Genomic DNA, 54,824 nt, shown 5'->3' on the forward strand with positions numbered 1-54,824 from the left:
CAGCACCTCCCCGACGACGCCGACCACGGCATCGTCTTAAAGCCCCCGGACAGCACAAACCCCGGCCACAGGCCGGGGTTTGTGCGACACCCTCTAACGCGGGGGTTTCGTCGTTTCGGGCATCCGCCAGAATCGGCGGCAATCCGCGGGCATTTCGGGCACTAGTGCCTTTATTCCGGCCGATTGCCGTGGATGCTGTTGGATTACGGCCGATTCGGCTGGCTGGCGGCGCCGGAAAGAGCGATCGTGGCCGCCCGTCCACAAGGTGGCCTCGGCGGCGTTGGAGCGCCCCGGGGCCTGGCACCGAAGGTCTTGGCCCCTCGGGGCAGGCCGATCGTCCCGCATGCCGACGAGGCGTGCGCGCGCTCCCCTGCACTGATGCCGAACGAAGGCCGTCTCGGTGCCGTCGACCGCTTAGGAGGCGACGACGATGCCGTACACCCTCACCCGCGAGCAACGCGATGCGCTGCACGCCGAGGCGATAACCGAGCTGGCCGAGATCGGATAGCGGCCCACCCACTTGCGCGCGCAACGGACGCTGACCTCAGCCGCCTCGGCGGCCGAGGTCAGCGTCCATCCCTCCTCAACCACCCGCCCAACCAAACCCGACGCGCTTTCAGACTGAGCGCCGCGTTAGCGTGCAACCTCATCCGGTGTCCTCCTTGGACTGAGTCGCTTGGCAGCTCTCAGCCTCCAAGGAGGCCCGGATGAACAACCTCCTCAGGAACTACAGCTAGGTGTTGTGCCTCGGTCGGTTCTGAACGCGGCTGGTGGGTGGCCGAGAGCGAGCTGTGGTTGCGGTCGTTGTTGTAGTGGTCGAGCCGCCCAGCACCGATCGCCAGCGCGTTGACCTCCGCGAGCCCAACCAGCTCCGGATCGTTGCCCGTCCGGCGCGCGAGCCGGGAACCCGACGCCTCGCAGAACGCGATCCCGAACCGCAGCGCATGCGCCGTCCCGCGAACGCCTCGTGAGGATCAGAGCGTTGACCCGCCCGAGGGCAGAGCCTGTCGTTCACGGTGCGTGCGCCCCTTCCCCGTTGGTCTTGGATGATCCCCGACGGTCCATCCAGTCCCGGAGGTCCGTCATCGAGCGGACACCGCCCTGGGTCACGGCTTCGCAGATGAGGTACCCCGGCACGGTGTCGTCGTCCGTACCGTGCGTTCGGCTCGCGCGTTTCAGGGCGAGGATGGTCGCGCGGGATTCGTCGCTCATGAGCGGTGCAAACCGGCGGAGATGCTCAAGGTCGGGCTGCCGCTCCGGTTCGTCGACGAACCACAGATCCGCAGCCCACAGCTTCTCGCTCGGCGCCATGATCTCGAGCCCCAGGTAGTAGCCGTCCGGGTATCGCGGATCGGTGTTCCACCGGCCGGTGTCATCCCGGATCACGACCTGGCGCACGTGCTCGTGCGTGACGAGATGCGCGCCCAGGCGGGCAATGCGTCCGATCGTCTTCTCGTTCAACGCGACGCATGTCGTGGTGATGTCGAGGTCCCGCCGATCGATCACCCCCAGGCCGGCCGCACCGACCACGACGGGCGCGCCGACGTTCTGCAGGCGACCCCAGAGATCCAGGCGTTCGCACATCGCACGCGCCTCCCGAACGAGCCAGTTCGCCCGTTCCAGCAGATGCTCGGCCGGTGGCTCCGGCAGACGTTCTCCCATCGCTCCCATCACCCTGTTCAGCTCTTGGCGGGGGAGAGCGCGAGAGTCGCACCCATGCCGACCAGCATCCCGCCGCCGGTCGCGCGCATCGTCGACATGCGCCGAGGCGACGTCGCGAACCACTGGCGCGCTGCGGACGCCATCAGAGCCCAGCAGGCGTCGCAGGCAAGCGCGATCACCGTGAACACGAGCCCCAGGATCGCCATTTGCAGCACAACGGAGCCGTTGCCCGGGGTGACGAACCGCGGGAGCACCGCCACGAAGAACACGATCGTCTTCGGATTCGTCACCCCCACGATGAAGCCCTCCCGCAGCACGCGCCAGGAGGATGTCGGTCTCTGGCCGAAAGCCGTCATCGCGCCGGTGTCCACGCGCCGATGCCGGATCGCCTGCACGCCCAGATACACGAGGTACCCCGCTCCGAGGAGCTTGATGATGAGGAACAGCTTGGCGGATTGCGCGACGATGGCGCCGAGCCCTACCGAGACGAGGAGCACCAGCGGCAGGCCGCCGAGCTCGTTGCCCAGCACGCTGATCAGCCCGCCCCGGCGTCCCAGCGCCAGGGAGCGGCCGATGACGAACAGCACGCTCGGTCCCGGCACCACGATCAGCACGAACGACATCACGGCGAACGCCATGAGCGCCTGAACATCCGGCATCACTTCCTCCGTCTCTCCTCGCTTCGCCCAGGCCACCTGCGATGGTCTCGTCCTGTAGAGATGGGTCCGCGGGCGGGCCGCAGGATGTTGTCTAAGTCGACGCGGGTGACGAGGCTGGCGAGTCGCGGGAGGTCGGCGGGGTCATAGCAGTCGGCCAGCGGTGCAGTGGGCACGTTGTCGCCGAAGAGGAAGTTGCTGACGCGTCCGGTGGGTTCGATGCTCAGGGAGCGCAGGGTGCGGTCGTGCTCGGCCGCGGTCGCCACCGGATCGGTGGTGGGTGTGGGGGAGGTGACGATCCGGACCATGTAGCGGGCCGCCCGATTACCGATCGCATTGGCCGGGTCGGGTGCGGCGCTCATGCCGCCGCCGAGGTGGTGGACGAACAGGAACGTGGGCACCGCTACGTCGTCTGAGAGGTGCGACAAGGGCCCGGACAGGGTGGAGGCACTGACCCCCATCGCTGCGATCGCGTCTCCTTGGAAGGCGTGGGGCCAGGTCGGCTCGTTGAATACCGTCGCCAGATCGGCAGCAGCGATGTCCGTGACGTTGTCGGCAGCCAACGGGAGACGGCGCAGTGGTTCGAGCGAGGTGGCGAGCGCTTCCGTGGAGTCCAGTGAGGTCACATAGATGGTCGCGGTGCGTTTGCCTCGAACGGCCTCGGGTAGGTCCGGGCTGTCGGGAAAGTTCTTCAATGACAGGAACGAACTCGTGGTGTCCGAGATGCCGGCGGTCCAGTCGAGGTAGCGCCCGACGACGTCAGCCCAGTCGTCGACGTCCAGCGTCAGCGCCCCCGCCCGGACCTTGGTGATCGGGAACAGTCGGAAGCGCAGCCGCGTGACGACGCCCAGGCTGGACGCTGCTCCTCGCGCCGCCCAGAAAAGCTCGGGATCACTCTCGGCGTCAAGCGTCCGTTGCCGCCCGTCGGGCGTCACAAGGTCGAGGTCCAGGACGTGATCGGCGGCGTATCCATATCGGCGGGACAGCGGACTGATACCGCCACCGACCGTGTAACCCGCGGCCCCGACGGTGGCCGCAGTGCCGCTCAGCGGAGCAAGCCCATGACGAGCTGCTGCGGCGCCGACCTGACCCCAGGTTGCACCCGGGCCGATGTCGGCGATCTGTCGATCGGGATCGATGTGGACGCCGCTGAGCCGGTGTGTGCGGATCAGCACTCCGCCCTCACCTGAGGTTGCTCCATGGCCGGTGCTGATGGTCCGGAGCGGAATCCGGTGGCTCGCGGCATGTGCGACAGCACGGATGACGTCGTCGGTGTTCAATGGTTCGACGGTCACGTCGGGGCATATCGCGACGGCGGTCTGCATACCCCCAGCGCCCGACATCGGGCCCACCGAGACCGGCCCGGTTAAACCTCGCAAGCTGCGAGGCGACCATTCGCCCACGTTCACACTCCTCCCACATCGGTGCACATCGTCAAGTGGTCGGCGGTGTGTCCTCGGGTGATGTGGAGCGGCTCGGTGCCTGCAGGCTCCAGATCCGTCCGTCAGGGTCGCGAATGGTCGCCATCTGGGTTCCGAAGTGCGTGGCTGCGAACGGATCGATCACGTCGATGATCGGCTCGGCCTCGAACCCGTCAGCGTCGTTGACCTTCAAGACCAATTGCGCGTCGGGCCGCTGGTCGCCCGGGACCTCGGCGATGAACACGGTTGGCCCGAGGCGGTGGCGGAACTGGCCGGAGTTGTGGTCAGTCTCGAACTCGAGCTCGAATCCCAGCGCCTGGAAGAACTTGGCCGACTTGCCCCAGTTGTGCGTGGTGAGGAACACCGCCTCGATACCGTCGGTGGCCATCTCAACCGTCCCTCCGTTCTGATCGTTGATCCGCGTGGGCGTTGCCCAGGTACGCCCGCAGTGCGTCTGCCACCAACGCGGACAAGGAGATCTCCTCATCGATCGCGTGATGCTTGACCTGCTTGATCAACTCGACCGGCAGGTAGACATTGAACTGCTTCAAGTTGCCCACGCCACAATGCTAGCATCCTATATCTCAAGCTGCCTAGCAGTTCTCTGGTGCCGTCACGTGGCCGCGACGACCGCCGACGCGGTCGCGCGCAGCACGACCTCGCCGGTCTGTCGCGTGACGGTCAGCGACAGCCGCGCGACCGGCAGCCCCTCGCCCGGCTCGACCGCGTCGACGCGGCCGTCGAGCGACAGCACGTCGCCGGGCCACACCTGGCCGGTGAAGCGCACCGTGTAGGAGCGCACGTTGTCCGGTCCGACCCAGCGGGCCAGCCGCGTGCCGAGCATGCCCGCGTGCAGCATCCCCATGCCGAAGACCGACGGTCTCCCTGCGGCGCGGGCCAGTTCGTCGTCGTGATGGAGCGGATTGAAGTCGCCGCCGGCGCCGGCGTAGCGGACGAAGTCGGTCCGTGTGAGCGGCCCGACGACCTCGGTGGGCATCTCGTCGCCCGCGGCGAGCGCGACGGGCGCGGCCGGGAGGGTCACGCCGCCCCCGTCTCGATCAGCGTGTCGCGCCGCCGGACGACCGGCTCCGCGTGCTGGTTCGTGAACTCCGTCTCGATCGCGACGAAGGTCATCGTGCCCCCGCGTCTGCCTTCGCGTCTGCTCACGCCGGCGACGCGGGCGACGGCCGTCAGCTCGTCGCCGACCCGCACTGGCGCGAGGTACTCCCACGCCACCTCGCCGTGCAGCAGCCGCCGCGCGTCGATGCCGATCGCGGTCACGTCGGCGAGCGGGCCGCCCGCGCGCCAGTGGTCGACCAGAGCCGTGACCGTCGGCGGCACCGGCAGCTGCGCGAGTCCCGCGGCGGTCGCCGCTCCTCTGTCGTGCCAGGCCGGGTCCTCTTCGTGCAGCGCGCGTGCGAGCTCGGCGAGCTTTCCCCGTTCGACCGGGAACCGGATGGTGCTCAGCTCCATGCCCTCGATCGCCGGATCGATCATCGCCGCCGCTCCACGACGTCGCGCGCATGGGCGCTCTGCCGATACGCGCGCGTGACGAACGTGACGTCGGCGGTGAACGGACCGAAGCCCCGGACTGCGGCCAGCTCCGGGCTGTCGAGCGCCTCCGGTCCCGCGATGCCGTAGAGCGTCAGGAACGGCGTCCCGTCCTCGGCCGGCACGCCGAGGTAGCGCCGGCCCCAGCGGAATCCCGGGCAGGCGAGCACCTCGGGCAGGTGGACCTCGTCGTACCAGCGGTCGAACTCCACTCGGTCGGCCGCGGCGGCGAGCGTGCCGTTCACGGCCATGATCCACTCGTCCAGCGGCGCGGATGCGTCTCTCTGCATGGTGCGTCTCCTCTTTCGCGCGTCGGCCGGTCAGGCCGCCATTCCGAACTGGATGCCGCCGTTCACGTTCAACACCTGGCCGGTGACGTAGTCGCTCCACGGCGAGCAGAGGAAGCCGATCGCGCTGGCCGCCTCCTGGACCGTGCCGGGCCGCCCGAGCGACACTGCCGACGCGAGCCCGGCCCGGGCCTGCTCAGGGATCGCGGCGCTCAGCCGGGTCTCGATCAACCCGAACGCGACCGCGTTGACGTTGACGCTGAAGCGACCCCACTCCTTCGCCAACGTCTTGGTGAGGCCGACGACACCGGCCTTCGCGGCCGCGTAGTTGGCCTGTCCTGCGTTGCCCATCGTGCCGGCGCCGGAGCTGACGTTGACGACCTTGCGCATGACCTCGCGGCCTTCCGCTCGCTCGCGCTTGGCCGGCTCGCGCAGGTGCGGCGCCGCGGCCCGGAGCACGCGGAACGGGACGACCGTGTGGATGTCGAGCATCGCCTGGAACGCGTCGTCGTCGAGCTTGTGCAGCGGCGCGTCGCGCGTGTAGCCGGCGTTGTTGACGACGACGTCGAGCCGACCGAAGGCGTCGATCGCCGTCGCGACGAGCGCCTCCGGTTCGCCGTCGCGCGTCAGGTCCCCGGCGTGGACCGTCACCTCGCCGTCGATCGACGCGGCCGTGGCGCGCGCCGCGTCCGCGTCGACGTCGCTCAGCACCACCCGCGCCCCGCCGCTCGCCAGCAGCTCAGCGGTGGCGGCGCCGATGCCGCGCGCCCCGCCGGTCACGATCGCCGTCTTGCCTTCGAACATCGTGGTCCTTCCGTGTCAGACGTTTCCGCGAGCTCACCCGAGCACGGCGTCGGCGACCCGGGCGCGGTGGCGCGTCGGGGGTCCGTCGAGCGCCGCGAGCGAGAGCGCGCGCTTGTAGTAGCGGTGGAGCGGGCTCTCCCAGGTCGTGCCGATCCCGCCGTGGACCTGGATCGCCCGCTCGCACGCGTCGACCGCGGCAGGAATCGCCTTCGCCGCCGCGGCGGCGACCGCGACGTCGGCGTCGGCCTCCGACCCGTCGACCGCGAGGGCCGCCCACACGACCAGCGAACGCGACAGCTCGACCTGGACGTAGACGTCGGCGAGCGCGTGACTGACCGCCTGGTAGGTGCCGATCGCCCGGCCGAACTGCCGGCGCTCCTTCGCGTAGTCGCATGCGAGGTCGAGCACGCGCTGGCCGATTCCGACCGCTTCGGCGGCGGCCAGCGTGAGCGCGCGGTCCCGTACCGCCCGCACCGCGGTGCGCGCGGTCGAGCCTCGCGCGAGCAGTCGACCGCGCGCCTCGCGCAGCTCGACCGCCGCCAGCGGCCGAGTCGTGTCGATCGTCGTCAGCGGGCGCAGCTCGACGCCGGGGTCGTCGCGGCGCACGAACAGCAGCGCCAGCTCGTCGTCGTCGCGCGCGACGACGACGAACGCCTCCACGCGGTCGGCGTCGGGGACCCACGCCTTGCTGCCGGTCAACGCGACGTCCGGACCGCGCGCGGACAGCTCCAGTCGCGTCTGCGCCGCCTCCGACAGCGCCGCGTCGCCCTCGGCGTCGGCCCACGCGAACGTCGTGCGCAGGCGACCGCTGACGACGTCGGCGACGAGGTCGCCGGCACCGGCGGACAGCAGCGCGGGCAGCGTCAGCGCGACCGTCGCGAAGAACGGCGCGGGCAGCAGCACGGCGGCGCTCTCCTCGAAGAGGATCGTCTCCTCCAGCAGGCCCATGCCGGCGCCGCCGAGCTCGTCGGGGACGGCGACGCCGAGCCAGCCGAGCTCGGCCAGCTCGGGCCAGATCGCGGGATCCCAACCGGCCGGCTCGTCCGCGAGCGCGGCCAGTCGCGCGGGCGGCATGCGAGCCGCGAGCAGCTCACGCGCGGCGGCACGCAGCGCGCGCTGCTCGTCGGTCGCTGTCAGGTCCATCGAATCGCTCCCTTCATCGCGAGCTCGGCAGTCCGAGCACCCGCTCGGCGACGATCGTGCGCAGGATCTCGCTCGTGCCCGCCTCGATCGTGTTTCCGCGGCTGCGCAGGCGCGCGAACGACCAGCGGCCGCGGTCGACCGCTGCCTCGCCACGCTCCAACGCCGCCGGCCCGAGCGCGTCGCCGACGAGCGCGGCGAGGCGCTGGTTCAGCTCGCTCCAGCGCAGCTTGGCGATCGTCGCCGCCGGACCGGGCGCACCGTCGCGTCTGAGCGCGGAGAGCGCGCGGAGGTTGGTGATCCGCAGCGCGTGCAGCTCGATCGACAGCTCGGCGATCGCGTCGCGCACGAGCGGGTCGTCGGCGGGGCACCGGCCGCGCGCGTCTCGCCGCGTGAGCAGCGCGACGGCAGCGCGCAGCTCGGCGTCGAGACGCGCGGCGAGGCCGACGCCGTGCGTGCCGCGCTCATGCGAGAGCGTCGTCATCGCGACCGCCCAGCCGTCACCGGGCCGTCCGAGCATCGCGTCGCGCGGGACACGGACGCCGTCGAGGAACAGCTCGTTGAACTCCGGGTCGCCGGTGATCTGGCGCAGCGGCTGGACGGTCACGCCGGGCGTGCGCATGTCGAGCAGCAGGTAGGACAGCCCGCCGTGCTTGGACGCCGCGCGGTCCGTGCGCACGAGCAGGATGCACCAGTCGGCGATGTGCGCGTACGACGACCACACCTTCTGGCCGTTGACGACCCACGCGTCGCCGTCGAGCACGGCGCGCGTGCGGACGCTGGCAAGGTCCGATCCGCTGTCGGGCTCGGAGAAGCCCTGGCACCAGATCTCCTCGCAGCGCAGGAGCGGCGGCAGGAACCGCCGCTTCTGCGCCTCGCTGCCCCACGCGCCGATCGTCGGGCCGGCCATGCCGATGCCGATGACGCCGAGGTGGTCGGGCACGCCGGCGCGCGCGCTCTCCTGGAGCCAGATCGCCTGGTGCGCCGGTCCCAATCCCTGGCCGCCATGCTCCCGCGGCCAGGTGATGCCGGCGTAACCGGCATCGTGGAGCCGCCGGCTCCAGGCCCGCCACGCCTCGATCTGGCCCGCGTCGGGCTCACCGTCGAGACGTGGCGCGTGGCGCGCGTTGTCGCTCAGCCACCTGCGCAGGGCAGCGCGGTAGCGCCCCTCGTCGGGGTCGTCCTGCAATTGCATGGTGCGGCCTGTCAGCGCGGCGCCATGCGCAGCGCGCCGTCGAGGCGGACGACCTCGCCGTTGAGCATCGGGTTCTCGACGATGTGCGTTGCGAGCGCGGCGTACTCGCGCGGGTCGCCGAGCCGGTGCGGGTGGGGCACCGCGGCGGCCAGCGACGCGCGCGCCGCGTCAGGCAGCACCCTCAGCAGCGGCGTCTCGAACAAGCCGGGAGCGATCGTCACGCAGCGGACCAGCATGTCGGCGAGGTCGCGTGCGGCGGTCAGCGTGAGCGACACGATCCCGCCCTTGGACGCGGCATACGCGGCCTGGCCGATCTGACCGTCGTAAGCCGCCACCGAGGCGGTGTTGACGATCACGCCGCGCTCGCCGTTCCACGGGTCGTTGTCGCGCATCGCCGAGGCGGCGAGGCGCATCACGTTGAACGTGCCGACCAGGTTGACGTCGACGATCTCCTGGAAGGCCTCCAGCGAGTGCGGCACGCCCCTGCGCAGGATCCGCGCCGGCGGGCCGATTCCCGCGCAGTTGACGCAGACCCGCAGCGCGCTCGCGCGGGTCGCGACCGCGATCGCCTCCTCGACCGCTCGCGCGTCCCGCACGTCCGCGGCGGCGAAGGTCAGCCCTGAGCCGTCGGGGACGCGCTCGCGCGCCTGAGGAAGGTCGAGCACGGTCACGTCGGCGCCGCGCTCGAGGAACGCCTCGGCGGTCGCCCGGCCGAGACCCGACGCGCCGCCGGCGACGAGCGCCCCGACTCCCTCGAGCAGCATCAGCCGACCTGCTTGTAGACGCTCACGACCGCGGCGCCGCCGAGGCCGATGTTGTGCTGCAGACCGACGGTCGCGCCCTCCACCTGGCGCGCGTCGGCGGCGCCGCGCAGCTGCCAGGTCAGCTCGGCGCACTGCGCCAGCCCGGTCGCGCCGAGCGGGTGGCCCTTGGAGATGAGACCGCCCGAGGGGTTGACGACCCAGCGGCCCCCGTAGGTCGTCGCCTCCTCCTCGACGAGCCGGTGGCCTTCGCCGACCGGCGCCAGCCCGAGCGCCTCGTAGGTGATCAGCTCGTTGGCGCTGAAGCAGTCGTGCAGCTCGATCACGTCGACGTCGTCGATCGACGTCTCCGCCTCCTCCAGCGCCCATCTCGCCGCCGTCGCGCTCATGTCGAAGCCGACGACGTCGATGCAGCTGCCGCTGTCGAACGTCGAGGGCATGTCGGTCACGAGCGCCTGTCCGGCCAGCTCGACGGCGCGATCCCACAGGTCGCGCTCGTCGACGAAGCGCTCGGAGGCGATCACGGCGGCGCCGCTGCCGTCCGACGTGGGCGAGCACTGCAGCTTGGTCAGCGGCTCGTGGATCATCCTCGCCTGCATTACCTCGTCGAGGCTGTACTCGGTCTGGAACTGCGCGTACGGGTTGTTGACCGAGTGCTTGTGGTTCTTGTAGCCGATCCACGCCATGTGGTCGGGCGTCGAGCCGTAGCGCTCCATGTGCTCGCGTCCGGCGTTGCCGAACATCTGCGGCGCGAACGGCGAGCTCTCCGGCGCGCGCAGCTGCGCCATCACGTCGAGGTGGCGCCCGAGCGGGTTGGCGCGGTCCTGGTACTTCATCGCCAGCGAGCCGCGCTCCATCTTCTCGAAGCCGAGCGCGAGCACGCAGTCGGCGAGCCCCCCGCGCACGGTTTCGCGCGCGAGGTACAGCGCGGTCGAGCCGGTCGAGCAGTTGTTGTTGACGTTGACGACCGGCACGCCGGTCAGGCCGAGTCGGTAGACGGCGCGCTGACCCGAGCCCGAGTCGCCGTAGCAGAAGCCCGCGAAGGCCCGCTCGACGAGCCCGTACTCGACGCCCGCGTCACGCAGCGCGGCTGAGCCGGCCTCGTAGGCCATGTCCGGGTAGTCCCAGTCGCGGCTGCCGGGCTTCTCGAATCTCGTCATGCCGACGCCGATCACGAACGTCCTCTGTGTCATCCCTGCTCCTCCTGTGGTTCCAAAGCTCATCGCCGCAGCGCGAGATCCGCGTAGCGCGTCCGCAGCTCCCCCTTGACGACCTTCCCGCTCGGGCTGCGGGGCAGCTCGTCGACAAGCACGATCCGGCGCGGCTGCTTGTAGCGCGCAAGCCGATCGGCCATGAACGCGGTCACGTCTTCCTCGGTCAACGCAGCGTCGTCCCGTGCGACGACGACGGCGACGACCGCCTCGCCCCACGTCGGTTCGGGAACGCCGAAGACGGCCGCGTCCGCGATCCGCTCATGCTCGACCAGGCAGGCCTCGACCTCGGCCGGATACACGTTCTCGCCGCCGGTGATGATCATGTCCTTCTTGCGGTCGACGACGGTGTAGAAGCCGTCCTCGTCGCGCACGCCGACGTCGCCGGTGCGCAGCCATCCGTCGGCGAGCGTCGCAGCGGTCGCGTCGGGACGGTTCCAGTAGCCCTTCATCACGTTCGGGCCGCGGACGAGGAACTCGCCCGGTGTGCCGGTCGGAACCTCCCGTCCCTGGTCGTCGACGAGCGTGACCTCGGTGAAGAACGACGGCAGACCGACCGAGCCGACCTTGTCGAGCACGCGACCGGGCGGGACGATCGTGATCAACGGCGCCGCCTCGGTCATCCCGTAGCCGGCGCAGACGTCGATGCCGCGTGCCAGGTACTGCTCGAGCAGCGGGACGGGCACCGGGGCGCCGCCGGAGACGATCAGCCGAAGCGCGTCGAGGTCGGCCGTCGCGAAGCCCGGCCGCCGCGCCATCTCGACGAGCATCGTCGGGACGGCGAACATCGTCGTGATGCGCCGCTCCTCGAGCAGGCGCAGCACCCGGTCCGGGTCGAAGCGCCGCTCCAGCACGACGGTCGCCCCGTTGAGGAAGGCGCTCAACGTCGTCACGTTGAGCCCGCCGATGTGGAACAGCGGCGCCACGACCAGCGTGCGGTCGTCGGCGCGCGTGTCGAACGTCAGCGAGAATCCGTGAATCGACGCGAGCAGGTTGTCGTGCGTGATCATCGCCCCTTTGGGGCGCCCCGTCGTGCCCGACGTGTACATGATCAGCGCGACGTCGTCGCGATCGACGAAGCGCTCCTCCTGCGGCGGCCCGCTCTCGACGAGCGCGGTCGCGAGCTCCCCCGCCTCGTCGTCGGGCGTGCGCACGAACGCGCGACAGGGGATCTCGTCGCGGATCTGCTCGACCGCCTCCGCAAACGGCTCGGCGTAGACCAGCACGCACGCGCCCGAGTCGGCCAGCGCGAACTGCAGCTCGGGCGCCGTCAGGCGGAAGTTGAGCGGCACGAAGATCGCACCCAGCCGCGCCGTCGCGAACAGCGTGAGCAGGTAGTTCGGGTGGTTGAGGTCCAGGAACGCCACCCGGTCGCCGGGCCGCACGCCGAGCCGCACGAGCGCGGCGGCGAACGCCTCGACCTCGTGCTGGAGCTCGGCATAGGTCCAGCTGCGCTCGCCGAACGTCATCGCGACACGCTCGGGGTCGAAGCTGGCCCGACGGGCGAGCCAGCTCGCCAGGCCGCGGTCTCGTGCAGATTCAGGCACGTGTGCTCCCTTCCAGCGATCGACCGCCCGGGATCGATGCGATCAGCTCGCGCGTGTACGCATGCGCGGGCGCGTCGAGGACGCTCGCCGTCGCGCCCGTCTCGACCACCACGCCGCGTCGCAGCACGTAGACGCGGTCGGTGACCTGGCGCACGACGGCGAGGTCGTGGGTGATGAACAGCAGCGCGAGGTCCAGCTCCCGCTGCAGGTCGCGCAGCAGGTTGAGGATCTGCGCCTGGACCGACACGTCGAGCGCCGAGACGACCTCGTCGCAGACGAGCAGCCGCGGTCTGCGGGCCAACGCGCGGGCGATCGCCGCGCGCTGGCGCTCCCCGCCCGACAACGCCGACGGTCGCCGCTGGGCGTACTGCGCCGGCAGGCCGACGCGCTCCAGCAGTTCGCCGACGGCGCGCTCCTCGTCGGCCCGCTCGCCGCCGGCGAGGCGGACCGCCTCGCGCAGCGTCGCGCCGACGGTGCGCGCCGGGTTCAGCGACGAGTACGGGTCCTGGAATGCCATCTGCACGGTGTCGCGCAGCGCCTCGCGGTCGGCGCGCGTGGTGCGGCCGACGAGCGCGACCCCGCCGACCTCGGCCCGGCCGTCGGTGGCCTCCTCGAGGCCCACGACGATCCGCGCGAGCGTCGTCTTGCCCGAGCCCGACTCGCCGACGAGCCCGACGCTCTCCCCCTCGCGCACGGACAGGTCGACGCCGTCCAGCGCCGTCGTGCCGCCGTGGCCGCGCCGTCCGGCGAACGTCTTGCGCACACCCTCGACGGTGACCAGCGTCGCGCGCGACGCGCGCGACGCGGCGTCGGCGGTCACGCCCGGCCGGTCGCCGCCATGGCCGAGCTCCGTGGCGATCTCGTCGATCCGCAGGCAGCGTGTGCCGTGCCCGGGGGCCGTCTCGCGCAACGGCGGCAGCGTGCCCTCGCGGCATGCCGGCGCGGCCCACGGGCAGCGCGGCGCGAACGGGCAGCCATCCGGGCGCGTGCCGGGCGAGGGCACGCTGCCGGGGATGCCGGCCAGCCGCTCGACGCGGCGATCGGCCGGCGGCTCGGCGAGCAGCAGCCCGTGGGTGTACGGGTGCCGCGGCCGGTCGCGCAGCTCGCGCGACGGGGCCGTCTCCAGCAGCGCGCCCGCGTACATCACGTAGACGCGGTCGCAGACCGAGAACGCCACGCTGAGGTCGTGGGTGATCAGCACGAGCGCCATCTCGTGCGTGCGCCGCAGCTCCCCGAGCAGCTCCAGGATCTGGCGCTGGGTCGTGACGTCGAGCGCCGTCGTCGGCTCGTCGGCGACGAGCACGCGCGGGCCCTCGGCGATCGCCGCCGCGATCGCGACGCGCTGGCGCATCCCGCCCGACAGCTCGAACGGGTAGCGGTCGGCGACGGCCGGATCGGCGATCCCGACCTCCGCCAGGCGCCGCACCGCCTCCGCCCTGCGGGCCGCCCGCGACGGACGGCGACCGCGCTCGTCGCGCAGCGCCTCGACGATCTGCGCGCCGACGCGCTCGACGGGGTTGAGCATCGTGAAGGGGTCCTGCATGACGAGCGCGAGCTCGCGCCCGCGCAGCCGGCGCCGGGCACGCGGAGCGAGCGCGCTCAGGTCCCTCTCGCCGTAGCGCAGGCTGCCGGTCGCGCGCACGCCCTCTGGCAGGAGGTCCAGCACCGCCCGCGTGCTCAGCGACTTGCCGCTGCCGGACTCGCCGACGATCGCGATCGCCTCGCCGGGCCTGACGTCCAGCTCGATCCCGGTCGCGATCGCGACGTCGCCGCGCGGTCCCGACGCCCACACGTCAAGGTCGCGGACGGCAAGCGCGCGCGTGGTCTCGTGGTCGCTCATCGCTCCCGCTTTCTGCGTTCGAGCCGCTCGTAGATCCAACCGCCGAGGATGTTCGCGCTCAGGACCGTCGCGACGATCGCGATGCCCGGCGCCACCGCCGCCCACGGGTTCTGCGCGACCTGGACGCGGTTCTCCGCCAGCATCCGTCCCCAGTCCGGCGACCCGGGTGGGACGCCGAGCCCGAGGAAGGACAGCGCCGACAGCTCGACCATGCCGTAGGTGAAGCCGAGGAAGAAGCACGTCACGATCATCGGCTCGAGGTTGGGCAGCAGGTGGCGGACCATGATCGACCAGCGGCTGACGCCGATCGTGCGCGCCGCCTCCACGTACGGGAGGTCGCGGCGCTCGATCACCGCCGCGCGCAGGATGCGCAGCGCCGTTGGCGTGTTGAACACGACGAGCACCCCGATCGCCAGCCACCAGCCGCCGCCGAAGACGCCGACGATGACGATCGTGACGATCAGCGCCGGCAGCGCGTAGATGGTGTCGGCGACGCGGCTGACGACGGCGTCGAACCAGCCGCCGAGGTACCCGGCGAGGAGCGCCAGGAAGGTGCTGATGACGACGGTCGCCGACGTCAGGATGAGCGGGCCCACGAGTGCGCTGCGCGCACCGGCCACGACGCGCGAGAGCACGTCGCGCCCGAGCGCGTCGGTGCCGAGCAGATGGGCGCCGGAGGCCGTCTGCAGCCCGCCTGCGGGGTCGATCAGCGCCGGGTCCTGCGGCGCCAGCAGCCCGGGGGCGATCGCGCACAGGATCGCGGCGGCCAGGGCGACCGCGCTCAGCGCGACCGACACGGGCATCCCCGTCCGGCGGGCGCGGCTGCGGCTGCGGCTCCGGCGACCGTCCCGCGCGGTGACCGCGGCCTTGGCGTCGGGCACGCTCATGCGCGGGCCTCCGCATGGACGCGGACGCGCGGGTCGAGCGCGAAGTACAGGAGGTCGACGACCAGGTTGACGGTGACGATGAACGCCGCGATCACGAGCGTCACGCCCTGGATCACCGGGATGTCGCGCGCGTTGATCGCCTTCACCAGGAGCTGGCCGACGCCGTCGAGGCCGAAGGTCGTCTCGACCAGCAGGCCCCACGACACGAGGCCGACGACGATCGTCCCGCTGCGGGTCACGATCTGGATCCCGGCGTTGCGCAGCACCGAGCGTCCGACGATGTAGCGCGACGACAGCCCGCGGGCGCGCGCGAACGTGACGTGGTCCTCGCCGAGCACCTCCTTCACGCGCGTGCGCGTGATCTGGAGCATCGCGGCGGTGCCGGCGATCGTCAGCGTCGCGATCGGCAGCACGAGGTGCCGCGCCCGCTCGGCGAAGCCCTCGCCGGTGCCGAACACCGGCAGCCAGTGCAGCTGCACGCCGAAGACGGTCAGCAGGATCAGCGCCGTCACGAACGCCGGCGCGCTCGCGCCGACGAGCGCCAGGCCGACCGTCGCACGGTCGAGCGAGCCGCCGGCTCGGTGGGCCGTCAGCGTGCCCAGCGCCGTGCCGATCGTGCAGATGAGCAGGAAACTGACGAGCACGAGCGGCGCCGTCACCTGCAGCCCTCTGCCGATCGCGTCGAGGACCGGCTCGCGCGTGGCGATCGAGCTGCCGAAGTCGAGCCCGACCGCGTTGGAGAGGAAGCGCCAGTACTGCTCGGCGAGCGGGTCGTCGAGGCCGAGCGACGCGCGGATGTTCGCGAGCTGCTGAGGCGTTGCGAACTCGCCGCCCGCCGCCTGCTCGGGACCACCCGGCGCGAGGTGGATCAGCAGGAACACGACGACGGAGACGACGAGCAGCACAAGCACCGCCGCCGCGAGGCGTCGTGCGAGGAAGCGTGCGATCACGTTGCCGGACATCGGTGCGTCAGTCCTGCGCGACGATCTGGTCCGGCCAGCGGTTCAGCCACCAGAACGCGTTGAAGCCCGCGTACGCGTACTCCCGCTTGACGCCGAGGTAGACCTTCGGGAACGCGACCGGCACGTAGGGCAGGTCCTCCCCCGCTCTGCGCAGCACGTCGAGCGCGAGCTGCGCGCGTCTGGCGTCGTCGACCCTGAGCCTGCTCGCGCGCGCGAGCAGCTCGTCGACCGCCGCGCTCTCGTAGTTGGCGACGTTCGTGAACCCCGTCGGCGGGATGTTGCGGCTGTTGAGCGTGAGGTCGGGGATGTTGAGCAGGTCCGGCCCGCCCGCCCCGAAGTTGTCGATGCTCAGGCCGTCGGTCGTGTGTCTGAGGTAGACGGCGTTGATGTAGGTGTTCTCGTCGACCTCGCGCACGTCGATCTTGATCCCGATCTCGGCCGCGCCCTGCGCGGCCGTCTGCGTGATCGCCGAGAGGTTCGGGTCGCTCGCCATCACGAGCACCTCGGTCTTGATCCCGTCCGGGTATCGCGACTGCGCGAGCTCCTGCCGGGCCTTGTCGAGGTCGTACGCCGGCATCAGCTGCGCGAGCTCGGCGTACGCCTCGTCGACCTCCGACCTCGGCAGCGCGCCGTCGAAGGTCGTCGGCGGCTCGAGCGTCGTGGCAGGGTCGGCGCCGTTGAGGACGCCGCGTGCGATCGCCTCGCGGTCGACGGCGTGCGCGAAGGCGCGGCGCAGGTGGACGTCGTCCCACGGCGCTCTGTCAACCACCATGTTGAACTTGTAGACGGCGGCGTCCGGCACGTTCTGGAGCGCGAAGTCGGGCAGGCTGGTGAACGACTTCAGCTGTGAGACCGGCAACGCGAACGCCGCGTCGACCTCGCCCGACTGGACGCCGAGCAGCAAGGTGTCCTGGTTGAGGACCTGTGCGTCGATGCGGCCGATCGGCGGCGCTCTGCCCCAGTATCCGTCGTTCCGCTCCAGGCGCACGCGCGACAGCGGCGTGAACGCCGTGAAGCGGTACGGACCGGTGCCGAGGTTGAGCACGCTCGGGCTGCCCAGCTTGTCGCCTCTGCGTCTGGCGAACGCGGCGCTGAAGATGCCGGTGCGCGCGACCGTGTAGATGAACGCCGGGTCGGGCGCGGCCAGCTCGACGACGATCTCGTCGCCGCGGGCGCTGACGCGTTCGACGCTCGTCCAGTACGACGCCGACGCCGACTCGGTGCTTCTGCCGACGTGGACGTCGAACGACGCGACGACGTCGGCGGGCGTCAGCGGGCTGCCGTCCCAGAAGCGCACGCCCCTGCGGAGCTTGAAGACGTAGCGCGTCAGGCTCGGCTGCTCCCACGACTCGGCGAGGTTGGGCGCGAGCGATCCGTCCGGCTGGTAGAGCACGAGCGGCTCCATGCCGAGCAGCGTGATCCCGAGGATCGGCCCGACGGCGCGCGTGGTGTGGAGCAGGTCGCCGAGCTGCGGGACGCTGATCGACAGCGCGTCGATCTGCTTGCCCGATCCGCCGGCGACCGCGGTGGCCGGCCCGGCGTCGGACGCCTGGCCGCTGGAGCCTCCACCGCATGCGGCGAGCAGGCCGCTGAGCGTGAAGGCGCCGCCGACGGCGAGCGCTTGCCGGCGGTTGACGCGCGGCTCGTTGAAGATCGTCACGTTCTCTCTCCCGTTGCTTCTGTCGCTGGCCTGGCTCAGGCGGCGACGTGGTCCTCGAGCCAGTTGCAGATGTCGTGGTGCGCCACCGAGAGCGCGTCGAGCTGGCAGTGCGTGCAGCCCGGCTCGCCCGGCGGGTAGGTGATCAGCCGCTTGTCGTCGTGGCCGATCTCGTCGTAGGTCCGCTGCGCCGCGGCGAGCGGGACGAGCACGTCGCTCTCGCCGTGGAGAATCAGCGTCGGGCAGGCGATCCGCTCGGCTACGCCGTCGAGGTCGAAGCGGCCGGCTTCCTCCCGCCACTGCTCCGGGTCGTCGGTGCCGAACAGCGCCTCCACCTGGCGCAGACGGTGCTCCAGCGGGCCGCCCGGCTGGAGCTTGGCGACGTCGATCCCCTCGCTGGCGCCCCAGATCACGCACGCGCTGAGGCGCGGCTCGTAAGCGGCGGCGCGCGTGGCGTAGTAGCCGCCGAGGCTGGAGCCGATGAGCGCGACCCGCTCGCCGTCGACGTCGTCGCGCGCCCGCAGCCAGTCGATCGCCGCGCCGACCGGCACCTCGTAGTCGTGGCGCGCGTAGATCCCACGCTGGCGCGCCGCGCCCTGGCCGGGGCCGTCGAACAGCAGCGCGGCGAAGCCGCGGTCGCTCAGCGCCCGTCCGATCTTCAGGTACATCTCCTCCGAGAAGGCGTCGATCCCGCCGACGACGATGACCGCCGGCCGCGGCCCGTCGCCGCGCGCCGCGGCGACGAGGTACCCCGGGAGGCTGGTCCCCTCGTAGGGGACCTCAACCGGTTCGACCGGCGTCGGCGCGAGCTCGGCGGCCGCGCGGAAGCAGCGACGGCTGTCGGCGACTCCCGGGGCGTCGCGGAGGCCGTCGATCGCGTGCAGCTGGCCTGAGATCCGGTAGTACACGCAGGCGCGCAGCCACGCCTCGCGGGCGCTCACGTCATGCCCGGCGGCGCGCGCTAGACGCGCCCGCTCGTCGACTCGCCGGGCGAGCCCGGCGAAGCCCTGCTGCCACGCGTCGCGGTCGCCGACGGGGAGCGCCCGCGCGACGGCGTGGACCTCGCTGAAGTCGGTCCCGCCGACGTACGCGTAGCCGATCAGCCGGAGCATCTGCGTCGACCACTCGAGGTTGTCGGGCCAATACGCATACGCGCCGAGGGCGACGGCGTCGCCGGGAGCCGACGAGGAAGACGTTCGATGCATGGTTCTCTCTCTCAATGTCCACATTATGGACGAGCTGCCTGCAATACAGACACACTAGGAAGCTCGGCCGGGAGTTGTCAAGCCCGCCGACCGCGCTCCCCGATCGGCTCGAAGCGCAACGCGCCGACGCCGGCGAAGCGCCGCTCGCGACAGAAGCGCGCGAGCGCGTCGAGGCCCTCGACGACAGCGCCGAAGACGACGACGGTGTTGGGCCCGGACGGCAGCCGGCATTCGGCGTCGCCGTACGCGACGCACAGCTCGCCGAACTTGTGGTCCCACGTCAGGTCCCCCGGCCGCACGAGCCGAACCGCGTTCTCGGGCTCGGTGGCCCCGAAGCGGTACGTCTCGCAGCCCATCAGCATCTCGCCGCTCCAGGCGACGTGGACGAACGGAACCTCCATCGGGAGCGCGGCGGCGAACCCGCTCGCCGTCCGCGGCACGCCCTCGTCGAACAGCCGCGCGACGGCCTCGCCGCCCGGCCAGCGGACGCGCACGTGTGTCGAGCCGCGGCGGAAGTCGCTCCATTCCCGTTGAAACCACCAGCCGTCGGCCGACGTCATCCGCTCACCCCGTCGGCGACCCGGTTGCGAACGCGGTGGAAGGAGATCGACCAGTCGCGCAGGCGCTCGCCCCAGATGCCGTCCCACGGCTCGACGCCCGCCTCCAGACGGCGTTGGCGCGCCGCCGCGAAGTGATCCGGCGAGTCGACCTCGTAGACCGCCCAGAAGGTGTGGCCGCGCGCGCCGAGGTCGCCCTCGTGCGGCGTCAGCCGCATGCGCCAGGCGCGGTGGAAGCCCGGGTTGGCGAGCAGCTCCGGCAGGTGGCGCTCGTCGTACCAGGCGTCGAAGCGGCGACGCTCGGCGGCCGTCTCCAGCTCGAAGTCGGCCGCCACGACCGCCCAGTGTGCCCCCGCACGCTCGTCCTTGGTCTGCTCGGTGGTCTTGGCGCGGTAGGTGCGCGTCCAGTCGACCAGCCACTCGTCGACGTAGCGCTGCCACGGACCCCACGGGGGTCCCGCGTCGAGCGCGCGGTGGAAGTCGTCGATGGCGTCGACCTCGTAGACGGCGGTGTACGCCTGGCCCTGCTCGCCGCGGGCGTGCGGGTGGTCGACGCGCTCCAGCAGCCACGCACGACGGAAGCCGTCCATCGCGACGTACTCAGGCTGGTGCTCGTCAGCCCACCAGCGCAGGAACTCCCGCGCGTCCCCGGCGGCGCCGGCCGCGACGTTCGCGCGCACGATCGAGAAGACGCTCATGCCGGTCGCCGCGTCTGGATGTGCGACACCGGGTATCCGCCGTCGACGTTGAGGACCTGGCCGTAGACGAAGGCGCCCGCGTCGGAGACGAGGTAGGCGATCGCCTCCGCGATCTCCTCGGGCCGCCCCAGCCGCGCCGCGAGCGTCGCGCCCTCGATCCGCTCGACGCGTCCCTCCTCCCTGCGCAGGTGCTCGTTCATCGCCGTGGCGGTGAATCCCGGGGCGACGCCGTTGACCCGGATGCCGCGCGGCGCCAGCTCGACCGCGAGCGTCCGCGTCAGCCCGTCGACGGCGCTCTTGGTCGTCCCGTACGCGGCCTGATGCGCCATCGGCACATGCCCGGAGACCGACGAGACGAAGACCATCGCGGCGCGCTTCGCCATCACCGGGACGAGCGCCTGCGCGAGCAGGAACGGAGCGCGCACGTTGACCGCCCACGTGCGGTCCAGCTCGGCGGCGGAGATCTGCTCGAACGGCTTGGGGGCGAACACGCCGGCGCATTGGACGAGCCCGTCCAGCGGGCCGGCCTCGGCGGCGACCCGCTCGGCGAGCGCGGCCACCTCTCCGTCGTCGGTCAGCTCGGCGCGCAGCGCGCGATGCCCGGAGCCGGCTCGCAGACCGCCGAGGACCTCGTCCAAGCGCTGCGCGTCGCGGGCGACGAGCAGCACGCGGGCGCCGGCGGCGGCCAGCCGTCGCGCGGTGGCGGCGCCGATGCCGGAGCTGGCGCCGGTGACGAGCACCGTGCGGCCCGTGAGGTCGTGGAGCGTGCGGTGGTCGCTCATGCGATCGCCACCGGTCGCACCATCGAGCCCGTCGCGCCGCGCACGCGCAGCGACAGGCAGAGGAACAGGAACTCGCTCACGCCGGCCGCCGCCAGCTGCTCGAGGTAGAGCAGCTCGACGATGTGGATGCCGCGCTTGACGAGCAGCTCCACGTGCACCGGCAGGAAGGCGTCCTCGCCGCCCGGCGGCGGCACGCACTCGAAGTTCTCCGTGTCGGAGCCGACCACGACCGCGCCGGCGTCGGCGAGCAGCTCGGCGGCGCCGAGGTCGACGCCGGCGCCGTAGTGCGCCTGCTGGCGGTCGCCGCCCTCCCCCCACACCGACATGTAGCCGGTGCGCACGAGGACGGCGTCGCCGGCGCGCAGCTCGACGCGCTGTCGCGCCAGCGCGGCGCGCACGTCGTCGGCCGTCACCGGCTCGCCGGCGGGCAGCGCTTCGACGCCGCGCAGCGCGGGGACGTCGACCAGGACGCCGCGGCAGACGAACGGCGGAATCGAGGAGGCCTCCGCGCGCAGCGGCCCGAAGTCGCCGAGGTGCTCGCGCTCGACCCCGGCGCCGAACCAGCGGTCGCCGCTGGTGATGTGGCAGAGCGCGTCGATGTGCGTGCCCGTGTGCGTCGAGGCGACCATCAGCTCCGTCATCACGCCAGCCGCCTTCCCGTCGACCGCGCCGTCGCCGCACGTGTGCGACGGCGGGCGATCGCCGTCGACCGCGGCGCCGCGCGGCGTGCGATAGGTGGTCATCACGAACGGCGGATGGACGGGCAGGACGGGCATGCCTGCCCAGCGGCCCGCGTCGAGGTCGAAGATCTCGCCGCGCGTCGGCGTCGCGAGGCCCGCGAGCAGCTGCTCGGGGCGCTGACCGCTGCCGCGCCCGAGCTCTTCGGGGACGTACGCGATCTTGGGAAGCTCTCGCTGGTGCAGCACCCTGGCGGCTGCGTCGGTGGCGTTCACGCGGCGACCTCCAGTGCGTTGACGGATGCGGAGCAGACCGTGTACTGTCCATATTGTGGACACTGTGTCTGCATTGCGATCAAGCTAGAGACGAAGGGGCGTCATGTCAAGAGATGGGCAGGCACAGAGCTCTGTGAAGGTGCTGTCGAAGGCCGTGGCGGTCTTGGACGTGCTCGCCCGCGAACGCGAACTGACCCCGGCGGAGCTGGCCGAGCGGCTGGACGAGCCGCGCAGCACCCTGTACCGGGTGATCGCCGCGCTCGAGGAGCACGACCTCGTGCAGCCCGGCGGGCGACGCGGCTCCTTCCAGCTCGGGCTCCGGCTGTTCACGCTGGGGAGCGCGGTCGCACGCCGCTTCGACGACGTCCGCGCCGCGGCGTTGCCCGCGATGGAGCGGTTGCACGAGCGCACCGGCCAGACCGTGTTCCTGACGGTCCGCCGGGGATTCGAGGCGCTCTGCGTCGAGCGGCTCGACGGCGACCTCGTCGGCGTGATGATCCTGCCTGTCGGGGGCACGGTGCCGCTGCACGGCGGCGCGAACGCGAGGGCCCTGCTCGCCTTCGAGCCGCCCGAGCTGTGGGAGGAGTACCTGGACGCCGGGCCGCTGGAGCGGTTCACGCCGAGCACGGAGACGACGCGAGCGGGGCTGACCGGCCAGCTGCGGAAGATCCGCGACGACGGATACAGCATCTCCGATCAGGACGTGATACCCGGCATCGCGTCGATCGGCGCGCCGGTATTCGACCACGAGCAGCGCGTCCGCGCGTCGATCTCGCTGAGCGGACCGCAGGTGATGGTCCTCGGCGACCACGCCGACGAGAACGTCGCGCTCGTCCGTGACGCCGCGGCCGCCATCTCCCGCCAACTCGGCCAGCAGGACGTCGGGCGATGACGAGGTCGCTTCCCCTGCCGGAGCTCGCGCGGGCGTCGATCGCCGGGGTCTCCGCACGCGTCGCCGCCGGCGACGTGACGCCGCTCGACCTCGCCCGGGCGTGCCTCGACGCGATCGAGCTGCAGGAGCCGACGGTCAACGCGTTCGCGACCGTCGACGCGGAGCGCGTGCTCGACGAGGCGCGGGCGCTGACCAAGGAGCTTGCGCGCGGAGGACGTCCGCGCTCGTCGCTGCACGGCGTCCCGGTCGCAGTCAAGGACCTGATCGACGTCGCCGGCTACCCGACGCGTGCCGGCTCGGCGGTGCTCGCCGACGCGCCCCCGGCAGAGGCCGACGCCACCGTGGTCGCGCGTCTGCGACGCGCCGGCGCGCTCGTGATCGGCACGGCGCGGACGCACGAGTTCGCGCTCGGCATCCTCACGCCCGCGACGCGCAACCCGCACGACCGCGCTCGCGCGGTCGGCGGCTCGAGCGGCGGCTCGGCGGCGGCGACCGCCGCCTACGAGTGCTTCGGCGCGCTCGGCACCGACACCGGCGGTTCGATCCGGATCCCCGCTGCGCTGTGCGGCGTCGCAGGTCTCAAGCCCCGCACCGGTCAGGTTCCCGACGACGGGATCGTCCCGCTGTCGCCGGTGCTCGACAGCTGCGGCCCGCTCGCCCGCTCCGCCGGCGACCTGGCGTTGCTGTGGGAGGTGCTGACCGCGACCGACAGCACCCCGTCACGGGACCGCGGTCGGCGCCTGCGGGTCGGCCTCGTCGACGGGGACCGACTGGGCGATGTGGCCGACGACGTGCTCGACGCGGTCGCCGACGCGGCGCGCGCGCTCGGCGAGCGCGCCGACGTCGAGCTGGTCGAGGCGACGCCGCCGCCGTTCGACGACTGGAGCCCGAGCCGTCTCGTCCCGCTGCTCGTGGACGCGCTCGACGTCCACCGCGCGAGCGGCTGGTATCCGTCGGCGCGCGAAGGGTACGGCGCCGACATGCTGGCGGGCCTGAGAGCGGCAGAGCCGGTCACGGCGCAGGAGGTGACACGCGCGCTCCGCGTCGTGCGGCGGCTCAGCGACGCGCTCGTCGCCTGCCTGGACGAATGCGACGCCCTGCTGCTGCCCACCACCCCGATCGTCGCGCCGCGTCTCGATGCGGTGCTGGACGCCGCGGGGGCGCAGAAGCCGGAGGTCGCCCGCGCCCTCACGCGCCTCTGCGCACCGGTCAACTGGTGCCCGCTGGCGGCGGTGAGCATCCCCTGCGGCCCTTCCGCGGACGGCCTGCCAGTCGGCCTCCAGCTGATCGCCCGTGACGAGCGCACCGCCCTCGAGGTCGCGATGCGCTGCGAGCGAAGGGCGTGACGCGACCGGACGCGACGTCTCCACCGACTGCAAGCTCACCCGCTCACTGACCGCACGACGCAGGCGGCTGCCTCGCGATCGCCCGCGGTCCCCTCCCCGGCCGGCTCCGCGTGGTCGGCGGTCCAGCGGTCGGCGGTCCGGCGGTAGGCGGTCCGCTCCCACACGTTCCGGGCCATGTCGTAGAGGCCATGGCCGTTCGGGGGGGAAGGTGCCGACCGGCGAGGTGCCGTCCCAGCCCTTCGCCTTCAGGTTCTGCCACGGGAACTCGCCCTGCCAGTGGTTGGCCATCAGCCGCCCGCTCGGCCGCTCCTCGCCCCCCACGTGAAACGGGCGCCTCCAGGCGATGGGGCTCGCCCAGGGCCGCGGCGGCGGATAGCCATCACCGCCGCCTCGTCGCAGACACCGCTTCCGCCGGCAGCGCGGGCCCGGCTGGACCAGCAACCTCGGCGGCGACGATGCCGCCGCCGGTTCGCACCGAGCCAGCGCTGGCCTCGGCGTGGCGGTCGAACCGCCGAACCCGCCGACGTCGCGTACCGCCTACACGCTGGAATACCACCTGACCACCACCTAGCGGCACCCCGTTTCGGGCACTCGCGCCCGCCGAGTGCCCGAAACCACGGAAATCCCCATGAATCCACGCCAATCCGTGGGCTAGATCGACCGGCCGGCGACATGGAAAGCCCTGCAAATCGCCACCTTCACCCAGCGGAGAGCTGCTTATCGCACCCAGGAGGTCGCCGGTTCGAGCCCGGCTAGCTCCACTCCAACGAAACCCCTGCTAGTGCGGGGATTCGTCGTTTCGGGGATCCGCGGGATCGGCGGCAATCTGCGGGCATTTCGGACACTAGTGCCTTTATTCCGGCCGATTGCCGTGGATTGGGTTGGATGACGGCCGATTCGGCTGGCTTGCGGCGCCGGGCAGAGCTGTCGTGGCCGCCCCTGCCAACAAGGTGGCCTCGGCGGTGCGCGAACACCCCGGGGCCTGGCACACCGAAGGTCTTAGGCCTCCGGTGCGGGCCGATGTCCCGCATGCCGACGAGCGTGCGCGCTTCCCTGCGCGCTGTTGCCGAAAGAGGCCGTCTCGGTGCCGTCGATCGCTTAGGAGGCGACGACGATGCAGTGCTCTGCCTTGAACCCGCGACGCGCTGCCCGCCGAGGAGATATCTCACCGTGCTTTGGCAAGACCCCGGACACGGATCCCGGACTAGTCGACGCCTGCGCCCCGCAGGCGACTAGCAGACGAGGCCGTCACCGAACCGCTGCTTCGCGTTCCCACGCACCTTCGGCGGCCAGCTTGAGCGATCGAGCCTCAGTGCGAGCTTGGGCCTCTTCACAAAACACCGCACTCTTGCCCACCAGCTCCTTCGAGTTGGTGCGGTCGAAGAGGACATCGCCCTTGTCCAGCGGTCGGCACGGCGTCGTCTCTCGCCCAGAGTCGTGTACTTCAAGTCGGTCAAGTCCCAGTCGCCGTCGTGAAGGTTGACCATCCGCAGGATCGGGGCGCCGTTGTCCGTGTCGACTGATCGGGTGGAATCGCCGTACTGGACGCGCGAAGCGATCGTGCCGAGGGCCACAAGGTCGTAGCGTTCGGACGAAGACGATGCTCGCCTTGACGCCCGCGCCGTAGTGGGCGAATGCACTGGCAGGAAGCGACACGACGGCGAGCAACTGGAAGTGTTCGAGGATGAACTCGCGCACGTAATCGTACTTGGGTTGTTCAGTATCCCGTCCGGGAGAACCACGGCCGCACGGCCACCCCGGGGCGAGGAACTCCCAAAGGCGCTCGATGAAGAGGATCTCAGTCTTCTGTCTCGCGCGCACTCTTCGCCGACCCTTAGTGTCAGGGCTAGTGGACGAGGCTCGCGACCGTGGAACAGCCGTCGGTGACGATCCTGGTCGAGCTTCAGCCCAGGACAGATCAGTGCGTGGCCGCACCGTCGACCCCTCCGGCGCAACGCGCGAATTCAACGGCTGGATGGGCCTGATCGCCGCGCTCGACACGCTCCTCAGAGAGGACGAGCCGCAGGGATGACGCACTCGGGCCTCGCCGCAGCGCGGCGTCGCACGCAGAGCGCGACCACCGCCGTGGGCGGGCAGGCCGCGCGGCGGGTCGGCGGCGCCGCCGCCGCCGCTGCGGTCGGCTGCGGAAGAAGACAGGACGGCGTTCAGCTCGGCGACGGCGAGCACGGCGGTGACCGCCGCCGCCAGCAGCAGGCGGTACCTCTTGAACACGGTGGGCTCGGCTCAGCGCGCCGACGCGACAAGACGGGATCGCCCGCAGCCGCCTCGGGAATGATCCGGAGGCTGAGTGGGCGGCCGGCGTGGTGCCGCGCCGGCCGCCCCGCCGCCGCTCAGGCCGCCGCCGCGGCGTGCCGCTCGTAGTGGGCGACGAACCGGAGGTAGCGGTCGGCGATCTGCTCGGCCGCCTGCGCCCGCTCCAGCTCGCCGGCGAGATGGGCGCGCAGCGGGTCGCGCCAGATCGAGCGGCCGATCGCGAAGCCGACGAAGCCGGCGACCTCGGCAGCGACCTGCAGCCAGCGCTCGACGCGCTCGCGCCCCGCGCCGGCGCCGAGGATCGTGCAGACGACCCCCTCGCGGCCCTCGCCGCTGCGCGCCTGGGCGACGACCGCCTCGGCGTCGGCGCGCTCGTCGAGCCCCTCGAGCTTCCACACGTCGACCTCGATGCCGGCCGCCTGGACCGCCGCGATCGTGCGGCGGATCAGCTCCGGCCGCTGCTCCAGCTCGAAGCGGAGGCGGTCGCCGCCCGCGGCGGCGAGCTGCGCCTCGGTCGGGTCGACGATCAGCTCGAACAGGAACCTGCGGCCGGTCGCGCGCAGCCACTGCGACAGCTCGCGCAGGCGAGCGGCCTGGACCGCGTTGCCCTCGGCGTCGCCGTCGGGGTTCCAGCGCACGAGCACCTTCGCGAAGTCGGGCTCGAACGCCTCGACGTGCGCTCTCCACTCCGCGCCGTAGGTGAAGTCGAAGACGGCCCGGTCGGGCTCCTCGACCGGCATCGTCAGGACGACGCCGTCGGCGCGCGCGGCACGGGCGACGGCCGCGCCGTACAGCTCGTCGACGAGCACGCCGAGCTCCCCGGCCGGAACTGCGCCGCGCGCCGCGGCGGCGCGCACGCCGTCGAAGATGACCTCCTTGGCGGCGGCGATCGTCGCCTCCTGCTCGGGGGTCGGCTCGCCGTCGGCGTCGAGCACCGAGCGGGCGAAGACGGCGCGGTGGTCGAACGCGAGGAAGAACAGCCGGCCGTCGTGGCCGAGCGGGTTCGCCGCCATCGTCACTGCTCGACGAAGTAGGCGCCAGTGCCCTGGCCGCTGCCGAAGTAGCGGCTGGTGACGGTCTTCTTGCGCGTGTAGAACTCGACCGCGTCGGGGCCGTGCGCGTGCAGGTCGCCGAAGAACGAGTCCTTCCAGCCCGAGAAGGGGAAGAAGGCGACCGGCGCGGCGACGCTGATGTTGACGCCGATCATCCCGGCCTGCACGTCGTGGCGGTAGCGGCGGACGGCTGGCGCCGACTCGGTGAAGATCGAGGTGCCGTTGCCGAAGCGGCTGCGGTTGACGATCCCGATCGCCTCCTCCAGCGACTGCGCCCGCACGATCGCGAGCACCGGGCCGAAGACCTCCTCCTGCGCGATCGCCATCTCCGGCGTCACGTCGGTGAGGATCGTCGGGCCGACGAAGGCGCCGCCGGCCGGCAGCCCGTCGAGGCCGCCGCGGCCGTCGACGACGACCGTCGCGCCGTCGGCGACCGCTCTGTCGATCCAGTCCGCGATCCGGTCGCGCGCGGCGCACGAGACGACCGGGCCGACGTCGCTGGCCGCGTCGATGCCGTCGCCGACCGTGAGCGCGCGGGTCGCCGCCGCAAGCCGCTCCAGCAGGCGGTCGTGCGCCTCGCCGACGGTGACGACGACCGAGCCGGCCATGCAGCGCTGCCCGGCGGCGCCGAAGGCCGAGCCGATCAGGCCCGAGACGGTCTTGTCGATCACCGCGTCAGGCATCACGACCATGTGGTTCTTCGCGCCGCCGAGCGCCTGCACGCGCTTGCCGTTGCGGGCAGCGCGCTCGTAGACGAGCTTGGCGACCGGCGCCGAGCCGACGAACGAGATCGCGTCGACGCCGTCGTGGTCGAGCAGCGCCTCGACGACCTCGCGGCCGCCGTTGACGAGGTTGACGACGCCCGGCGGCAGCTCCAGCTCGTGCAGGATCTCGAAGACGATCTGCTGCGTCAGCGGTACCTGCTCGGAGGGCTTCAGCACGAACGTGTTGCCGCAGCCGATCGCGAACGGCAGGAACCAGAACGGCACCATCATCGGGAAGTTGAACGGCGCGATCGCCGCGCAGACGCCGACCGGCTGGCGGATCGTCTCGGCGTCGATCCCGCGCGAGATGTCCTCCAGGATGCGGCCCTGCATCGTCGTCGGAATCGCGGTCGCGGCCTCGACCATCTCGATCGCGCGGCCGACCTCGGCGCGCGCGTCGACAAGCGTCTTGCCCATCTCGGTCGTGACCGAGCGGGCGAGGTCCTCGCGCCGCGCGACGAGCTGCTCGCGCAGCGTGAAGAGACGGCGGGCGCGCTCGATCACGTTGACGTCGCGCCACGCCGGCAGCGCCGCGCGCGCCGCCGCGACGGCCGCGTCGACGTCGGCGCCGCCTGACAGCGGCACGTGCGCGAGCAGCGCGCCGGTCGCCGGGTTGGTGACCGCAAGCGTCTCGGCGCCCTGCGCGGGGGTCCACGCGCCGCCGACGTAGTTGTCGAGCGTGCGCGCGTCGGTCGTCGTGCTCATCGAGAGCCGTGCTCCTTCGGGATCGGGAGGTCGGTGGTGGCGCCGTCGGCCCGCGTCCAGGCGAGCGCGGGGTCGTCCTGGAAGGCCCAGGTGCGGACCGGTCCGGCCATCACGTTGAGGTAGTAGAGGGCGACGCCGGGAGGCGCGGCGACGGCGTGGTAGCCGCGAGGCACGAGCACGAGGTCGCGGTCGGAGACGGCGACCGTCTCGTCGAGCGAGCGGTCGTCGGTGTAGACGCGCTGGAGGCCGAAGCCGTCGGCCGGCGTGACGCGGTGGTAGTAGGTCTCCTCCAGGAGGCACTCCTCCGGCAGCGCGTCGCGGTCGTGCTTGTGCGGCGGGTAGCTCGACCAGTTGCCCGACGGCGTGATCACCTCGGTCACGAGCAGCGACTCGGCCGGGTCGGCGACCATCAGCACGTCGTGGACGATCCGCTCGTGGCGGTCGTAGCCGCGCTTGGTCGCCGGCACGTCGGCGGCGGCGATCCGGCGCGCGGGGACGCCGCCGTTGGGGGCCGGCGCGAAGCAGAGGCCGACCTCGGCGCCGTCGCCGGCGCCCTCGACGACGACGCTCCCGCCGGGCGGCAGGTAGACGGCGTCGGGCGTCCCGAAGAAGGGGTCGGGACGCCCGCCGACGTCGGTCCACTCGCCGTGGTCGGAGCGGACGTTCACGTGGCCCTGGATCACGACGACGCAGCACTCGCGGCCGTCGAGCGGGCGCTCGGCGACCTGGCCGGGCGCCAGCGCGACCGCCTCGAAGCCGACGTGGCTCCAACCGGCCGACTGCGGCGTGACCGTCAGGAAGGTGCCGTCCGCGGCAGGCGGCTGCGGGCGGACGAGGATCTCACTGCTCATCGAACGGGCTCTCCAGGTGGATGCGCTGACGGGTGCGGTCCTGCTCGTACTGCGCGCGCGCCGCGCGCACCTCGGGGCGGTCCGAGACGGCCGCGACGGGCACGTCCCACCAGCTGTCGTACCCGCCGACGTTGCCGTAGCGGGCGACCTCGACGTGGATCGCGACCGGGCCGTCGGCGTCGGCCGCGGCGGCGAGCGCGGCGCGCAGCTCGCCGTCGGTAGCCACATGCGTGACGGGGACGCCGAGCGAGGCGACGTTCGCGGCGAGGTCGACTGGCAGCGCCCGCGCGCCGGCGGCCGCGGGCGCGAGGCCGTCGCCGGAGGGCGCGTCGAGGACCGGCGCCTCGCCGTCGGCGGGGACGCGGTGGTGGGTGCCGAAGCCGGCGATCCCGACCGAGCGCGACAGCGCGCCGATCGAGGCGTAGCCGTGGTTCTGGACCAGCACGAGCACGATCGGGACGCGCTCGGCGACGGCCGTCACCAGCTCGCCGGAGAGCATGAGGTACGAGCCGTCGCCGACGAGCACGAAGACCCTCCGGTCGGGCGCGGCGAGCTTGACGCCGATGCCGCCGGGGATCTCGTAGCCCATCGTCGAGTAGCCGTACTCGACGTGGTAGCCCTTCGCGTCGGGGTCGCGCGCGACCCACAGCTTGTGCAGGTCGCCGGGCATCGAGCCGGCCGCCTGCACGACGACCCCGCGCTCGCCGGCGGCGTCGTTGACCGCGCCGATCACGGCCGCCTGGTTGAGCGGCCCCTCCGCGCGCGGCGCGACGAGGCGGGCGACCTCGTCGCTCCAGGCGGCCCGCTCGCGCTCGCCGCGTGCCGTCCACGCGGCGTCGGCGCGGTGGCCGCTCGCCGCGAGCGCCGCGGTCAGCGCCTCCAACGTGACACGCGCGTCGCCGACGAGCTGCAGCCCGGCGTGCTTGGCGGCGTCGAAGGCGCAGACGTTGACGTTGACGAAGCGCACGCCCGGGTCCTGGAAGGCGCTCTTGGAAGAGGTCGTGAAGTCGCTCCAGCGGGTCCCGACGCCGATCACGAGGTCGGCGTCGGCGGCGAGCCGGTTGGCGGCGGCGGTGCCGGTCGCGCCGATCGCGCCGAGCGCGCCCGGATGGTCGCTCGGCAGCGCGCCACGGCCGGCCTGCGTCTCGCCGACCGGGATCCCGGTCTGCTCGACGAAGGCGCGCAGCGCGCTCGTCGCGCGCGAGTAGACGACGCCGCCGCCGGCGACCAGCAGCGGCCGCTTCGCCGCGCGGAGCAGCTCGACCGCGCGGGCCAGCCCCTCGGGCGCCGGCGGCTGGCGCTGGATCAGCCAGGTGCGCGGCTCCAGGAAGGCGGCCGGCACCTCGACGGCCTCGGACTGTACGTCCTCGGGCAGCGCGAGCGTGACCGCGCCGGTCTCGGCCGGGTCGGTCAGGATCCGCATCGCCTCCATCGCCGCCGGGACGAGCTGCTCGGGCCGCACGATCCGGTCGAAGTAGCGCGAGACCGGGCGCAGCGCGTCGTTGACCGAGACGGTGCCGTCGTCGATCCGCTCGAGCTGCTGGAGCACCGGGTGCGGGACGCGCGTGGCGAACGTGTCGCCGGGCAGCAGCAGTACGGGGAGTCGGTTGATCGTCGCCAGCGCGGCGCCGGTGACGAGGTTGGTCGCGCCGGGGCCGACCGAGGTCGTCACCGCCCACGTGCCGAGGCGGTCGCGCTGGCGCGCGTAGCCGGCGGCGACGTGAACCATCGCCTGCTCGTTGAAGGCGGGGACGTACGGCAGCTCGTCGGCGCTCGCCAGCAGCGCCTCGCCCATCCCGGCGACGTTGCCGTGGCCGAAGATGCCGAGGCAGCCGGCGAAGAACCGCTCGCGCACGCCGTCGCGCTCGACGTGCTGGACGGCGAGGAAGCGGACGAGCGCCTGGGCGACGGTCAGGCGGACGGTCGGGGCGCTCATCGGGCGCCCTCGACGGCCGCGGCGGCTTCGGCCGCGCGGGCTGGACCGGCCGAGCCGGCCGCGCCCACTGAGCCGGCCTCGAGCGCGTCGCCCGCGAAGGCCGTCAGCTCGGCGAGGTCGGGCATCGCGTCGGCGCACGCCAATCTGCCCGCGACGTAGGCGCCAGCGGCGCTCGCCAGCCGCACGCATCTGTCGATCTCCCAGCCGGCGAGCAGCGCATGGCAGAGCGCGCCGCCGAAGGCGTCCCCGGCGCCGAGGCCGCAGACGACCTCGGTGGACGTCGGCGGGATCTCCCAGCGCCGCCGGGGCGTGGCGACGAGCGTGCCCTCTGGGCCGCGCTTGACGATCGCGACCTCGAGGCCGAGCTCGAGCAGCGCGTCGGCGGCCGCCTCGGGCTCGCCGGTGCCGACCGCGACCGCGACCTCCTCACGGTTGCCGACGGCGATCGTCGCGTACCGCAACGCTTCGCGCGCCCAGCGGGTCGCCTCGGCCGGGTCGGCCCAGAACATCGGCCGGTGGTCGAGGTCGTGGATCGTCGTCGCCTCCGGGTTCGCCGCCCGCCGCTCGCGCAGCGCCGTCAGCGTCGTCGCGCGGCTCGGCTCCTGCGACAGGCCGGTGCCGGTCGTCCACAGGATCCGCGCGGTACGGATCGCCTCCAGGTCGAGGTCGGCCTCGGTCAGCTGCAGGTCGGGCGCGCTCGGCTCGCGGTAGAACAGCAGCGGGAAGTGGTCCGGCGGGTGCAGCTCGCAGAAGGTGATCGGCGTGCGCAGCCGCGCGTCGGTGCCGACGAAGCGGTCGTCGACGCCGAAGCGGCCGAGCGCGCGGCGGATGTAGGGGCCGAACGGGTCGTCGCCGACCTTCGTGACGATCGCGCTGCGGTCGCCGAGCCGCGCCGCCGCGACCGCGACGTTGGCGGGGCTGCCGCCGAGCGACTTCGCGAACGTCTCGACGTCCGCGAGGCCGACGCCCGACTGCTCGGGGTAGAGGTCGACGCCGATCCGGCCGATCGTGATCAGGTCGAAGGGAGCGCTGCTCATCGGGTGCCTCCGGCGGTCGCGGTCTGGGGTGAGAGCTCGTGGCGCTCGAGCTCGTGGCGCAGCCGCTGGACGATCGTGCGCGCGTCCGGCAGCGCGACGCCGAGCGCCGCGGCGGTCTCCGTCGCGTCGAGGCTCGTGTCGTACGGGATCGGCGCGTCGGGAAGCGCGTCCCAGTCGGGTGCGCCGAAGTCGAGCAGCTCGCGGTCGAGCGCGAACGTCTCGACTGCCAGCTCGGCCAGGCCGCGACGGTCGATCGCCTCGCCGCCGCAGCAGTGGAGAATGCCCTCGTGGCGGCCGTCGGCGACGCGCCACAGCAGCTCGGCGGCGTCGCTGGCGAGCGTCGGCGTCGCGATCGAGTTGAGCCGCTCGTCCTCCCACACGCGGAAGCGCCTCCCGGCGCGCAGTGCGTCGGCGATCGAGGCGACGAGGTAGCCGAAGCCGGCGTCCTGCATGCGGGGCGTCTGCGGCCGCGCCCAGTGGACGCCGTTGACGCCCGAGATGCGGGCGACGGCGCCGCAGCGGGCGCGCTCGGTGACGACCAGCTCGCTCGCCGCTTTCAGGAAGCCGTAGGCGTTGACCGGGTTGGGCGGGGTCTGCTCGCGGGCGCCGGACTGCGTGCCGTCGAAGACCCAGTCGGTCGAGACGAGCGTCACGTGCGCGTCGTGCGCGTTGGCGGCGTCGACGAGGTTGCGCGTCGCGCCGACGTACGCCGCCCACGCCCGCGGGCGGTCGGCATAGAGGCCGTGGAAGTCGTTCCAGATCGCCGTGTGGACGATCGCGTCGGGCCTCACGCGGGCGACGCTGGCGGCGACCGCGGCGGGATCGGCGAGGTCGACGACCGCGTGGTCGTACGGCGCCCCGGCGGGCGGCGGCGTGCGGTTGACCGGGCAGAAGAGCTCGACGCCATGGCGCTCGGTCAGCACGCGCACGACGTTGGAGCCGACGAAGCCCGTCGCGCCGGTCAGGTAGACGCGCACGCCGCCTCCTCGATCTCCGCGACGGGGACCGGCCGCCGCTCGCGCAGCGAGCGCCAGGCCGCGAGCCCGATCGCCAGGGGTGCGCGCGCGTCGCGCGTGCCGACCGCCGGCGCCGTGCCGTCGCGCACCGCCTCGACGAACGCCGTCCACTGCGCGAGGTAGCTGGCCGTGTAGCGCTCGACGAAGAAGAACGGCAGCGTTGGGGCGCACGTGCCCCCCGCGGTGCGGACGATCCCGGAGTGGATGCGCGGGTCCTCGGAGGCCGCCATCCCCTGCGAGCCATGCACCTCGACGCGCTGATCGAAGCCGTAGACCGCCCGGCGGCTGTTGTCGATCGCGGTCAGGCAGCCGTTCTCATGCTCGAGCGTGACGACCGCGGTGTCGACGTCGCCGGCCTCCGCGAACTCGGGCTGGATCCGCAGCGCGCCGTGCGCGCTCACAGTGACGACCTCGCTGCCCGTCACGAAGCGGGCCATGTCGAAGTCGTGAATCGTCATGTCGAGGAAGATCCCGCCGGAGACGCGCACGTAGGAGAGCGGCGGCGGCTCGGGATCGCGGCTGGAGATCCGCACGATCTGCGGGTCGCCGACGGTCCCGTCCGCCACCGCGCGCGCGACCGACGCGTGCGCGGGGTCGAAGCGGCGGTTGAAGCCGACCTGGAACGGCACTCCGGCCGCCTCGACCTCGGCCAGCGCGCGGTCGACGGCCGCCAGCTCCAGCGAGATCGGCTTCTCGCAGAAGATCGCCTTGCCGGCGCGGGCCGCGGCGACGATCAGGTCGACGTGCGTGTCGGTGCTGGAGCAGATCGCGACCGCGTCGACGTCGTCGGCGGCGAGCAGCGCCGCGGCGTCGCCGGCGACGGAGACACCGAGACGCTCGCCGGCCCTGCGCGCCGTCTCCTCGTGCGGATCGTGGACCCAGGTGACGCGCGCGCCGGGGATCTGGCGGTGCAGCAGCTCGGCGTGCATGCGGCCGATGCGGCCGACGCCGAGCACGCCGACGCGCAGCTCCTCGCCGCCCGCGGCGCCTGCGCGCATGCCGTCGGCGGGACTCATCGCGCCGCCTCCGCGTGCGCCGGGGCGAGCTCCCCGAGGAAGCGGAGGCTGGTGGCGACGTCCGCCACCGGACCGGTGCCGGGAGCCGGCGGCGTGCCGGTGATCGCAGTGTCCTGCTCGAGCACCGCCCAGCCGTCGTAGCCCTGCCGCGCGAGCTCCCCGACGACCGCGCCGATGCCGGCGTCGCCCTGCCCGAGCGGGCGGAACAGCCCTGCCTGCACGGCGCCCATCAGCGTCAGCTCGCCCGCGGTCAGCCGCGTCGCTACGGCGCCGTCGACGTCCTTCAGGTGGACGTGGGCGACGCGGTCGCCGTGGCTGCGGGCGAAGGCGAGCGGGTCGTAGCCGCCGATCAGGAGGTGGCCGGGATCGAGGCACCAGCCGGCGGAGCAGCGGTCCAGCAGCCGCTCGACGTCCTCGGCCCGCTCGACGAGCGTTCCCGCGTGCGGGTGGATCACGGTCCGCATCCCGAGCGCCTCGGTCGCCTCTGCGACGGCATCGACGTGCGCGCCCAGGCGCGTCCAGCCGGCATCGTCGAGCGGCTTCGGCGCCGACCAGCCGAGGTCCTCGACGATCGCCAGCACGAACGTGTCCGCGCCCGCGGCGGCCATGCAGCCGGCGACGCGGCGCGCCTGGGCGAGCGCGTCATCGGCTGAGCGCCCGTGCAGCACGAGCGGCACGAAACCGCCGACGAGGCCGAGTCCGTGCGGCTCCAGCGCCGCGCGGATCGCGCCCGCGTCGAGCGGCAGCCAGTCGTCGAGCGGTCCCAGCTCGGTCGCGACGAGGCCGAGGCCCGCCATCTCGGCGAAGACGCGGTCCGGCGGCAGCATCGCGCCCCAGCCGGGGACCTCGCACACGCCCCAGGAGATGGGCGCGCCCGCGATTCTCCGCAAGGGGGTCTCACCAGTCACCGCTCGTGCCTCCAGCTCGTCGACATGGGTTCGGTTCGTCATCTGGGCTTGCATCGTTGGAGCGCTCCAAACCGAGTGCTGCCGAGCGCGGCGCAGACGGCGGCCCTCGAGGAGCCGCCGGCCGCGCTCCTCAGGCGGCGCCTCCGGGGGTGATCAGGACCTTCGCCGAGGCGTCGGGGTCGAGCGCGAGCGCCATCGCCTCCGGCGCGTCGCGCACGTCGAAGCGGTGCGAGACCATCTCCGCGAAGGGGATCGCGCCGCGATGGCGGTCCAACAGCGCGATCGTGCCCTCGTAGCAGAGCAGGTCCTCCCCGCCGACCCCGAGCACCGCGAGGCTGCGTCCGCAGATCGAGGCGGGGTTGAACGACTCCTCGCCCATGTCGACGAACGCACCGACCTCGACGATCGTGCCGGCATCGCGCACCATCGCGGTCGCCTGCGCGAACGTCCCGGGGAAGCCGGTGGCGTTGACGACCAGGTCGGCACCGTCGCCGCCGCACAGCTCGCGGACCTCTGCGGCCGCCTCGTCGCCCGCCGGCACCGCGGTCGCGTCGGCCAGCCGGGCCGCGAGCGCGAGCCGGCTCGCGGAGGTGTCGACGACGATCACCTTGCCGGCGCCCATCATCGACGCCTTGATCGCATGCGCGAGGCCGAGCGCGCCGACCCCGATCACGACGACGGCGTCGCCGGGCTTGAAGCCGTTGGGGCTCTGCAGCTTCGCGGCCCGCTCGATGCTGTGGGTGACGGCGAAGATCTCCGTCAGGACGGCCACGTCGTCGGGCAGCGAGTCGGGCACGCGGAAGACCGTCGTGCCCGGCTTCAGGTAGAGGTACTCCGACCAGCCGCCGAACAGGTGCGGCGCCTCGCCGCAGGTCAGCGAGTTGCCGTAGTTCTCCAGTCTGCTGCAGAGGAAGTACGGGAAGTCGCGCAGGCAGTTGCGACAGCGCCCGCAGGCGCGGTTGGGCGCCGGGACGACGCGGTCGCCGACCTGCAGCGGCGTGCCGTCGAAGGCGATCGCGCCGCCGCCGTCTCCGATCGCTTCGACCACGCCGACGTTCTCGTGCCCCTGGATGATCGGGAAGGGCGTCGAGCGCTCGTACTCGGTGCCGACGTACTGCTCGGTCTCACCGCGGTAGGTGTGCTTGTCGGTGCCGCAGATGCCCGAGGCGAGCATCCGCAGCAGCACCGCGCCCTGCTCCAACGCAGCCGGATACGGGTACGACCGCACCTCGAGTTGACGGGGCGCCACGAGCGTGGCCGCTTGGACTGACGACATCGACGTTTCCTCCGACCTCGGGTTTAGAGCGCTCTAGTCGAACCAGCACGTTAGAGCGCTCCAAATGCTCCCTCACTATTCCACCCGCCCGCCGCCGGCGTCAAGTCAGCCGGCCGCCGGGTCAGACCTCCGCGCCGGCGCGGCCGTCACCGCGGCGGCGCACAGCGGCCGGCGGCGAGCAGGCGGCGCAGCGCAGCGCCGTCCTCCGCGTAGGCGATGCCGGCGCGCCCCACCGAGCGGGCGAAGAGGACGCCGGCGACCGCGCCGTCCGCCGTCACGACCGGGGCGCCGAAGTCGCCGACCCGAGCGTTCACGCCCAGCTCCAGCAGCGTCCGCCTGGACGCGCCGCCGAGGCCGGTGGCGACATGCGCGGTGATGCGCCGGCGCAGCTCGCCACGCACCGCCGCCGGCCCACCCGCCGCCCCGGGCCCGCCCGCCGCAGCCGTCCCTCGCACCACGGGCAGGAGCACCGGCGCGCCCTGCTCGGCGGGCGCGACGCGCAGCGGCGCCCCGCTCGTGCCGGGCGCCGCCAGCAGCGCGAGGTCGGCATCGCGGTCGCGGCAGAGGGCGGTCGCCGTCGTCCATCCACCGCCCGGCGAACGCACCGCCAGGCCGGTCCCGTCGAGCACGTGCGCGACCGTGACGACGCGATCGTCGCCGGCGACGAAGCCCGTCGCCGCGCCCGCCGCGCCGGTCCGCACGACCACCACCGCCGGCGCCTCCTCGACTCGCGGCGCAGCCGCATGCTCAGACGATCGCGGGAGCGACGAGGCCGGCGACGGCGAGCCGCAGGCGGAGATCGCAGCGCAGGCGATCGCGACCAGGACGGCGGCCGGCGGCAGCGCGGGAACCGGCCGCGCCGGCCTCACCGCGCGGGGCCGGTGGTGCGGCGGACGACGAGCGACGGCTCGATCCGCCGCTGCACGTTCTCGGTACGCCCCTCCATCCGCTCCAGCAGCAGCTCCAGCGCGAGCGTCCCCATGTCGTGGCGGGGCTGGTCGATCGTCGTGAGCGAGATGTACTCCAGCCCGGCGAGGAAGGTGTTGTCGAAGCCGATCAACGAGACGTCGCCGGGCACCTTCACGCCAGCCCTCGTGAAGCCGTCGAGCACCCCGGTCGCCTGCAGGTCGTTGGCGGCGAAGACCGCCGTCGGCAGCTCTCGCTCCTCCAGCAGCCTGCGCGCCGCGTCGACACCGGACTGCTCGGTGAACTCGCCGGCCAGCACGCGCGTGAAGACGCCGACGCCGAGCTGGTCCATCGCCCGCGAGTATCCCGACCGCCGCCCCGACGCGCTCGCGCCGCGACCCCCGTCGACGTGCACGATCCGCTCATGCCCGAGCGCGACGAGATGCTCGACCGCGAGTCTCGCGCCGAGCGCCTCGTCGGTCGCGACCGAATCGAGCGGCTCGCCGCGGACCCGGCGGCTGGTGACGACGACCGGCACCTCGCCGGTCATCTCGGCGATCTCGCGCGACTTCATCCGCGGCGAGACGACGATGATGCCGTCGGTCCGATACTCCAGCAGCGCCTCCAGCAGCGCGCGCTCGCGGCGCGGGCTGCGCCCGCTGGTGCTGAGCAGGACGCGGTAGCCCTTGCGCGAGGCGAGCGCCTCGACGCCTCCGACGATGTCGGCGAAGAACGGGTTGGCGAGGTCGTTGATCAGCACGCCGATCGTGCGCGTGCGGCGTGATGCGAGGCTGCGGGCCATCGCGTTGGGCCGGTACCCGATCGCCGCGGCGGTGCTGAGCACGCGCTCCCGTCGCTTCTCGCTGACATTCGGCGATCCGCGCATGACGAGCGACACGAGCGCCCGCGAGACGCCCGCCTCACGGGCCACGTCGTCCATCGTCGGTTGGCGGGTTCGCTTGACAGTCATAGGTGCTCGGGACAATACTCGCGGATTAGAGCGCTCCAACGGAAGGTATGCAGTTGCAGCGCTCCAATCGATAGCCCCGTTCGGGGAAGAGGAGGGAAGAGTGTTCGGTACACGAATGCGCCGGCTGGCGTCAGCCGTGCTGCTGGCCTTCTGCGCCGCATTCGTCGCGGTGGGCTGCGGCTCCAGCGACGACGGCGGCTCGACGGCCGCGACCAGCGCCGGCAGAGGTGGCGGCGACGCTGTCGAGCTCACGCAGAAGCGGGATCTGAAGTTCGCGATGGTGACGCATGGCGACGGCGGCTCGTTCTGGTCGGTCGTCAAGCGCGGTGCTGAGGAAGCCGCCAGAGGCCAGGGCGTCGAGCTGCAATACACCGAGTCGAGCAACGACCCGCAGAAGCAGGCGCAGATGATCGCCGCCGCGGTCACATCGAAAGTCGACGGGCTCGCCGTCTCGGTGCCGTCCTACGACGCGATCAGAGCCGAGCTGAGAAAGGCCGTCGAGGCAGGCATCCCGCTCATCACGCTCAACGCCGGGGAGGACATCTACAGAGAGATCGGCGCGATCGGCCATGTCGGCCAGAACGAGTCGATCGCCGGCGAGGCCGTCGGCGCCCGCCTGCAGGAACAGGGCAAGAAGAAAGTCCTGTGCGTGATCCACGAGCAGAGCAACATCTCGCTCACGCAGCGCTGCGAAGGTGTCAGAAGAGGGCTCACGGGCGGCACCGTCGAGACGATGCAGGTGACCGGCACGAGAAACGTCGCCACCTCGCTGACCGAGATGCAGTCGAAGCTGCGCGCCGACGGCTCGATCGACGGGATCGTCACCCTCAACGGCGAGATCGCCGACGCGGCGGTCGACGCGATCAGAGGCGCGCATTCCAAGGCGACGCTGATGACGTTCGACCTCAGCGGCCCGGTCGTCGAGGCGATCCAGGCGGGCGACATCGAGTCCGCGGTCGACCAGCAGCAGTACCTCCAGGGATACCTGCCGATCGTGATGCTGACCCTGTACAACACGAACCTCAACACGGTCGGCGGCGGCCAGCCCGTCCTCACCGGCCCGAGCTTCGTCGACAGAGACAACGCCGAGCAGGTGCAGAAGCTGGCGTCCGAAGGGACGCGGTAGGGATGAGCTCCACTCCGTCATCGGCGACGGTCCCAGGACCGTCGCCGGCGGGGGTCGCCGACGACCGGCTGACGCAGGTCAGCCTCCTGACGCGGCTGTTGCGACGCCCTGAGCTGGGGGCGCTGCTCGCCGTCGTCGTCGTCGGCCTGTTCTTCGCGGTCACCACCGAGCAGTTCCTGACGCTCGACGGGATGGCCGACTGGACGTCGGTCGGCGCGACCGTCGGCATCCCCGCCGTCGCCGTCGCGCTGCTGATGATCGGCGGCGAGTTCGACCTCTCCGCCGGCGTCATGATCGGCACCGCGGGCCTGCTCGTCGGCATCCTCGTCACCGAGGTCGGCCTCAACGTCTGGCTCGCGATCGCGCTGACGCTCGCCTTCGCCGCGGGCATCGGCTTCTTCAACGGCTTCGTCGTCCTGCGCACCAAGCTGCCCAGCTTCATCGTGACGCTGGCGACCTTCTTCATCCTGCAGGGCGCCAACCTGGGCGTCACGAAGCTGATCACCGGGACCGTCGTCGTCAGCGGCCTCGAGGACCAGCCCGGCTACAGCAGCGCCCACAGCCTCCTCGGCGGCACCTTCTGGGCTCCCCACGACTTCCAGGTGACGGTCCTGTGGTGGATCGCGATCACCGTCGCGGCGACCTGGGTGCTCAGCCGCATGCGCTTCGGCAACTGGATCTTCGGCGTCGGCGGCGACGTCGAGGCCGCGCGCAACAGCGGTGTGCCGGTCGCGCGCGTGAAGATCGCGCTGTTCATGACGACCGCCGTCACCTCGGCGCTGACCGGCGTGATGATCGCGCTGCGGCTCGGCTCCACGCAGGCCAACCAGGGCGTCGGCGACGAGTTCACGTTCATCATCGCCGCGGTCGTCGGCGGCTGTCTGCTGACCGGCGGCTTCGGCTCCGCGATCGGCGCGGCGCTCGGCGCGACGATCGTCGGGATGGCGTTCATCGGGATCCAGTTCTCCGGCTGGGACACCGATTGGCGCTTCCTGTTCCTCGGCGTGATCCTGCTGATCGCCGTTCTGATCAACAACTTCATCCGCCGCCGCGCGGAGGGAGCGCGACGATGACCGACACCATCCAGCCCACCACGGCGCCGGCGAGCGGCGCAGACGTCCCGCTGCTGGAGATCCGCGCGGTCTCCAAGCGCTTCGGCAGCGTCACCGCGATCCGCGAGGTCTCCGCGCACGTGCGCGCCGGCTGCGTCACCTGCGTGCTCGGCGACAACGGCGCGGGCAAGTCGACGCTCATCAAGATCCTCTCCGGCGTCCACCAGCACGATGACGGCGAGTTCCTGATGGAGGGCGTGCCGACCCGCTTCGGCTCGCCGCGCGAGGCGAAGGCGCAGGGGATCGCGACCGTCTTCCAGGATCTCGCGACGGTCCCGCTGATGTCGGTCTGGCGCAACTTCTTCCTCGGCTCCGAGCCGACGAAGGGGAGCGGGCCGCTGCGGCGGATCGACGTCCCGCGCGCGAAGCGGGTCGTGCGCGAGGAGATGGCGAAGATGGGGATCGACGTCCGCGACCCCGAGCAGCCGGTCGGCACCCTCTCAGGCGGCGAGCGCCAGGCGATCTCGATCGCGCGGGCGCTCTACTTCGGCGCGAAGGTGCTGATCCTCGACGAGCCGACCTCGGCGCTCGGCGTCAAGCAGTCCGGGCGCGTCCTGCGCTACATCGCCAACGCGCGCGACCGCGGCATCGGCGTGATCTTCATCACCCACAACCCCCACCACGCCCATCCCGTCGGCGACCGCTTCGTCGTGCTCAACCGCGGGCGCGTGCTCGGAGACTGGGCCAAGGCCGAGATTTCCCGCGAGGAGCTGATCAAGATGATGTCCGGCGGGGCGGAGCTGGACATGCTCGAGCACGAGTTGCGGCGCGGCGGCTTCGACGTGGATCCGCAGCCGTGAGCGCGACAGGCGCCGCCCGGCGCCGGCTCGGCGTCGGGCTGATCGGCTTCGGCTGGCTCGGCCAGGCCCACAGCCGCTCGCTGCTGCGGATCCCGACGCACTTCCCCGAGCGCGAGTTCGACACCGAGCTGGTCGCCTGCGCCGACGTCGACGCGGCGAGACGCGACCGCGCCGTGCGCGAGTTCGGCTATGCGGCCGCCGTCGAGGACTGGCGCCGGGTCGTCGAGGACCCGGCGGTCGACGTCGTCTACATCGCGACGCCGAATATGTTCCACGTCGAGCAGGTCGAGGCGGCCGCGCAGGCCGGCAAGCACGTCTTCTGCGAGAAGCCCGTCGGGGGCACGCCGGAGCAGACCGCCCGCGCCGAGCGCGCCGTGCGGCTGGCCGGCGTCACCAGCGGCGTCGGCTACAACTACCGCTGGGCGCCGCTGGTGCGCTACGCCGCGCAGCTGCTCGCCGACGGCGAGCTGGGCACGATCACCAACTACCGCGGCCGCTTCTTCTCGATGTACGGGAGCGACCCGCTCGGGCCGCTCTCGTGGCGCTACCTCGTCGAGGAGGGGGGACACGGGGTCACGACCGACCTGATGAGCCACAGCGTCGACCTCGCGCACATGCTCGTCGGGCCGATTGCACGTGTGATCGGCACGACCGAGACGTTCATTCGCGAACGGCCGCTGCCGAGCGCGGAGGCGACCCACTACGGCCGCGGCAGCGCCGACGCCCCGCGCGGCACGGTCACCAACGAGGACTACGCGTCGATGCTGTGCGAGTTCGCGGGCGGCGCCCGCGGCACGTTCGAGGCCAGCCGCACGCTGATCGGCCCCGAGAGCCAGATGGCCCTCGACGCCTACGGCACGCGCGGCGCGCTCAGCTGGAACCTCGAGCGGCTCAACGAGCTGCAGCTGTACCGCGCGGCCGACGACCTCGGCACGGGCTACACGACCGTCTTCGGCGGCGACCGCTTCCCCCTCCACGGGAGCTTCGCGCCGGGCAGCGCGAACGGCATCGGCTTCGAGGACCTCGTCGCAATCGAGGACTACGAGTTCTGCCGCTCGCTGGCGCTGGAGCGGCCGCACCGCCCAGGCTTCGAGGAGGCGCTCGCGTGGGTCAGCGTGCAGGCGGCGCTGCTGCGCTCGGCCGAGACGGGCCGCTGGGAGGACGTCGTCTCCCTGCGGCTGCCGTAGCGGCTCAGCCGCCGCGGTCGGCGTCCGCTCTGCGCGCCTTGCTCGGCTGCACGCGGCGCCAACCGAGCGGGTCGCGCGGGCAGCTCAGTCCGATGCCCGCGCGGCCGGTCCGCGCTCGGGCTGCGCGAGAACGCCGGTCAGTTCGCGCTGCTGGTCGCGATCAACGCGTTGGTCGGCGCGATGGTCGGGCTGGAGCGCTCGACGCTGCCGCTGATCGGCGCCAAGGACTTCGGGCTCGCGTCCAAGGTCGCGGTGCTGTCGTTCATCGTCGCCTTCCGCAGCACCGGGCGCTGACTGGTCGCTGATTCCGGTTCAGCCACTCGGCCCGCGCGAGTGGCTGAATCGTCGGCAATCGCCGCATATCGGCGGTAATCCGGGCCGCCGGGCCGCCCCGCAATAGCCCTAGAAGCTCCTGTAATCGGCACTTTCTAGGCCACGCGCAAGCTGCTATCGCACCCAGGAGGTCGCCGGTTCGAGCCCGGCTAGCTCCATCGTCACGGAACCCCTGCTAGCGCGGGGGTTTCGTGGTTTCGGGGATCCGCGGGGATTGGCGGCAATCCGCGATGGTTTCAGGCACTGCTGCCTTTATGGCGGCTGATTGCCGTGGATGCTGTTGGATTACGGCCGATTCGGCTCGCCGGCCAGGCGATCGGTCGGCGTCCACTCCCGCATGGAGGGCGGCCTAACCGGACAGCCCCTCCCCGGTGTACCGGTCGTACAAGCTGCGCATGACGAGCTGCGTCATCTGCGCGCGAACGTGCTCGTCGTCGAGGAGCTTCTGCAGGATGAGATCGTTCACGTCCTTGACCTGGAGGGTGGCGTCGATGAGCACGTCCTCTTTGCCGCGGGCGAAATCCTCGAAGCTGTTGCCCACCGCCTGGGCGCGCAGCCCCTCTGTCTCGCCGATCTCGGCGGCCTTGTCGATCAGGTCTTGCACCGGACGAACGGCGTCAGCGTCCGACAGCTTCTCCCCAAATCGCTCGTTGAACATCTGGACGAGCTCGCCAAGCAAGCCCATGGGGACCTCGCCGCCACTCCCCCGCCCAGTTCCATCGCCGCTGATCGACGCGAGCGGTGCTACCTCGCCGTGACCCAGGCCGAGGTCGCGGGTCTCGCCCTCCACGAGCCGGTAGTGGGTCAGCTCGATGCTGTCAGCGACGCTGACTCCGCCTTCCGCATGGGTCTGGAGCCGCAACGCGAGGAACCGAGCGAACTGGAAGAGCTTCTCGTGCTCCACCGCGAGATACGGGGCGATCTGGCTGAGGAACTTGTAGAACCGGACGAACCGGTCGAGGTCACCCCGGAACTGGAGCCGGTCGTCGTCGTCCAGTTCGAGCGCGGCGGCGTAGCTGCGCTGGCTTCGCGCGCTGAGGAGCTGGTGCGACGCGTCCGGCGAGTACACGGCGAGGAAGGCGTCGATCTCCTCCTCATCGACGACGCCGCGATCGAGCACCGTCTGTGCAGCGTCAGACAGGAGGTTAGGATCGGACGGCAGCGCCTCGGTCTGGCCGTAGTACTGCTCGAATGCGCCGAGCACGTGGTCTGCGTCGTTGACGAAGTCGAGGACGAATGTGTCGGTCTTGTCAGGATGCACGCGGTTGAGCCGCGACAGCGTCTGCACTGCGTTGATGCCGGAGAGGTGCTTGTCGACGTACATCGCCACGAGCTTGGGCTGGTCGAAGCCGGTCTGGTACTTCTCGGCGACCACGAGGATCCCGTAATCGGGCTTGTCGAACTCAGAGGGCAACCGAGATTCCGGCAGCGACTTGCCGGCACTCGCGTTCATCGACGACTCGCGGTAGGTCTCACCGACGTCGGGTGCGTTCGGGTCGGTGATCTCGACCTCCCCGGAGAACGCGACGAGGATCCGCACGTCGGAGATCTCTTCCTGCTCCACGATCCGCTCCAGCGCCTGCTTCCAGCGCACCGCCTCCTCGCGGCTCGCGCATACGACCATCGCCTTCGCCTCGCCGCCGAGATGCGGGCGCACGACCCGTCGGTAGTGCTCCAATACAACCCGCGCCTTCTGGTCCTTGGCGTACGGATGGAATCTGGCGAACGCGGCGATCTTCGCCTGCGCCTTGCCCTTCGGCAGCTCCTTCTCGGCCTGCGCTTCGAGCTTGTACAGCTGCGAATACGTGGTGTAGTTGCGCAGGACGTCGAGGATGAAGCCCTCCTCGATCGCCTGCCGCATCGAGTACGTGTGGAAGGCGGCGAACTCACCGTCCGGGTGCCCTGGCTGTCTGGTGCCGAACAGCTCGAGCGTCCGCCCCTTCGGGGTCGCCGTGAACGCGAAGTAGCTGATGTTCGGCTGCTGGCCACGCGCCGCCATCTGTGCGAGCAGCTCTTGCGGAACGCCGTCCACCTCGTCGGGGTCGAGATCCAGGTCCTCGATCGACTTCGCGCCGACGACAGCTTTCAGGTCGACGGCTGCCTGCCCGGTCTGAGACGAGTGCGCCTCGTCGACGATCACTGCATACCGCCCGTCCTTCAGCTGCTGCGCCGCGCCCTCACCGACGAGCTTCTTCAGGACGTACGGGAACTTCTGCAGCGTCGTGATGACGATCTTCGCCGCCTGGCCTGTCAACGCATCGAGCAGTTGCTGGGAGTCCTCGTCGATCTCCACGACCGCCGACTGGGTCTGCGCGAACGCCCGCACCTGCCGCTGGAGCTGCGCATCCAGCACGCGCCGATCGGTGATGACGATCACCTTGTCGAAGATCAGCTGCCCATCGTCGGAGTGGAGCGCCGAAAGGTCGTGCGCCAGCCAGGCGATCTCCTTCGTCTTTCCGGAGCCGGCCGAATGCTGGATCAGGTAGCTGTGCCCCGCGCCGTGCACCCGAACGTGCGCCGAGCATGCCCGCACCACATCCCACTGGTGGTAGCGCGGGAAGACCACGTTACGGCCGGGAACGCCACCCTCGTCGAAGACGAAGTCGTCGAGCAGCTCGAGCCAGGTGTCGCGCTCCCACACCTGCTCCCACACGTAGGACGTCGGATGCCCGTCTACGCCTACGATCGGATTGCCCTTGCCGCCGTACGCGCCAGGACCTCCCGACCCCTGGTTGAACGGCAGGAAGCGCGTCCCCTCACCAGCCAGACGGGTCGTCATGTACGCGAGCTCGCCGTCGAGCGCAAAATGCACGAGCGCGCGGTTCCCCAGCAGCACGTTGCCCGGATCGCGGTCCTCACGGTACTGGCGGATCGCCTCTTCCACGTCCCACCCGGTCGAGGAGTACTTGTTCTTCAGCTCCGCCGTCGCCGTCGGAATCCCGTTCACGAACAGCACGAGGTCGATGCTGTCCTGCGGGCGCTTCGCGTCATGGTGCAGCTGACGGACCACCCGCAGCCGGTTCGCGCTGTAGAGAGTCAGTCCGGTTCGATCTGCGACGAGGTTGGGCCGGAAGTAGCAGAGCTTGAACCCAATGTTGCGCTCTCTCACTCCGCCGCGGATCAGGGAGATCGTCCCGCGCTTCGTGAGCTGCTCGGCGACCCGCTTGCACAGCGCGTCAGCCGCGCCCTGCTCGCCGCCCGCAAACTTCACCAATTTGTCCCACGCCGCCCCCTGCGTGTCGCGGACGAACGCCACGAGGTCCGCCGGCAACAGCCCAAGGGTCCGGTCGTACGCCTTGGGGTCTCCCTCTTCCCACCCGCCGACGATCGTCAGGTGCTGGACGATCATCGCCTCGAACCCCGCCTCGGTGTGGTCAAGCGTCGCCATCAGGCCACCACCTCGTCCAGTCGGTTCTCAGTCGCTGCGTGCAGCCGCTCGTCCATCTCGCTCTCTGATATCCGAGAGACGTCGAGTTTGCCGGTCACTGCTTCATGGATCAGGGCTTCGCGGTAATTCAAAAGGGCTGACCGCAAATCGGACCCGCACTGGGAGACACGGGTCGCGCGATAGGACATGCGCGCGAGATCTTCGACGACCATGCGTTGCTCCGCGATACTTGGCCGTGGCAGAAGCAACCCGCGCACGATGTCCTGGCTGATGTTCTGCATCGACCCGCTTGCGCCGCTCGTCAAGGCCTCGATCTGGTCGCGCCCCTCCCGACTGTTGATCGCGAGCGCGATGAAATCCGGTATGGCGACGCGCTGGTCGAGATGAAGGCGGTAGAGCTTGTCGCACATCAGGAGCCGCCATCCACCGAGCGTGGTGACGACGGCCGCGCTGCCCGCAAGTTCTCGGGTGTTCGCTCGCGACATCACCAGATCGCCGAGCCGCAGCTCGTACCGCGGACGTGGAACCACGTCGATGGGAAGCGCCTTGTGCTCTTCCGGACGGAATACGCCGTAGTTCACTGCTCCGGCTTTCATGACCGCCCAGCCCTTCGGGTCGGCCGGGCGCTGCTCGCACTCTGGGCTCCAGCCCTGCTCGATCCCGGAAAGCGCGAACCGAAGCCGAACTCGCGGCGCTTCGGTGACGATCGGGTGCCGGGCAAAGGCCGACGACGCGGCGAGACCAACCGCCGTCATTGTTCGCTCGATGACGTTCTGGACAGTCTCGATCCGTTCAGACTCGCGGTCGAGAAAGGCGGCGATCCGACGCTGCTGCTCCACCTTCCAGACAGGCACCATCAGCCCACCGATGTCGCTTCCGGTCACCGCTCTGTACGTCGATCCGGCTGAAACAGCGTGAAGAGAGTCACGTGCCTCGTGCATGAACCACCACAGGAAGCGCTGGTCCAGCACGTTCCTTCTTCCCTTGACGGCAGCCACGCCTCGCCCAATTCCAACTGCCGCATCCGCGATGTTCAATGCACCGACAGGTGCTCGTACAGACACGAGGACGTCACCGCTCGCCGCAACCTTCGTCGCGACGGCGCAAGCGAGGCGCGGCACTGGATGCTCAACTCCGAATTCTCCATTGCCTTGAATGAACGGAAGATCGTTGGGTGCCTCGTCGAGGGGCAAAACAGAGTGACCTGGAGGTGCCTGGCCAGCGACGACGCTCGCCAAATGCTTGAGCCGCGCGGTCTTCATGCCAACACCGCGTCGATTGCTGCTCTGAAGTCCGCTTGGAGCCTGCCGATCTCCGCCTTGATCTCGAAGCTCGGTCGCGGTGTGACGGGCACATGGAACAGGCGGGTGAGGGGGATCTCGTAGCCCTTCTTGCCCTCCTGGTCGGGGACGTAGGCGTCGGGTGCCCACGGCAGCACTTCACGTTCGAGGTAGTCGGCGACGTCTTCGGTCCACGGGATCGTCTCGGTGTCCCGCAGCTCGGGATCGGGGAGTACGCGGCCCTTGGCGTCCGTGAGCGGATCGGCGTCCGGGTCGCGAACGAAACAGGCAGCGACGAGGGTTCTCAACAGCGGCGCACCGACCTTGCCGAGCAGCGGAAGGAGCGCGTCCTTCAGGACGGCGCGCACGTCGGCTTCGGTGTCGTACGTGTCCGCGGGGATCGCGCGCAGCGCCGCCGCTGCGGCCGGTCGATCGTGTTCGTCGAGCTTGGCGAGCGGGCCGTCGTCGTTCTCCGCATCCGCCCACGTGTCTGCGGTGATCTGCCACCGCCCGCGCAGCGGGCGCTCCACGGTGACCCGCCGGTACGCGAAGAAGTCGTTGTCGAGCACCTTCACGCGGTCGCAGTCGCTGAGCGTCGCGTGCAGGGTCGTGATCTCGTCGATCTGCTCGGCACTGATCTCGCGGCGCTTCTCCCCGAGCGACTTGCGCATGCGCACCCAGAGGTCGCGGGCGTCGATGAGCTGGACCCTGCCCTGGCGCTCCGGCGCCTTGCGGTTCGTGAGCACCCATATGTAGCTGGCGATGCCGGTGTTGTAGAAGAGCTGCTCCGGAAGAGCGACGATCGTCTCCAGCAGGTCGTTCTCGATCACGTGCCGGCGGATCTCCGACAGGCCGGAGCCCGGGCCCCCGCTGAAGAGCGGTGAGCCGTTGTGGACGATCGCCACGCGCGAGCCGCCGCCTTCGATCGGCTGCCCATGCTCGTCTTCGAGCGGTCGCATCTTCGACAGCAGCTGAAGCAGGAACAGGGTCTGGCCGTCGTCTCTGCCCGGGAGGCCAGGGGCGAAGCGCCCGTCGGGGCCGGCGGTCTCGTGTTCGGTCTTGACCGCGGTGTACTCGGCCTTCCAGTCGGTGCCGAATGGAGGATTGGCAATTCCGTAGTGGAACATCTCAGACGCATGCCCATCATGCGTGAGGGTGTTGTCACGGATCACCCGCGATGGGTCCTGGCCGCGAATCAGCATGTCCGCGAGGCAGATCGCGTAGGACTGCTCGTTGATCTCCTGGCCGAACAGGTGCACGACCGCGTTCTCGTTGAGTGCCTTGATGTGCGCCTCGGCCTCGGACAACATGCCGCCTGTCCCGCAGGCGCAGTCATAGACGGTGCGGATCGGCGCCTTCCCGGACAGCGCCTCCTCATCACCCGCGACGAGCAGATTCACCATCAGTCGAACGACCTCACGCGGGGTAAAGTGAGCCCCTGCCTCGTCGTTCGAGGACTCGGCGAACTTGCGAATCAACTCCTCGAACATGTAACCCATCTCGAGGTTGGACACCCGGTCGGGATGCAGGTCCACCTCGCACATCGCCGACACCACCGCGTGAAGGAGATCGTGCGTCTCGAGCTTCTGGATCTGCTTCTCGAAGTCGAAGTTCGCGAACACGGCTTCGGCGTACTCCGAATAGCCGTCGATGTACGCGCGCAGATTGGTCGCGATGTGACGCGGATCGTCTGGCAGTTGGTCGAACCGGAGTGGGGACTCGTTGAAGAACGAGCGGCCCGCGACACGCCGAAGCAACAACTCGACGTTCTCGATCCCCTGGCTGCGCCGCAGCTTGCCTTCGGCGACGACGGCGTCCTTCGTGTCCTCCATCGCCTGGTCGAGGCGCCGCATCAACGTCAGCGGCAGGATGACGTGGCCGTACTCCGAGCGCTTGTACGGGCCTCGGAGCGTGTCAGCGATCGCCCAGATCACACCCGCCTGGTTGCGGAGCGTGCTCATCCTTTGCTCTGGAAGTGCCACAGAATCCCCTAGATGTGCGTAGACGGACTGCAGCCGCGATCGTCGCACACCTGAGCCATCGCGACGTGCAGCGCGCAACTAGAGCGCCACGCCGAGCGCATCCGCGGCTGCGTGAAGGTCTCGGTCGGCTCGCGTGACCGCATGCACCGCCGCGCTGTGCGACCGGACAGGGCTCGGTTCCTACACCGCCCAACACCCCCAGCCGGCACGAAGACGGCTCTCGCTCGCGCGGGTTCGAGGTCGACGTCGTATTCGCTGTCCGGCTCGCCGTTGAGAAAGGCGTCGATCCGATCGAGCAGCTGGGGACCTCGCGGTACCGCGCGATCGTCTCGGCGAACGCCGCAACCGCGCTGGAGGCGCCGTAGAGCGTGGCGAGCTCGCCGAGCGGGTCGTCCCAGGCGGTTGCCGTCGAGCACCGGCTCGTCCTGTTCGGGAAGCGGACTGCGAGGAGGCAGGAACCTGAATGGATCGAGTCCCTTTGCGACACGGTAGCTGCCCGACTCGGCAGCCGGGACAACACGAGAGTTGGGCATTCACCCGCCGAGGACGAACGCCTCGGCCGCGCGCATCACCGGTGCGGTGCGCCGCTCATGCAGCGCCTCGATCGGAGCCTCGTCGTTCAACTGCGGGTTCGCGCCGATCATCCACGCCCGCACCGTCGACGGCGTCTCCTCCGACAGCAGCAGACGCGTGACCCGATAGAGATCGCGCAGGCGAGCCTCCGTGTCGGCGCGCGGCTGCCGGCCGGTCGCGTACTTCCCGATCGCCTTCGGATCCTTGATCCCGACCGCGAACGCCGTCAGCTTCTGCCCCAACGTCTCCTGCAACGACTGCGCCACGACCGCGATCTCCTCAGAGACCGCAAGTCGATGCACTTGCTCCATCGTCGTCATTCGGGCACTCGCGCCCGTCGAGTGCCCGCAACTGCGATAACGCCCGTGAAATCGACAGCAACCCGCGCGAGACCCAGACGGCGCGTGTTCGGCGTGAAGCACCTGCAAATACTGCACTTTTGTCGCCCGCGCGCTGCTGGATTGCCCCCAGGCGGTCGCCGGTTCGAGCCCGGCTGGCTCCACCTCAACGAAACCCTGGTAACGCAGAGATTCGTCGTTTCGGCAATCCCCGTGAATCGCCAGCGATCCGCGGTGATCCAGGAACTACAACTAGTGCCTCTCTCCCGGCCGTTTCCTCAGGGGTGCCGTGGATTGAGGCCGATGCGGCTGGCTGGCGGGACCGAGCAGAGCGATGTTGGCCGCTGGTCCGCACCGTGGTCCAGGCGGCGCGCGAACGGCCCGAAGCCTGACACCGAAGCGCCGAGCATGCGAGGCGCCTACTGGAGAGCGACGGCGCGCGGCGGGTCCTCAGCGATCGTCTCGAACGCGTCGACGACCCATCGGCCAAGCAGTTCTCCCTGCGCCTCGAGGGTCGCGGCGCTGAGCAGCTCGTCGGGATATTTCAGGCGGACCATCCGATACCAGCCGCCGATCCAGACGAATGAGAAGCCGGAGGAGATCATCCGGGCCATCCAGGCTGGGTCTCCGTGCGCTTGCGCCTTGCCGGTCACCGTGATCCCGGCGATGAACGCCCACGATCCGCGGGCCTCGTCGAGATAGTCGAGCTCTCGCGTGTTGCGCAGGCCCCACTCCAGCCACGCCCCGTTCAGCTCCAGTCCGCCGTGGACGCCCGTGGGATGAGGGGCGTGGTGAGCCCAGTATCTGAGGCCGAATGCCGGCAGCGCCGCTCTCCCTGCGGCGGTGAGATGCGTACCGCGCTCGCCCCAGCGCGCGGCGATCCAACGATCGGCCACCTCGCAGATCGCCGCTGCTGCAGCCCCTGCCGTATTCGCCTCCATCAGCGCCAGCGCCGACGACGCGGTCAGCCGATCCGGGTCCATCAAGCCCTCCTCGCGCAGGTAGCTGAGATATTCGCTGAGCAGAAAGCGCTGCTCGTCCGGCAGGCTGCCGCCATCGAACGCCGCGATCGTCACGGCCAACTGCTGCCAGCTCGTCACCGCGACGCGCCCCGTCACCGCGCGCAGGCCAGCGGTGCTGTTCCGAGGGGCGAGCACGATCACGAGCCGGCCGACCTCGGCAACGGGGTGCGCCGTCTCGATCTCTTCCACGTATGCGTCGAGCTGATCCCCATGAAGGCCGGCTCCATATTTGACCTCGACCCACAGGAGGACGCCGCGACCACCGCGTCCCGGCGGCCGGAGGAGCAGCTCCAGGTCGACGAATCGTCCTCGCGGCGTGGCGACTTGGGTGCGCACTGAGACGCGGGGATCGCGAAGTCGCCGACAGTCCGCGTAGAGCTCTCTTCGCCGGATCGACTCCTCCGTGTCGAGAGGTGCTGCGGGGTCGTCGGTGCAGGCGCTCTCGAGCAGAGCGCTCGCGACCGCGTGAGCCAGCCCGTCGACCCGCTCGAGCACCGCAGCAGTCGCCTCGGTGAGCCGATTCTCGCGCGGATCGAGCGACGCCCCCGGCGTGTACCGGGTCACCCGCCGGAACAGCGACTGACGCATCGGCGGGACCCTACTTCTGCCCGCGATCTGCTGAGCCGGTTCGCTGGCTGGGCCGTGGGAGTCGACCGGCGCGTCAGCCGGCCGCTGCGCGCTCGGTCGCTCGACCGCTAGCGAAGACGAACTCGCTCGGACGCTCTCGAGCGGGTAGCTCGCGACGTACCGGCACCCCCGAAGTCGTCACACCAGCTAGCGGTTTGCTGTGCGGGGGCACGGGCAACTACCGAGCAGTCGAGAAGGCCCGCCGAGCGGCGTTCCTCGCGGAAGGGGCAGGCGGGTGTCAAAGGAGCACCAATGGCTGAAGCATCCCGAACCAGTGCGGCCAGCGGAGCGGGCGGTGAGCAGCAGAGCGAGAGCCAAGCTCGGTCGCCGCTGGAAAGCAGCAAGGGAAGGACCGCGATCGACGACAGCGTGGTGACGAAGGTGGCGAGCGTCGCGGCGCGTGAAGTCCGCGGGGTTCACGAGCTCGGCGGTTCCGTCGCGCGGGCCGTCGGGTCGGTCACCCAGCGCGTGGGCATCGCAGACGAGCGCTCGCAGGGCGTCTCGGTCGAGGTGGGTGAGCGCGAGGCCGCGGTCGACCTGAGCGTCGTGATCGACTTCGGCGAGTCGATCCCGCGGGTGACGGAGGCGATCCGTGCGAACGTCATCAGACGGATCGAGGGGATCACCGGGTTGACGGTCACGGAGGTCAACGTCAGCGTCAACGACCTCTATTTCCCGGGCGACGAGACGGCCGAGCCTGCGCGAGTCCAGTAAAGGATGCGCGGCGATGAGCCACAGTGCCGTCCCGGCGTCCGGCCAGCCGGCTCACGAGCCATCTGACCGCGTCCGCCTGGCGCGGGCGGCGCTCAGCGCTGCGCTGGCTGTGCCCGAGGTCGTGCGTGGCGACGCCGGCCACCACCCCCAACGCGTGACCGTGGACGCCGGGGAGCGGCTGGAGGGCGTGCTCGCGATCGCCGAGCCGGACGGGCGCTACGGGATCGAGCTGCGCCTCGTCGCAGAGCTCGTGCCGCTCCACGCGCTCGCCGAAGCGATTCGTGCCAGGGTGCGACGCGCTGCCGCCCATGCCGGGCTCGAAGCGTCGCTCGGCGAGATCGACGTCGAATTCGCCGACCTGCTCACCGCCGAGGAGCGCGCTGCTGTCGCGCGGGCGCTCGCAGCGCCGACGCGTGCAGCAGAGGCGAGCGGGGATCGTCCGGCGCCCGACGGTCGAGGAGCGACCCGGTGATCCCGCTGGCCCGCGTCGTCGTGCGCGTCGTCTCGTTCATCCTGCTCGTGCTGCTCGCGCTGGCCGGGCTCGCAGTCGCGGTCTTCAGCATCAACACCGGGACGACGGGCCCCAGCCTTGGGCGGCTCGCGTCGCTGCTTCAGCTGCCGGAGCTGCGCGACACCGTCGGCAGCTGGCTCGATCGCCTCGAGGCCGACGGGCCGATCGCCGTCATCGCCGCGCTCTGCGGCGTCGGCGCCGTGCTGCTCGGCCTCCTGCTGCTCGCCGGCCTGCTGGTTCCGCGGCGCGAGCGGCTGATCGTCATGGCCCGCGACGACGACGGCCAGCTCGCGGTCCGTCGGCGTCCGCTCGCCCAGGTCTCGCAAGCGCTGGCCGAGCAGGTGCGCGGCGTCACGGAGGCGCGCGCCAAGGCGCGTCCCCGACGGCGGGGCGGCGGGCGCCTGCGGCTGCGTGTGGCGCGCGGGCCCTCCGCGGACCCGGGCAGCGTCCGTGAGGAGGTCGCCGGTCGCCTCGCGGAGCTGACGGAGCCCTTCGGCCTCGCGACCCGCGTCGAGGTGACGCGGCCTCGGACGAGGGTCGAGTAGATGCTGCGGCAGCGGCTGCGCGAGAACGTCTCCCCGGTCGTCGTCGGGCGCTTCATCACGTTCCTCTTCGCGCTGGCGCTGATCTGGTACGGCGCGATGACCGTGCTGCTCGCAGTCAAGGCGTCGCCGGCGACCGTGAACTCGATCAGCGGGTACCGCTCCGCGTTCGACTGGCTCGCCGCCCTGAGTCCCGGCGACGTGGACGGCTCGCCGGCGCGACCGATCATCGCCGGCGCCGGCCTGGTGGCGTTCCTCCTCTTCGGCTACCTCGCCTACAAGGAGATTCCACGGCCCCACTTCGCACGCCGCGACCTCCGTCTCGTGACAGACGAGCGCGGCGAGGTCCGCGTCGAGCCGCGCGCGATCGAGCGGCTTGCGGAGACTGCTGCGCAGGAGGACCCGTCGGTCACCGACGCAACGGGGCGATACGGCGACGACGACCTCGTCGTCTCCATCACGGTGCGTCGCGCCCGCAACGTGGCCACGACGCTCCGCGGCGCTCGCGAGCGCGTGATCGACGCGCTCCACGACCACGACATTCCGGCGGGGGTAGTCAACGTG

53 protein-coding genes and 1 pseudogene (1 of these 54 running past the window's edge) are annotated in these 54,824 nt (G+C 71.3%); 11 read left to right on the forward strand and 43 right to left on the reverse strand.

From position 1 onward, the window contains the following. Nucleotides 1–414: 414 nt before the first annotated feature. The 25 genes and pseudogenes from BDZ31_RS26180 to BDZ31_RS00125 all read right to left on the reverse strand — a co-directional run bounded on the left by BDZ31_RS26180 (nucleotide 415) and on the right by BDZ31_RS00125 (nucleotide 21,776). Nucleotides 415–591 carry a leucine zipper domain-containing protein gene (locus BDZ31_RS26180; protein WP_183337754.1) on the reverse strand — a complete coding sequence of 59 codons (177 nt, stop codon included), beginning with the start codon at nucleotides 589–591 and terminating at the stop codon, nucleotides 415–417. Between the two features lie 233 nt (nucleotides 592–824). Next, nucleotides 825–956, reverse strand: a pseudogene (locus BDZ31_RS25695) (adenosine-specific kinase); the annotation flags it as partial. Between the two features lie 55 nt (nucleotides 957–1,011). Continuing rightward, nucleotides 1,012–1,662 (reverse strand): hypothetical protein, encoded by a 651-nt coding sequence (locus tag BDZ31_RS00015; RefSeq protein ID WP_183337756.1) that lies wholly within the window; start codon nucleotides 1,660–1,662, stop codon nucleotides 1,012–1,014. A 17-nt stretch (nucleotides 1,663–1,679) separates the two neighbouring features. Then, on the reverse strand, nucleotides 1,680–2,321 hold the full coding sequence (locus BDZ31_RS00020; RefSeq protein WP_183340878.1) for a LysE family translocator: 642 nt from the start codon (nucleotides 2,319–2,321) through the stop codon (nucleotides 1,680–1,682). After that, the gene (locus BDZ31_RS00025) at nucleotides 2,321–3,613 is read right to left on the reverse strand and encodes an FAD-binding protein (protein WP_221242757.1); all 1,293 of its coding nucleotides are present in this window, start codon (nucleotides 3,611–3,613) and stop codon (nucleotides 2,321–2,323) included. Before BDZ31_RS00025 ends, BDZ31_RS00020 begins: the two co-directional genes overlap by 1 nt. A gap of 139 nt (nucleotides 3,614–3,752) precedes the next feature. After that, complete coding sequence (locus BDZ31_RS00030) at nucleotides 3,753–4,127, reverse strand: VOC family protein (RefSeq protein WP_183337760.1); 375 nt, start codon at nucleotides 4,125–4,127, stop codon at nucleotides 3,753–3,755. Nucleotide 4,128: 1 nt separating this feature from the next. After that, nucleotides 4,129–4,299 carry a ribbon-helix-helix protein, CopG family gene (locus BDZ31_RS00035; protein ID WP_183337762.1) on the reverse strand — a complete coding sequence of 57 codons (171 nt, stop codon included), beginning with the start codon at nucleotides 4,297–4,299 and terminating at the stop codon, nucleotides 4,129–4,131. Between the two features lie 53 nt (nucleotides 4,300–4,352). Continuing rightward, nucleotides 4,353–4,781: a MaoC/PaaZ C-terminal domain-containing protein gene (locus BDZ31_RS00040; protein WP_221242758.1), complete on the reverse strand. Its 429-nt coding sequence runs from the start codon at nucleotides 4,779–4,781 to the stop codon at nucleotides 4,353–4,355. Beyond that, nucleotides 4,778–5,236: an FAS1-like dehydratase domain-containing protein gene (locus BDZ31_RS00045; protein ID WP_183337764.1), complete on the reverse strand. Its 459-nt coding sequence runs from the start codon at nucleotides 5,234–5,236 to the stop codon at nucleotides 4,778–4,780. The genes BDZ31_RS00040 and BDZ31_RS00045 overlap by 4 nt, the downstream gene beginning before the upstream one ends. Next, nucleotides 5,233–5,580, reverse strand: coding sequence for an EthD domain-containing protein (locus BDZ31_RS00050; RefSeq protein WP_183337766.1), 348 nt, complete (start codon nucleotides 5,578–5,580; stop codon nucleotides 5,233–5,235). The genes BDZ31_RS00045 and BDZ31_RS00050 overlap by 4 nt, the downstream gene beginning before the upstream one ends. A gap of 30 nt (nucleotides 5,581–5,610) precedes the next feature. After that, nucleotides 5,611–6,381: an SDR family NAD(P)-dependent oxidoreductase gene (locus BDZ31_RS00055; protein ID WP_183337768.1), complete on the reverse strand. Its 771-nt coding sequence runs from the start codon at nucleotides 6,379–6,381 to the stop codon at nucleotides 5,611–5,613. A 33-nt stretch (nucleotides 6,382–6,414) separates the two neighbouring features. Then, entirely contained in the window at nucleotides 6,415–7,524 is a 1,110-nt protein-coding gene (locus BDZ31_RS00060; RefSeq protein ID WP_183337770.1) for an acyl-CoA dehydrogenase family protein, read from the reverse strand. A 13-nt stretch (nucleotides 7,525–7,537) separates the two neighbouring features. Beyond that, the gene (locus BDZ31_RS00065) at nucleotides 7,538–8,716 is read right to left on the reverse strand and encodes an acyl-CoA dehydrogenase family protein (protein ID WP_183337772.1); all 1,179 of its coding nucleotides are present in this window, start codon (nucleotides 8,714–8,716) and stop codon (nucleotides 7,538–7,540) included. Between the two features lie 11 nt (nucleotides 8,717–8,727). Further along, on the reverse strand, nucleotides 8,728–9,480 hold the full coding sequence (locus tag BDZ31_RS00070) for an SDR family NAD(P)-dependent oxidoreductase (RefSeq protein ID WP_183337774.1): 753 nt from the start codon (nucleotides 9,478–9,480) through the stop codon (nucleotides 8,728–8,730). Next, the gene (locus BDZ31_RS00075) at nucleotides 9,480–10,670 is read right to left on the reverse strand and encodes a lipid-transfer protein (RefSeq protein WP_183337776.1); all 1,191 of its coding nucleotides are present in this window, start codon (nucleotides 10,668–10,670) and stop codon (nucleotides 9,480–9,482) included. Before BDZ31_RS00075 ends, BDZ31_RS00070 begins: the two co-directional genes overlap by 1 nt. A gap of 26 nt (nucleotides 10,671–10,696) precedes the next feature. Further along, nucleotides 10,697–12,235 carry a long-chain-fatty-acid--CoA ligase gene (locus tag BDZ31_RS00080; RefSeq protein WP_183337778.1) on the reverse strand — a complete coding sequence of 513 codons (1,539 nt, stop codon included), beginning with the start codon at nucleotides 12,233–12,235 and terminating at the stop codon, nucleotides 10,697–10,699. Next, the gene (locus BDZ31_RS00085; protein ID WP_183337780.1) at nucleotides 12,228–14,075 is read right to left on the reverse strand and encodes a dipeptide ABC transporter ATP-binding protein; all 1,848 of its coding nucleotides are present in this window, start codon (nucleotides 14,073–14,075) and stop codon (nucleotides 12,228–12,230) included. The genes BDZ31_RS00080 and BDZ31_RS00085 overlap by 8 nt, the downstream gene beginning before the upstream one ends. After that, the gene (locus BDZ31_RS00090; RefSeq protein ID WP_183337782.1) at nucleotides 14,072–14,962 is read right to left on the reverse strand and encodes an ABC transporter permease; all 891 of its coding nucleotides are present in this window, start codon (nucleotides 14,960–14,962) and stop codon (nucleotides 14,072–14,074) included. Before BDZ31_RS00090 ends, BDZ31_RS00085 begins: the two co-directional genes overlap by 4 nt. Continuing rightward, nucleotides 14,959–15,924, reverse strand: coding sequence for an ABC transporter permease (locus tag BDZ31_RS00095; RefSeq protein WP_183337784.1), 966 nt, complete (start codon nucleotides 15,922–15,924; stop codon nucleotides 14,959–14,961). Before BDZ31_RS00095 ends, BDZ31_RS00090 begins: the two co-directional genes overlap by 4 nt. Nucleotides 15,925–15,931: 7 nt before the next feature. Continuing rightward, nucleotides 15,932–17,584 (reverse strand): ABC transporter substrate-binding protein, encoded by a 1,653-nt coding sequence (locus BDZ31_RS00100; protein WP_183337786.1) that lies wholly within the window; start codon nucleotides 17,582–17,584, stop codon nucleotides 15,932–15,934. A 35-nt stretch (nucleotides 17,585–17,619) separates the two neighbouring features. Beyond that, nucleotides 17,620–18,786 carry an alpha/beta hydrolase gene (locus BDZ31_RS00105; protein ID WP_183337788.1) on the reverse strand — a complete coding sequence of 389 codons (1,167 nt, stop codon included), beginning with the start codon at nucleotides 18,784–18,786 and terminating at the stop codon, nucleotides 17,620–17,622. Between the two features lie 77 nt (nucleotides 18,787–18,863). Then, entirely contained in the window at nucleotides 18,864–19,346 is a 483-nt protein-coding gene (locus BDZ31_RS00110; RefSeq protein ID WP_183337790.1) for a DUF3830 family protein, read from the reverse strand. Then, on the reverse strand, nucleotides 19,343–20,041 hold the full coding sequence (locus tag BDZ31_RS00115; RefSeq protein ID WP_183337792.1) for a DUF4286 family protein: 699 nt from the start codon (nucleotides 20,039–20,041) through the stop codon (nucleotides 19,343–19,345). Before BDZ31_RS00115 ends, BDZ31_RS00110 begins: the two co-directional genes overlap by 4 nt. Next, entirely contained in the window at nucleotides 20,038–20,823 is a 786-nt protein-coding gene (locus BDZ31_RS00120) for an SDR family NAD(P)-dependent oxidoreductase (protein ID WP_183337794.1), read from the reverse strand. Before BDZ31_RS00120 ends, BDZ31_RS00115 begins: the two co-directional genes overlap by 4 nt. Then, entirely contained in the window at nucleotides 20,820–21,776 is a 957-nt protein-coding gene (locus tag BDZ31_RS00125) for a cyclase family protein (RefSeq protein ID WP_183337796.1), read from the reverse strand. The genes BDZ31_RS00120 and BDZ31_RS00125 overlap by 4 nt, the downstream gene beginning before the upstream one ends. Before the next feature lie 103 nt (nucleotides 21,777–21,879). On the opposite strand from BDZ31_RS00125, the gene BDZ31_RS00130 reads away from it, so the two are divergent. Then, a complete protein-coding gene (locus tag BDZ31_RS00130; RefSeq protein WP_183337798.1) occupies nucleotides 21,880–22,668 on the forward strand; it encodes an IclR family transcriptional regulator in 789 nt (262 codons plus the stop codon). Beyond that, the gene (locus BDZ31_RS00135) at nucleotides 22,665–24,014 is read left to right on the forward strand and encodes an amidase (RefSeq protein WP_183337800.1); all 1,350 of its coding nucleotides are present in this window, start codon (nucleotides 22,665–22,667) and stop codon (nucleotides 24,012–24,014) included. Before BDZ31_RS00130 ends, BDZ31_RS00135 begins: the two co-directional genes overlap by 4 nt. Nucleotides 24,015–24,049: 35 nt before the next feature. On the opposite strand, the gene BDZ31_RS00140 is transcribed toward BDZ31_RS00135, so the two are convergent. The 13 genes from BDZ31_RS00140 to BDZ31_RS00205 all read right to left on the reverse strand — a co-directional run bounded on the left by BDZ31_RS00140 (nucleotide 24,050) and on the right by BDZ31_RS00205 (nucleotide 38,695). Further along, nucleotides 24,050–24,190 (reverse strand): hypothetical protein, encoded by a 141-nt coding sequence (locus BDZ31_RS00140; protein WP_183341092.1) that lies wholly within the window; start codon nucleotides 24,188–24,190, stop codon nucleotides 24,050–24,052. A 1,072-nt stretch (nucleotides 24,191–25,262) separates the two neighbouring features. Then, nucleotides 25,263–25,712, reverse strand: coding sequence for a hypothetical protein (locus BDZ31_RS00150; RefSeq protein ID WP_183337802.1), 450 nt, complete (start codon nucleotides 25,710–25,712; stop codon nucleotides 25,263–25,265). Nucleotides 25,713–26,365: 653 nt separating this feature from the next. After that, nucleotides 26,366–27,301 (reverse strand): 2-deoxy-5-keto-D-gluconate 6-phosphate aldolase domain-containing protein, encoded by a 936-nt coding sequence (locus BDZ31_RS00155; protein WP_183340882.1) that lies wholly within the window; start codon nucleotides 27,299–27,301, stop codon nucleotides 26,366–26,368. 2 nt (nucleotides 27,302–27,303) lie between these two features. Then, a complete protein-coding gene (locus BDZ31_RS00160; RefSeq protein WP_183337804.1) occupies nucleotides 27,304–28,809 on the reverse strand; it encodes a CoA-acylating methylmalonate-semialdehyde dehydrogenase in 1,506 nt (501 codons plus the stop codon). Then, nucleotides 28,806–29,660 carry a 5-deoxy-glucuronate isomerase gene (iolB, locus tag BDZ31_RS00165; RefSeq protein WP_183337806.1) on the reverse strand — a complete coding sequence of 285 codons (855 nt, stop codon included), beginning with the start codon at nucleotides 29,658–29,660 and terminating at the stop codon, nucleotides 28,806–28,808. The genes BDZ31_RS00160 and iolB overlap by 4 nt, the downstream gene beginning before the upstream one ends. Then, entirely contained in the window at nucleotides 29,650–31,596 is a 1,947-nt protein-coding gene (gene iolD, locus BDZ31_RS00170) for a 3D-(3,5/4)-trihydroxycyclohexane-1,2-dione acylhydrolase (decyclizing) (protein WP_183337808.1), read from the reverse strand. Before iolD ends, iolB begins: the two co-directional genes overlap by 11 nt. Next, a complete protein-coding gene (iolC, locus tag BDZ31_RS00175; protein WP_183337810.1) occupies nucleotides 31,593–32,633 on the reverse strand; it encodes a 5-dehydro-2-deoxygluconokinase in 1,041 nt (346 codons plus the stop codon). Before iolC ends, iolD begins: the two co-directional genes overlap by 4 nt. Continuing rightward, nucleotides 32,630–33,610: a sugar nucleotide-binding protein gene (locus BDZ31_RS00180; RefSeq protein ID WP_183337812.1), complete on the reverse strand. Its 981-nt coding sequence runs from the start codon at nucleotides 33,608–33,610 to the stop codon at nucleotides 32,630–32,632. Before BDZ31_RS00180 ends, iolC begins: the two co-directional genes overlap by 4 nt. After that, on the reverse strand, nucleotides 33,595–34,665 hold the full coding sequence (iolG, locus tag BDZ31_RS00185; protein ID WP_221242759.1) for an inositol 2-dehydrogenase: 1,071 nt from the start codon (nucleotides 34,663–34,665) through the stop codon (nucleotides 33,595–33,597). Before iolG ends, BDZ31_RS00180 begins: the two co-directional genes overlap by 16 nt. Then, nucleotides 34,662–35,615: a sugar phosphate isomerase/epimerase family protein gene (locus BDZ31_RS00190; RefSeq protein WP_183337813.1), complete on the reverse strand. Its 954-nt coding sequence runs from the start codon at nucleotides 35,613–35,615 to the stop codon at nucleotides 34,662–34,664. Before BDZ31_RS00190 ends, iolG begins: the two co-directional genes overlap by 4 nt. An 88-nt stretch (nucleotides 35,616–35,703) precedes the next feature. Next, on the reverse strand, nucleotides 35,704–36,849 hold the full coding sequence (locus tag BDZ31_RS00195) for a zinc-dependent alcohol dehydrogenase (protein WP_183337815.1): 1,146 nt from the start codon (nucleotides 36,847–36,849) through the stop codon (nucleotides 35,704–35,706). Between the two features lie 146 nt (nucleotides 36,850–36,995). After that, entirely contained in the window at nucleotides 36,996–37,559 is a 564-nt protein-coding gene (locus BDZ31_RS00200; RefSeq protein WP_183337817.1) for a trypsin-like peptidase domain-containing protein, read from the reverse strand. A 155-nt stretch (nucleotides 37,560–37,714) separates the two neighbouring features. Beyond that, entirely contained in the window at nucleotides 37,715–38,695 is a 981-nt protein-coding gene (locus BDZ31_RS00205; RefSeq protein WP_183337819.1) for a LacI family DNA-binding transcriptional regulator, read from the reverse strand. A gap of 130 nt (nucleotides 38,696–38,825) precedes the next feature. Between BDZ31_RS00205 and BDZ31_RS00210 the strand changes: the two genes are divergently transcribed. From BDZ31_RS00210 to BDZ31_RS25295, 5 genes are all read left to right on the forward strand, one after another. Further along, nucleotides 38,826–39,851 (forward strand): substrate-binding domain-containing protein, encoded by a 1,026-nt coding sequence (locus BDZ31_RS00210; RefSeq protein WP_221242761.1) that lies wholly within the window; start codon nucleotides 38,826–38,828, stop codon nucleotides 39,849–39,851. Between the two features lie 2 nt (nucleotides 39,852–39,853). After that, complete coding sequence (locus BDZ31_RS00215; protein WP_183337821.1) at nucleotides 39,854–40,924, forward strand: ABC transporter permease; 1,071 nt, start codon at nucleotides 39,854–39,856, stop codon at nucleotides 40,922–40,924. After that, nucleotides 40,921–41,763, forward strand: coding sequence for an ATP-binding cassette domain-containing protein (locus BDZ31_RS00220; RefSeq protein WP_183337823.1), 843 nt, complete (start codon nucleotides 40,921–40,923; stop codon nucleotides 41,761–41,763). The genes BDZ31_RS00215 and BDZ31_RS00220 overlap by 4 nt, the downstream gene beginning before the upstream one ends. After that, the gene (locus tag BDZ31_RS00225) at nucleotides 41,760–42,950 is read left to right on the forward strand and encodes a Gfo/Idh/MocA family protein (protein WP_183337825.1); all 1,191 of its coding nucleotides are present in this window, start codon (nucleotides 41,760–41,762) and stop codon (nucleotides 42,948–42,950) included. The genes BDZ31_RS00220 and BDZ31_RS00225 overlap by 4 nt, the downstream gene beginning before the upstream one ends. Before the next feature lie 168 nt (nucleotides 42,951–43,118). After that, a complete protein-coding gene (locus BDZ31_RS25295; protein ID WP_281381447.1) occupies nucleotides 43,119–43,244 on the forward strand; it encodes a hypothetical protein in 126 nt (41 codons plus the stop codon). Nucleotides 43,245–43,632: 388 nt separating this feature from the next. Here BDZ31_RS25295 and BDZ31_RS00230 read toward each other — a convergent pair whose 3' ends face one another. The 5 genes from BDZ31_RS00230 to BDZ31_RS00250 all read right to left on the reverse strand — a co-directional run bounded on the left by BDZ31_RS00230 (nucleotide 43,633) and on the right by BDZ31_RS00250 (nucleotide 52,454). Then, nucleotides 43,633–46,671 carry a type I restriction endonuclease subunit R gene (locus BDZ31_RS00230; RefSeq protein ID WP_183337827.1) on the reverse strand — a complete coding sequence of 1,013 codons (3,039 nt, stop codon included), beginning with the start codon at nucleotides 46,669–46,671 and terminating at the stop codon, nucleotides 43,633–43,635. Then, the gene (locus BDZ31_RS00235; RefSeq protein ID WP_183337829.1) at nucleotides 46,671–47,933 is read right to left on the reverse strand and encodes a restriction endonuclease subunit S; all 1,263 of its coding nucleotides are present in this window, start codon (nucleotides 47,931–47,933) and stop codon (nucleotides 46,671–46,673) included. The genes BDZ31_RS00230 and BDZ31_RS00235 overlap by 1 nt, the downstream gene beginning before the upstream one ends. After that, on the reverse strand, nucleotides 47,930–49,912 hold the full coding sequence (locus tag BDZ31_RS00240) for a type I restriction-modification system subunit M (RefSeq protein WP_183337831.1): 1,983 nt from the start codon (nucleotides 49,910–49,912) through the stop codon (nucleotides 47,930–47,932). Before BDZ31_RS00240 ends, BDZ31_RS00235 begins: the two co-directional genes overlap by 4 nt. A 554-nt stretch (nucleotides 49,913–50,466) precedes the next feature. After that, nucleotides 50,467–50,826 (reverse strand): hypothetical protein, encoded by a 360-nt coding sequence (locus BDZ31_RS00245; RefSeq protein WP_221242762.1) that lies wholly within the window; start codon nucleotides 50,824–50,826, stop codon nucleotides 50,467–50,469. Between the two features lie 437 nt (nucleotides 50,827–51,263). Continuing rightward, nucleotides 51,264–52,454, reverse strand: coding sequence for a hypothetical protein (locus BDZ31_RS00250; RefSeq protein WP_183337834.1), 1,191 nt, complete (start codon nucleotides 52,452–52,454; stop codon nucleotides 51,264–51,266). A gap of 291 nt (nucleotides 52,455–52,745) precedes the next feature. On the opposite strand from BDZ31_RS00250, the gene BDZ31_RS00255 reads away from it, so the two are divergent. From BDZ31_RS00255 to BDZ31_RS00270, 4 genes are all read left to right on the forward strand, one after another. Then, nucleotides 52,746–53,207 carry an Asp23/Gls24 family envelope stress response protein gene (locus tag BDZ31_RS00255; protein ID WP_183337836.1) on the forward strand — a complete coding sequence of 154 codons (462 nt, stop codon included), beginning with the start codon at nucleotides 52,746–52,748 and terminating at the stop codon, nucleotides 53,205–53,207. A 187-nt stretch (nucleotides 53,208–53,394) separates the two neighbouring features. After that, nucleotides 53,395–53,679: a hypothetical protein gene (locus BDZ31_RS00260; RefSeq protein ID WP_183337838.1), complete on the forward strand. Its 285-nt coding sequence runs from the start codon at nucleotides 53,395–53,397 to the stop codon at nucleotides 53,677–53,679. Further along, nucleotides 53,676–54,263, forward strand: coding sequence for a DUF6286 domain-containing protein (locus BDZ31_RS00265; RefSeq protein WP_183337840.1), 588 nt, complete (start codon nucleotides 53,676–53,678; stop codon nucleotides 54,261–54,263). The genes BDZ31_RS00260 and BDZ31_RS00265 overlap by 4 nt, the downstream gene beginning before the upstream one ends. Further along, a protein-coding gene (locus BDZ31_RS00270; protein WP_183337842.1) for an Asp23/Gls24 family envelope stress response protein crosses the window boundary here: on the forward strand, nucleotides 54,264–54,824 show its 5' portion. Its footprint extends 45 nt past the window's final position; the window shows 561 of its 606 coding nt (coding positions 1–561); it begins with the start codon at nucleotides 54,264–54,266; the stop codon falls past the right edge of the window.

This window comes from Conexibacter arvalis (genome assembly GCF_014199525.1).
Lineage (GTDB): Bacteria > Actinomycetota > Thermoleophilia > Solirubrobacterales > Solirubrobacteraceae > Conexibacter > Conexibacter arvalis.

What these genes read in the sequence shown, in the direction of transcription:
- BDZ31_RS00015 (WP_183337756.1), bottom strand. Translation starts at nt 1,662, where the DNA reads ATGGGAGAACGTCTGCCGGAGCCACCGGCCGAGCATCTGCTGGAACGG.
- BDZ31_RS00020 (WP_183340878.1), bottom strand. Translation starts at nt 2,321, where the DNA reads ATGCCGGATGTTCAGGCGCTCATGGCGTTCGCCGTGATGTCGTTCGTG.
- BDZ31_RS00030 (WP_183337760.1), bottom strand. Translation starts at nt 4,127, where the DNA reads ATGGCCACCGACGGTATCGAGGCGGTGTTCCTCACCACGCACAACTGG.
- BDZ31_RS00045 (WP_183337764.1), bottom strand. Translation starts at nt 5,236, where the DNA reads ATGATCGATCCGGCGATCGAGGGCATGGAGCTGAGCACCATCCGGTTC.
- BDZ31_RS00050 (WP_183337766.1), bottom strand. Translation starts at nt 5,580, where the DNA reads ATGCAGAGAGACGCATCCGCGCCGCTGGACGAGTGGATCATGGCCGTG.
- BDZ31_RS00055 (WP_183337768.1), bottom strand. Translation starts at nt 6,381, where the DNA reads ATGTTCGAAGGCAAGACGGCGATCGTGACCGGCGGGGCGCGCGGCATC.
- BDZ31_RS00060 (WP_183337770.1), bottom strand. Translation starts at nt 7,524, where the DNA reads ATGGACCTGACAGCGACCGACGAGCAGCGCGCGCTGCGTGCCGCCGCG.
- BDZ31_RS00065 (WP_183337772.1), bottom strand. Translation starts at nt 8,716, where the DNA reads ATGCAATTGCAGGACGACCCCGACGAGGGGCGCTACCGCGCTGCCCTG.
- BDZ31_RS00070 (WP_183337774.1), bottom strand. Translation starts at nt 9,480, where the DNA reads ATGCTGCTCGAGGGAGTCGGGGCGCTCGTCGCCGGCGGCGCGTCGGGT.
- BDZ31_RS00075 (WP_183337776.1), bottom strand. Translation starts at nt 10,670, where the DNA reads ATGACACAGAGGACGTTCGTGATCGGCGTCGGCATGACGAGATTCGAG.
- BDZ31_RS00085 (WP_183337780.1), bottom strand. Translation starts at nt 14,075, where the DNA reads ATGAGCGACCACGAGACCACGCGCGCGCTTGCCGTCCGCGACCTTGAC.
- BDZ31_RS00090 (WP_183337782.1), bottom strand. Translation starts at nt 14,962, where the DNA reads ATGAGCGTGCCCGACGCCAAGGCCGCGGTCACCGCGCGGGACGGTCGC.
- BDZ31_RS00095 (WP_183337784.1), bottom strand. Translation starts at nt 15,924, where the DNA reads ATGTCCGGCAACGTGATCGCACGCTTCCTCGCACGACGCCTCGCGGCG.
- BDZ31_RS00105 (WP_183337788.1), bottom strand. Translation starts at nt 18,786, where the DNA reads ATGCATCGAACGTCTTCCTCGTCGGCTCCCGGCGACGCCGTCGCCCTC.
- BDZ31_RS00110 (WP_183337790.1), bottom strand. Translation starts at nt 19,346, where the DNA reads ATGACGTCGGCCGACGGCTGGTGGTTTCAACGGGAATGGAGCGACTTC.
- BDZ31_RS00115 (WP_183337792.1), bottom strand. Translation starts at nt 20,041, where the DNA reads ATGAGCGTCTTCTCGATCGTGCGCGCGAACGTCGCGGCCGGCGCCGCC.
- BDZ31_RS00120 (WP_183337794.1), bottom strand. Translation starts at nt 20,823, where the DNA reads ATGAGCGACCACCGCACGCTCCACGACCTCACGGGCCGCACGGTGCTC.
- BDZ31_RS00130 (WP_183337798.1), top strand. Translation starts at nt 21,880, where the DNA reads ATGTCAAGAGATGGGCAGGCACAGAGCTCTGTGAAGGTGCTGTCGAAG.
- BDZ31_RS00135 (WP_183337800.1), top strand. Translation starts at nt 22,665, where the DNA reads ATGACGAGGTCGCTTCCCCTGCCGGAGCTCGCGCGGGCGTCGATCGCC.
- BDZ31_RS00140 (WP_183341092.1), bottom strand. Translation starts at nt 24,190, where the DNA reads ATGGCCCGGAACGTGTGGGAGCGGACCGCCTACCGCCGGACCGCCGAC.
- BDZ31_RS00155 (WP_183340882.1), bottom strand. Translation starts at nt 27,301, where the DNA reads ATGGCGGCGAACCCGCTCGGCCACGACGGCCGGCTGTTCTTCCTCGCG.
- BDZ31_RS00160 (WP_183337804.1), bottom strand. Translation starts at nt 28,809, where the DNA reads ATGAGCACGACGACCGACGCGCGCACGCTCGACAACTACGTCGGCGGC.
- iolB (WP_183337806.1), bottom strand. Translation starts at nt 29,660, where the DNA reads ATGAGCAGTGAGATCCTCGTCCGCCCGCAGCCGCCTGCCGCGGACGGC.
- iolD (WP_183337808.1), bottom strand. Translation starts at nt 31,596, where the DNA reads ATGAGCGCCCCGACCGTCCGCCTGACCGTCGCCCAGGCGCTCGTCCGC.
- iolC (WP_183337810.1), bottom strand. Translation starts at nt 32,633, where the DNA reads ATGAGCAGCGCTCCCTTCGACCTGATCACGATCGGCCGGATCGGCGTC.
- iolG (WP_221242759.1), bottom strand. Translation starts at nt 34,665, where the DNA reads ATGAGTCCCGCCGACGGCATGCGCGCAGGCGCCGCGGGCGGCGAGGAG.
- BDZ31_RS00190 (WP_183337813.1), bottom strand. Translation starts at nt 35,615, where the DNA reads ATGACGAACCGAACCCATGTCGACGAGCTGGAGGCACGAGCGGTGACT.
- BDZ31_RS00195 (WP_183337815.1), bottom strand. Translation starts at nt 36,849, where the DNA reads ATGTCGTCAGTCCAAGCGGCCACGCTCGTGGCGCCCCGTCAACTCGAG.
- BDZ31_RS00205 (WP_183337819.1), bottom strand. Translation starts at nt 38,695, where the DNA reads ATGGACGACGTGGCCCGTGAGGCGGGCGTCTCGCGGGCGCTCGTGTCG.
- BDZ31_RS00215 (WP_183337821.1), top strand. Translation starts at nt 39,854, where the DNA reads ATGAGCTCCACTCCGTCATCGGCGACGGTCCCAGGACCGTCGCCGGCG.
- BDZ31_RS00220 (WP_183337823.1), top strand. Translation starts at nt 40,921, where the DNA reads ATGACCGACACCATCCAGCCCACCACGGCGCCGGCGAGCGGCGCAGAC.
- BDZ31_RS00230 (WP_183337827.1), bottom strand. Translation starts at nt 46,671, where the DNA reads ATGGCGACGCTTGACCACACCGAGGCGGGGTTCGAGGCGATGATCGTC.
- BDZ31_RS00235 (WP_183337829.1), bottom strand. Translation starts at nt 47,933, where the DNA reads ATGAAGACCGCGCGGCTCAAGCATTTGGCGAGCGTCGTCGCTGGCCAG.
- BDZ31_RS00240 (WP_183337831.1), bottom strand. Translation starts at nt 49,912, where the DNA reads ATGAGCACGCTCCGCAACCAGGCGGGTGTGATCTGGGCGATCGCTGAC.
- BDZ31_RS00245 (WP_221242762.1), bottom strand. Translation starts at nt 50,826, where the DNA reads ATGACGACGATGGAGCAAGTGCATCGACTTGCGGTCTCTGAGGAGATC.
- BDZ31_RS00250 (WP_183337834.1), bottom strand. Translation starts at nt 52,454, where the DNA reads ATGCGTCAGTCGCTGTTCCGGCGGGTGACCCGGTACACGCCGGGGGCG.
- BDZ31_RS00255 (WP_183337836.1), top strand. Translation starts at nt 52,746, where the DNA reads ATGGCTGAAGCATCCCGAACCAGTGCGGCCAGCGGAGCGGGCGGTGAG.